This is a genomic window from Rhizobium sp. A37_96 (assembly GCF_053521765.1).
Genome location: NZ_JBNWDS010000027.1, coordinates 1 through 43,382, shown reverse-complemented (window position 1 = coordinate 43,382; position 43,382 = coordinate 1). Strand labels below are relative to the sequence as shown.

The window sequence follows — 43,382 nt, the reverse complement described above, 5'->3', positions numbered from 1 at the left end:
ACATCTTCACGTTCGAAAGCTCAACGCCCGATCCATCCGCCTTCACACGGATCTTCACGTTGTAGTCAACAACCCGCTTCACTGGCACGAGTATCTTCATGAGGTCCTTCCTTCAACACTGCGCTCTAGAACATGGCCTGTTCGGCGCCGCTCCGTTTGTCGAATGGCGACATGGATACGCGTTTTTCCCCCAATTACAACGCTTCCATGCCGCAGATAGGCAAATTGCTTCAGGACGATAAATAACGTTTACGTCAACGTCAATACGTACGTCTTCGGTGATTGGTTTGCGACGCTACCGATTCTTGCCGGGAACCCAGAGCACATCGGCGTGGCCACGGTCATTGGCGTGCCGTGCGGCGACGAAGAGAAAATCGGAAAGCCGGTTGATATATTTCAGCGCCGCATGGCCGACGCGCTCGCCGTCGCTGTGCGACAGCGCGACCATGAAGCGCTCTGCGCGCCGGGCAATGGTGCGGGCAAGGTGCAGATGGGCGGATGCCGGGCTGCCCGCCGGCAGAACAAAGGATCGCAAGGGCTCGAGATCGGCATTCAGCAGATCGATGTCGCGCTCAAGGCGCTCGACCTGATGGTCGATGATGCGCAGCGGCTCGTAGGACGGCGGTTCGTCCGTCTCCGGCGTCGAAAGATCGGCGCCGAGATCGAAGAGATCGTTCTGGATGCGCATCAGCATGGCGTCGAGACCGGCCATATCGGCCGTATGCAGTCTTGCGACGCCGATGGCGGAGTTCGTTTCGTCGACGGTGCCGTAGCTTTCGACCCGCAGATCGTGTTTCAGCCGCCGCGGACCGGTGGCGAGGCCCGTGGTGCCGTCATCGCCGGTCCTGGTATAGATCTTGTTGAGCTTGACCATCGTCTTCCCGTCGTCAGGCTCTAGGCCGGGCGGCCGCCGCCCGTCAGCCAGAGCGTTAGCATGATCAGAATGACTGCGACGGCCTGCAGCAGCACGCGCAGCTGCATCAGCCGGTTCGAAAGGTTGGGATTGTCGCCTTTCATCATGTTCAGCAGGCCGCGAACGAGAACGATCGCGACCAGGCCCATGACAATGATGGCGGCAACATAGGTAACGGTCGACATGGCTCCTCCATCCTTGTCTTCGGAGCGGTTCAGCCTTTCCCGGGCTCTCGGATCCGCTCCATCTCATCATTTTCCGCAATTCCGGACGGAAAGCTGCTGCGCGCTTTTCTCGGGATTGCTCTAGTCCAGCCGGCGCATCAGACGATAGAAAAAGTTAGCCGGCAATAACCTTTTCAAGAGAACACCCTGTTTGGCGGGCGTCGTTACCAGATAATGTGGACGCGGGTTCTTCGCATTCAAAGCCGATTTTAACACATCATAGACCGCTTCGGGGCCCAATTTATGTTTACTGATCGGGCCGGAACCGTCCAGCCTCCTGAGTTGCCTGCGGTATTCGACGGCATGCGCCGACCCTTCGAGGTCGATATGCTCGTTGATCTTGGCGAGCGCATTGGCGGTGAAGCGCGTCGCGATCGGGCCGGGCTCGATGAGGCTCACATGGATGCCGCTATCCTGCAGCTCCATCCTGAGCGTGATCGTCAGCCCCTCCAGCGCGAATTTCGAGGCGGTATAGGCGCCGCGGAAGCGATAGGGAACGAGGCCGAGAATGGACGAACAATTGACGATGCGGCCATGGCCCTGCTTGCGCATCAGTGGCAGGATCTGGCGCGTCAGCTCGTGCCAGCCGAAGAAATTCGTCTCGAACTGCTCGCGCAGCACATCGGTCGTCAGATCCTCGACCGCGCCCGGCTGCCCATAGGCGCCGTTGTTGAAGAGCGCGTCGATCCGGTCGCCCGTGCGCTCGCGCACGGTTGCGACGACGGCGGAAATCGTCTCGGGCCGGGTGTAGTCCAGAACAAGCGCTTCGATGCCGTCGGCTTCGAGTGAGGCGAGATCGGCTTCCTTCCGCACGGTTGCGAAAACCCGCCATCCGTCGTCCCGCAACGCCCGGGCGCAATAAGCGCCGATGCCGGAGGAGCAACCAGTCAGCAGGATAATGCGTTGTTCCGTCATGGGAAGATGATTCCTGTACAAACCGGAACTCGTTTCCCATATTCAGGGACCCGATACAATCGACAACCGGCGATATCAATCGGACGAAAATGCCGACGTCAGGCGGAGATGGAATGCCGACAGCCCTGCGGACGATTTACAAAGTGATCTACGACGCAGTGTTCCATTTCGTCGAGGATGACGGGTTCGCCATGGCGAGCCATGTGGCGCTGTCGACGCTGCTGGCGGTTTTCCCCTTCCTGATCTTCGGCACGGCGCTGGCAAGCTTTCTCGGCGCCAGCCAGTTTTCGTCGACGGCCGTGCATCTGATCTTCGACACCTGGCCGGAGGCGATCGCCAAGCCTTTGGCCGATCAGGTCGTGCAGGTGCTGACCATCCCGCGCGGCGGGCTTTTGACCATCTCCGTGCTTGCGGCCGCCTATTTCGCCTCGAACGGCGTCGAGGCGCTGCGCATATCGCTCAACCGCGCCTATCGCGTGCCTGAAACCCGGCCGTGGTATTTCAATCGCCTCGCCAGCCTCGGCTATGTGCTGATCGCGGTCCTGATCTTTGCGATCCTCAGCATCCTGCTGGTCGCGGTGCCGCTGGCGCTCAATTACACCCGGCAATGGCTGCCGAAGCTTGCCGATGTCCTCGACATCGTCTTCAGCTGGCGGATCTACGGTACGATCTTCCTGCTGTTGGCGGGTCTCATGATCCTGCATCTGTGGCTGGCCGCCGGTCGCAGGCGGCTGCTCGACGTCATTCCCGGCGTGTTTCTGACCTTGATCTTCTGGTCGGTCGGGGCGCTGCTCTTTGCCTATTATCTCTCGACCTTCGCCAATTATACCGCCACCTATGCCGGCCTCGCGTCTGTCATGATCGTGCTGATCTTTCTCTACATGCTGGCGGTGATTTTCATCATGGGGGCGGAGATCAACGCGGCGCTGATGAAGTTCCGCGTGCGCCGCCTGCTGTTCGGCAAGACGGCGAGCCGTGTGGCCGAGGCGCCATCGGAAAAGGCTCGGTCCGAATCAGAGGCCGATGCGGCGGCGAAGCTCCGCCGCTGAAAGGCCCTGCCGTCGCCATTCGGCAATGCCGGTGTCGCCCATGCTCTTGGAGAGCTTTTTGCCATCGCTGCCGAGGAGCAGGCGGTGATGGTGATAGAGCGGCTCCGGCAGGCCGAGCAGCGCCTGCAGCAGGCGGTGGATCGAGGTGGCGTGGAAGAGGTCGAGGCCGCGCACGACATGGGTGATGCCCTGCACGGCGTCGTCGACGACCACAGAAAGATGATAGCTTGAGGGCGCGTCGGAACGCGACAGCACGACATCGCCCCAGACCGATGGGTCGGCGGGGATACGGCCTGTCTCGCCGTCGCCGCTTTCCTGCCAGTGAAGCGGCCCACCGGTCGCCGCCATCGCCCTTTCCATGTCGAGACGCCAGGCGTGTTTCATGCCTGATGCCAGCAGCCGCTGCCGCTCGGCATCGCCGCGCCCGCGATCGTCGGGCGGATAGAGCGGCGTGCCGTCCGGGTCGCGCGGCCAAGGCTTGCCATCTGTCTCGAAGGCGGCGACGCGGGCCTTGACCTCGCCGCGCGTCAGGAAGGCGGGATAGACGAGGTCACGGGCGATAAGCGTCTGCAAGGCCTGCTGATAGGCCGGAAAATGTTCGGACTGCCGGCGCACCGGCTCCTGCCAGCGCAGGCCGAGCCACGAGAGATCGGCGTAGATGCCCGCTTCGAAATCGGGTGTGCAGCGCGTCTGATCTATGTCTTCGATGCGCAGCAGGAAATCGCCGTCCGCTTTTGCCGCCATATCGTGATTGAGGATGGCCGACAGCGCATGGCCGAGATGCAGCGGGCCGTTGGGGCTCGGGGCAAAACGGAATTTCGGCTTTTGACGGGGAATCTCGATCATGCTTTCTTCTGCCACGAAATCGAATGGGAGACTACGAGACGCCATGCAGATCATTCGCGACGAGCGTGACATCGAACGGGGGCTGGCGGCCCTGCTGGAGCTCGATCCGCGCCTGCGGCCCGTTGCCGCAGAGGCAGGCAGCTTGCCGCTGCGCCTGCGCGAGCCGGGCTTCGAGGGGCTTGCCCACATCATCGTTTCGCAGGTCGTCTCCCGCGCCAGCGCCGATGCGATCTGGGGAAAGATGATCGCCGGGATGGGGCAGGTGACCGCCGAGGGCTATGCGGGGCTGGCGCCGGAGGCGTGGCGAGGCTTCGGCCTTTCGCGAATCAAGCACGAGACGCTGGCGCGCGTGGCAGACGCCGTTGCCGGCGGCGGCCTCGATCTGCATGCGCTCAGCGCCGAATCACCGGAAAAGGCGCTTTCCGAGCTGACGGAGATCAAGGGAATCGGGCCCTGGACGGCCGAGGTCTATCTGATGTTCTGCGGCGGTCACGCAGATGTGTTTCCGGCCGGCGACGTAGCGCTGCAGGCGGCCGTCGGCATGGCTTTCGGCCACGACGTCAGGCCACTGGCCAAGGCTGTTGCCCGGGAAGCGGCGGTTTGGGCGCCCTGGCGCTCTATCGCGGCCCGACTTTTCTGGGCTTACTACGCCGTGAAAATGCGGCGGGACGCGTTGCCTGTCGTTTAGTCGACCGTCTTGCCGAATTCGCCTCGATGCACTGAATTTATTCGACTTCACAATCCTGTAACAACCGGCCTAATATACAGGTGCAGATGCCGAATCGATCAGGAGGGTTCCTTGACGATTGCAGTCTCCCCGCAGTCCTTGCCGGCGCTCGTCCTGAACGCTGACTATAGGCCGCTGAGTTACTATCCCTTGTCGCTCTGGTCCTGGCAGGACGCGATCAAGGCGGTTTTTCTTGACCGAGTGAACATCATCGCAGAATACGATCAATGCGTGTCGTCACCGAGCTTCTCGATGCGGCTGCCGAGCGTCGTGTGCCTGAAGACATATGTGCAGCCGTCCCGCAATCCCGCCTTCACCCGCTTCAACGTCTTCCTGCGCGACAGGTTCGAATGCCAATATTGCGGCTCCCATGACGACCTGACCTTCGACCACGTCATCCCGCGCGCCCATGGCGGCGAGACGACCTGGGAAAACGTGGTGGCCGCCTGTTCGCCGTGCAACCTGCGCAAGGGCAGCAAGCTGCCGAGGCAGGCGGGCATGTTCCCGGCGCAGAAGCCGTACCAGCCGACCGTGCAGGACCTGCACAACAACGGCCGCCTGTTCCCGCCGAACTATCTGCACGACAGCTGGCTCGACTATCTCTACTGGGATTCGGAGCTGCAGCCGTAAGGGCTTTTCTGTTGGTGCGAGTATCGCCTCGGCGGCTTTATGCGAGGAGAGTGTGGCACCCGCCTCTGTCGCTGCCGCGACATCTCCCCCACAAGGGGGGAGATCGGCAAGTCGTGGTACCTTCGCGACCTAAATCGACATCGTATCTGCTGTCGTTGAGCTTACTTTGCTTTGTAGCGAGGTGCTGCACCCTCCAACCAATCTCCCCCCTTGTGGGGGAGATGTCACGAAGTGACAGAGGGGGGTATCAGAGCTACCTCATGCGAGAGGGCCGTCGCTCGCCCAAAAATATCAAGCAGCCTTCTTCGCGCCCACAAAAGCAATTGCCGCCAGGATCACGCTGGCGATCACGTTCCAGCCGGCCATGGACAGGCCGAGGATGCGCAGGGCTGCTTCCGTGCAGGACGGGCCTTTGATGGTGTTGAGCTGGCCGAGCAGGTCGCCGGCGTTCTGCGTGACGCTGCTTGCCGTCGTCGAGCAGGTGGTCGGGCCTTCCCAGAAGTGCCACTCGACGCCGGCGTGGTAGACGCCGATGCCGCCGCCGACAACCATCATCAGGCCGGCGATGATGAGGAGACCGCGGGTGATCCAGGAGGGCAGGCCAGCGACCGCCGTCAGGACGGCGATGATGGCGACCGGAATGCCATAGTAGTAGGGCTGGCGCTGATCGAGGCAGAGGGCGCAGGGAATATAGCCGCCGATATACTGGAAGCCGAGCGCCGAGCCGATGACGACGATCATGCCGATCGTCAAAAGGGCGCCATAGCCGAGGCCGGCGCGGGAAGAGGGCGAAGTCATGGACATGCGTTGGGGGCTCCTTGGTCAGCTTGCCAGGGCAAAATGGAAGATGCCGTACAGGGCGATGAGAACGGCGGCGGCGGCCATGGTGATCTGGCCCAGGCGCCTTTCGATGAAGTGGCGGATGGATTCGCCATAGCGGCGCAGCAGGAAGGCCAGGAAGAAGAAGCGCGCGCCGCGGGCGACGATGGCCGAGACGATGAACAGGCCGAGGTCGATATGGGCGACGCCGGACAGGATCGTCACCACCTTGATCGGCGGCAGGTGCGCCAGGCCCGACGTCACCAGCAGCAGCAGGATCCACTCATAGGTGATGCCGGCGCTCATCTGGTTGAAGGCGTCGAGCTTGCCGTAGAATTCCAGGATCGGCTTGGCGATGGTCTCGAAGGCGTAATAGCCGAGCGCCCAGCCGGCAATGCCGCCGAGCACAGAAGCAACCGTCGCCGTCAGCGCGTAGCGCCAGGCGCGCTCCGGCTTGGCGAGAGACATCGGCAGGAACAGGACATCCGCCGGAACCAGGAAGATGGAGCTTTCGACGAAGGCGATCACGGCCAACCAGATTTCCGCCGATTTGCGGCCGGCAAGCGACATGGTCCAGTCGTACAGTCTACGAAGCATAAGGCCCCCTTCTTGCTGCGTCGCAAACCTTTAGGGGGCAGGATTATGGCTGTAAATGGTCGCCGGCTGACGGAAGCCGCACAAAATCAAAATTTTTCGTGATGGTGCGGGGATTTGGCGCAGTGCCGCCGCAACCGCCGTCGCGTCTTCTCAATAATATTCGACGCGCGTTTCGTTCAGAACGACACGGACGACGCGATAGACATAGAGGAAGCTGGCGAGGCCGAGGGTGACGAGGATCAGGATCGCCCAGACGATGACATGCCCTATCGAGTGACCGATATTGAACGTGCAGTTCAACCGCCCGATCACGCGGCCGGATCCGTGCAGAAGCTCGGTTTTGTTCAGGACTGCGCGGTTGAGGTAATAAGGGAAAACGATCAGGGCGAGACCCAGCGTGATGATCGTCAATATGATCCAGAGAACAACACTGCCGATGGCTTCGACGGTGCTGAACGAGCACCTGAGCCGGCCGATGCGAGTGGGTGCAGTCGTAATGTCAGACACTATATTTTACCTCTTCGGCAATGTGGTGATGAATCTATCTCTTGGTTTTTATAGGATATTTTAAGGTTTCTCGGCTGACGAACCGTTCGGTACAGTTCTTCTGACGATGAGATCCCAATCGTCCGGATTGTCTTCAGTCGATTTCATGCGTGCGACCCCAAACCTGCCCTTGGCCTTGCAGTCGATCGTCGCGACGCGGCCTTTTGCCGTTCTGGTCAACCTGCAGAAGCCAGACGCTTTTAACGGACCTTCAGCGTAAATGCCGGTGACTTTGAAGAGATTTCTATCAATGATCGAGCCCGCGAAGTTGAAGTCGCCATTTGCCGTCTTTGCACCGACCAACATTTGGCGAAGCTGGGGCACTTGCATGGAATAAACCTGCCGACAGGCTTGTCTTGGAGCATCGCCAAGTTTCACGAAGCATGTTCGAGCGACAGACACCTGATGTTGCGGCGCGGAAACGGCCTCGTCAAAGGCAAGGCAGGCAATCACGATAGTGAAGATGATATAGGCTACTTTCATAGCAGGCCCCGGTTTCGAGCACACTATGCCATCAATTGCGCCAAAATCAACTATTGCGTGACTTTATTGTTATATATTAGCGATATGGTTGCATTCGCCGATGCTTGGCGAAGCTGATGGACCACGCGAGAGCCGGCAACGCTTCAAGCCGATCAAGATATCGATGATAGGGTGAGATGGTGCCCCATGCCGGAGTCGAACCAGCACTTCTTTCGAAACTCGATTTTGAGTCGAGCGCGTCTACCAATTCCGCCAATGGGGCAACGGATCATGACGAGGCGGCTGTCTAGCATGTGATCGGCTTGGCGCGCAAGCCGGGGCTGGCAGATATTGCGAGTGTTTCCGCAGGGTTGTGGTTTGGCCCATGGCGTGGGGACGCCATGGGCTTTTTAACGCGTAAAGCTCAGTGCGCCATGGCCGGGCCCTTGGCTGCGGAGCCGGACTTTTGCAGCGTGATCGCCAGTATCGCAGCGAGCAGGCAGAAGGCGCCGGCGACGAAGAAGGCCGGCAGGTAGGTGTTGAGCTCCGTGCGGGTGAGGCCGGCGCCGTAAGCGGCGGTGGCGGCGCCCAGCTGATGGCCGGCAAAGACCCAGCCGAAGACGAGGCCGGCCTTTTCGCGGCCGAAGCGGTCGGCGGCGATCTTGACGGTCGGCGGCACGGTGGCGATCCAGTCCAGCCCGTAGAAGACGGCGAAGATCGACAGGCCGTAGAAGGTGAAGTTGCTGAAGGGCAGGTAGACGAGCGACAGGCCGCGCAGGCCGTAATACCAGAAGAGCAGCCAGCGATTGTCGAAGCGGTCCGAAAGCCAGCCGGAACCGATCGTGCCGAAGAAATCGAAGATGCCCATGACGGCGAGCACGCTGGCGGCCGCCACCGGCACGATGCCGAAATCGCCGCAGAGGGTGACGAAATGCGTCTGTATCAGGCCGTTGGTCGACAGGCCGCAGATGAAGAAGGTGGCGAACAGGATCCAGAAGGTGGAGGTCGTGGAGACTTCCCGCAGGATCGACAGCGGCGAGACGAGCGCGGCCTTGAGGTTCTTCGTGGCCGGCGGCGCAGGCGTGATGTGGATTTCGCCGACCAGCGGCAGATTGACGTCGGAGGGGCGGTCGCGCATCAGAAGCAGCACGATGAAAGCGGCGACGACGATCATGCCGCAAACGAAGAGGACCGTGGTGCGCCAGCCGTAGCGCGTGGTCAGTTCGGCCATCAGCGGCAGGAAGACGAGCTGTCCCGTGGCCGAGCTTGCCGACAACATGCCGACGACGAGGCCGCGATGCTTGGTGAACCAGCGGGTCGAAACCGTTGCCGCCAGCACCATGGCGGTGAGGCCGGTGCCGAAGCCGACGATGACGCCCCAGCAGAGCAGCAGCTGCCAGACCGCAGTCATGAACAGCGAGCCGATGAAGCCGATGCTGATGGTCGCCAGCGCAAAGACGATGACCTTGCGTACGCCGAAATAGTTCATGAAGGCGGCGGCGAAGGGGCCCATCAGGCCGAACAGCACGAGGCGGACGGCGAGCGCCGACGAAATGGAGGAGGTACTCCAGCCGAACTCATCCTCCAGCGGCTTGATGAGCACGCCGGGCGCGCCCATGGCGCCGGCCGTGACGAGCATGGTGAGGAAGGTGGCGCCGACGACGACCCATCCGTAGTGGATGTTGCGCCGGGCGAGCGTCGAAGCGAGGGCAGTGGAAACCATGAGCTGCGTTCCGATAGGGTTGCGTATATTGGCGTCAGGATCGGGAGAGCTGTCAACGTGCTCGATCGCGAACGGCCAGGGGGACCGTCTACGCTTCTAGCGCCATGCCGTTCTCCCGGCTTGAACGTTTGTGTAAAGGCATTTACATGATTGCTATCATATTTGTTGCGTATTGATGATGCTCATCATATAAATTGTCAATACAGATTTATTGAAGCTCTGATGGAGTTTTTGATGAGAGTGAGCCGGGAAAAATTCGCCGAAAACCGCGAGAAGATCCTTGCGGTGGCAGGAGAGCTGTTTCGCGAGAAGGGTTTCGACGGCATCGGCGTCGCCGAAATCATGAAGGCGGCTGGTCTGACGCATGGCGGTTTCTACGGCCATTTCGATTCGAAGGACGAACTCGCCTGCGAGGCGAGCAAGGCGCTGGTGGCGCGCTCGCTGGATCGCTGGAAGCATGTGGCGGCGAGCTCGCCGGATCAGCCGCTGGAAGCGCTGCTGGCCCACTATCTCTCGCACCGCAACGTGGTCGAGCATGCGACCGGCTGCGTCTTTGCGGCGCTGACGCAGGAGGTCAGCCGGCACGGGCCGGAGATGCAGTCCACTTTCACCGGCGGCCTGATGGGACTAGTCGGCGTGCTTGAGGAGATCGTTCCCGGCGAAACGCCGGAGGAGCGCCGGCGCAAGGCCTTTGCCAGCCTCTCGGCGATGGTCGGCGCCGTCATCCTGGCGCGGGCGATGGACAATTCCGAGCTGTCGCAGGAATTCCTGTCGGCCACCCGGCAGGAGCTGACGCCCCGGCCGGGTGAAGAAAAGAGCTGATCCAGATCCGGAAGGGTCTAGTCGCGGAAGGCGAGCAGTCCGCTCGCCTCGACGACCTCCTTGAACTTGCCGTCGGGCGCGGCCGCAAGCAGCTCGGCGCGAAGCGCGGCTTCGAACTCGGCGGCCTTGTCGCCGAGTGCCTGCGGCGACGTAGACGACATCGAGAAGACGCGGCCGACGATGTCCTCGATATCCCTAGTGTATTCGGAGACGATGCCGATGCGTTCCAGGTTGCGGAAGGGTGAGGCGAGCAGCATCGCCTCATGCGGCGCCCATGCCTTGCTCTTGCGCAGCAGCCGGTCCGCATTGCGTTCGGGCGAATAGGTTTGCCCCAGCGGCTCGAGGATGCCGCGCCAATCCGGCTCCGCCAGGATGCTTTTGTCATGAAAGAGGACGACGGCGCCGCCCGGTTCGATCAGCTTGTCCAGCGCTTCAAGCGTTGCCGGCCTGTCCATCCAGTGAAACGAACGCCCCATGACGCAGAGATGCAGACGGCCGATATCGGGCCCGAGATCGTAGGAGGATCCCTGCCGGACGGTGACGTCGACGCCGGCTTTCCCGGCGCCGGCCTCGACTTCGGCGAGCATTTCAGGTTCGGGGTCAATGGCGGTGACGGCCGCGCCCTGCAGCCGCGCGAAGGCAATGCCGAGCTGGCCGGGGCCGCAGCCGAGGTCGAGAACATGGTCGCCGCGCTTCAGGCCGCTGCGCTCGGCGACGCGATCGATCAGTCTGTCCGGATAGGGGATGCGGTAGCGCAGGTAATAGGCGGCGGTCGATTGAAAGCGCCGCGCTTCGAAGGGAACAGTGATCATGAATTATCATCCTCGGGGGCTAGGAACCTTGACCTGTTAAGCCTCAACTGTGACCGACCTGTGAAGTCACTTTTGCGCGAGTTGCCGCCAGCGTGACGGCAAGCCCTGTTGGGCTGTAGAGTGTGCGATTGCCCCTCACCCTAGCCCTCTCCCCGCTCGCGGGGAGAGGGGACGATAGAGCAAGATACTCGCAATCACCGTGTGGACAGGACGTGGATTTGGCGGAAAAAGCCCCCTCTCCCCGCATGGCGGGGAGAGGGTCGGGGTGAGGGGCCAAGCAGGTGGCTGCGGCGTTACCAGCCTTTCCTGACCAGCTCCAATATTCCCGATCACTTGAACCCGGCGACCCCGTGCGGGATGTACGGCGATTCCAGAGCCTCGATTTCTCCCGGCGTCAATTTCACCTCCAGGGAGGCGACGGCGTCCGTGATGTGGCCGGGCTTGGAGGCGCCGATGATCGGGGCGGTGACGGCGCTCTTCTGCAGGATCCACGCGGTCGCGACCTGCGCGCGCGGGACGCCGCGTGCCTTGGCCACGGTGCCGACGGCATCGACGATCCTGCGGTCGGCTTCGAGCGCCTGGGTATAGAGCGTCTTGCCGAATTCGTCGGATTGCGTGCGGGCCGTGGCTTCGTCCCAGTCGCGGGTCAGGCGGCCGCGGGCGAGCGGGCTCCAGGGGATAACGCCGATCTTCTGGTCTTCGCAGAAGGGCAGCATCTCGCGCTCTTCCTCGCGGTAGAGCAGGTTCAGGTGGTCCTGCATGCTGACGAATTCCGTCCAGCCGTTCAGGCGCGAGGTGTAGATCGCCTTGGCGAACTGCCAGGCATACATGGAGGAGGCGCCGATATAGCGGGCCTTGCCGGCCTTGACGATATCATGCAGCGCTTCCAGCGTTTCCTCGATCGGCGTCGTGTAGTCCCAGCGGTGGATCTGGTAGAGATCGACATAGTCGGTGCCGAGGCGGCGCAGGCTGTTGTCGATCTCGTCGAAGATCGCCTTGCGCGACAGGCCGCCGCCGTTCGGTCCTGGCCGCATGCGGTTGAAGACCTTGGTGGCGAGCACGATATCCTCGCGGCGGGCGAAATCCCTGATGGCGCGGCCGACGATCTCTTCCGAGGAACCGTTGGAGTAGGTGTTCGCCGTGTCGAGGAAACTGATGCCGGCCTCGATCGCCTGGCGCAGCAGCGGGCGGCTGTCCTCTTCCTTCAGCGACCAGGCATGCGTGCCCATGTTGGGGTCGCCATAGGTCATGCAACCCAGGCAGATTCGTGAGACTTCAAGGCCTGTTCTGCCAAGCTTTACGTATTCCATCGATATTCTCCGTCCGTTCAAGATATTTGGCGTAAAGAGCCGCCGCCGTCTGGGGGCGGCGGAGTGTGCGTCACCAAGGTCAACAGGCGGGCCAGGTGCGCCGCCGGTCGGTGCGTCGGTTCGTGAAGAGCTTCGAAGTATTCCTCAATAATAAGAGGATTTGCCCGCCGGGGAAGACGGCTGTCTCAAATGTTTCCTTGAACCCCAGGGGCGACAGGTGTTAGCTGCGCCGCACCATTTTCTGGAATTCTGCATGAAATTGCCTCCGCTTGATACTTATGAAGCCCTCTATCGCGACTTTCGTTGGGAGATTCCGGCGAAATTCAACATAGGACATGCTGTCTGCGATGCCTGGGCCGAGCAAGAGCCCGAGCGTGTCTGCCTCCAGCACTTCAATCCGGACGGCAATCACTTTTCCATGACCTATGGCGAGTTGCGCGATCGTTCCGCTTCCTTTGCCAATGCGCTCGTCGCGCTCGGAGTGCGTGCCGGAGATCGGGTGGCGTTGCTGCTGCCGCAGAGTTTCGAAACGGTCGTGGCGCATGTGGCGATCTACAAGATGGGGGCGATCGCGCTGCCGCTGGCATTGCTGTTCGGTGCCGAGGCGCTGGAGTACAGGCTGAAGGCGTCCGGAGCGTCGGCAATCGTCACCAACCGCTTCGGGCTCGAAAGGCTGCGCCCGATCCGGGACCAACTGCCTGAGTTGGCGCAGGTGATCAGCATCGACGGCGCTGACAAAGGCGTCGCCGGCTTTGCCGATCTGGTGGCGGCACATCCGCCTCTCTTCGAAGTCGCCGATACCGGCCCGGACGATCCTGCCTTGATGATCTTTACCTCGGGCACGACCGGACCGCCGAAGGGCGCGCTGCATGGCCATCGCGTCCTGCCGGGGCACATTCCGGGCATGCAGTTCGCCCATGAGGGCTTTCCGCAGACCGGCGACCGGCTGTGGACGCCATCGGACTGGGCCTGGGCCGGCGGCCTTCTGAATGCACTTCTGCCGAGCCTGATGCTCGGCGTCCCCGTCGTTTCCTCGCCAGCGCAGAAGTTCGATCCGCACATGGCCTTCCGTATCATGGCCGAGATGGAGGTGCGCAATGCCTTCATTCCGCCGACGGCGTTGCGGCTGCTCAAGGCCATCGACAATCCGCGGGAGCGTTACGACCTCAGGCTCCGCACCATAGGCTCGGCAGGCGAAGCGCTCGGCCGCGAAACCTTCGAGTGGGCGCGGTCCGCGCTCGGTGTCAGCGTCAACGAATTCTTCGGCCAGACGGAGTGCAACTTCGTCATTTCTTCCAGCGAGGCCTTCGGCGTCAGCCGAGGGGGAGCGACCGGCAAGCCCGCGCCCGGCCACCGCGTCGCCATCGTCGATGCCGATGGTGTCGAAGTTCCGGTCGGGGAGAGCGGGCAGATCGCCATCAAGCGGCCCGATCCGGTGATGTTTCTCGGCTACTGGCAGAACGAGACGGCGACGGAGGCGAAGTTCGCCAATGACTGGCTGCTGACCGGCGATATCGGCCGGCAGGATGCGGATGGCTATATTTCCTTCGTCGGCCGCGACGACGACGTCATCACCTCGTCGGGCTATCGCATCGGGCCGAGCGAGATCGAGGATTGCCTCGGCGGTCATCCCGCCGTGCAGCTTGCAGCCGCGGTGGGCAAGCCGGATGCTGTGCGGACGGAAATCGTCAAGGCCTATGTCGTGCTCGTGCCCGGCCGCGAGCCGAGCGAGGCATTGGCGGAGGAAATCCGCGAATGGGTGAAGACCCGGCTTTCCATGCATGAATATCCGCGCGAGATCGAATTCCTCGATGCTTTGCCGCTGACGACATCGGGCAAGGTGATCCGTCGTCTGCTGCGCGAACGGGCGATCGCCGAGAGCGTTGATTCAAAAGGCTAAAGCATGTCGCGCAGGAGCGCGCGGCGGTTTTGCGTCCGGAACCGCTTTAGCGCTTCGTCAGCGAAAGGATCTTTTCGCGCAGCAGCTTCGCCATGTTGCGGGTGCTGCGATACATGTGCAGCTGGGTGGTTACCTGGCGGACATCGCGGTCGCCGTTCGGCGTCAGGCCGATGATGAGCGTGCCCATGTCCTCGCGCTCATGCCAGAAACGGCTCATGATCGGATGATCCGGCACCGCGCAGGAATCCGTGCGCACGACGTTGGCATCGTCGAGATGCCATTCCGTCAGTTCGCCCATCAGCAGCTTGCCCGGCGAAAAGCGGGCATAGGCTTCGTCATAGGCCGTCTTCCACGTATAGGCCTCGCCGCCCATGATCAGCACGATCATCGAGGCGATGGCCTTGCCGTCGAGATCGATGGAATGGATGCGGACGGCATCGATGGCTGCAAGGTTGGAAATCGCTTCGCGGGCGAAGGCGGCATGGTGGCGATCGGTGACGAGCGCCGAGCGCTTCTTGCCCTTCCAGCCGCTTGCCTCGAGCGCCAGGAATTCCTCCATGCGCGTGTGCACGTCGCGAGGCTGGCGGGCGACGCTGTAGCTGACCTCGCCCTGGTTTTCCAACAGGCGCCACTGCCGGCGCATCTCGCGCAGATGCGCGTTGGAGATCGTGCGCTTGAGATAGGCCAGCGCGTCGTCGCTGCTCTGCAGCATCGGGCGCCGGAAGGGGTTGGCGACGGCGATCGGCAGGTTTCGGCCGATGGCGATGACCTTGGCCATCTGGACGAAGCGGCCGTCGAGGCGCACATCCGGCAGAACGAGCGTGGTCGGCAGGTGCAATTCCTGCCGGGCGAGCGCCTCGAAGAGGTTGTCGAGCGTCTCGCCGGCATCCTCTGCGTCGAGCAGCGGCGTGCCGAGCGGGCCGAAGGAGTTCGACCAGACACGGATGATCGATGGGCCGATCGCAAAGCCGGGCTTGTCGACGGTGAAGGGCATCAGCAGCCGTATGCGGCTGCGCGTGCTGCTGTTGTCGCGCATCAGCGCCAGGCGTACCTGCCGGTCCTCGAGGCGCGGCATGGCGGGCGCCAGGAAGCGGCCGGAGAAGAAGACGTTCGGCTCCATGGCGCGATTGGACAGGAAGTCCAGCTCCTCCTGTAGCTCGTAGCCGAGCTTGCCGGGATAGAGACAGAATTCGCGGCCTTCGCGGCCGACCTCGACCCGGGCTTCGGCTTTCGGCGTTTCGAAGTGCAGCGCTGCGAGCGTGTGCGTCAGGGCGTTCACTTGGCTGTCTGTGCTTTCGGTGTAAGGAGGGCGGGCCATGTTCAGAGTGCCCCCGTTGCCGATGGCGCCGCGGGGCGCCGCATGAGGGCGAAAAGGGTGATGCCGAGCGCTCGGCGGACGGCGATGTGCAGGAGCAAAGCTTCGATCGCCATGGCGGCAGCGCCGGCGATGGCAGCTCCCTCGATGCCGAGATGAGGGATGAGGGCGACGTTCAGGCCGATATTGACGACGAGCGCGGTGGTATAGAGATAGACGCAAAGTATCTGCTTGTCGGCCATGGTCAGCAGGATTTCAGCGGGGCCGACCAGCGCTCTCGCCAAAATACCGGTGAGCAGGATCGCCATCACGATCTGGCCTTCGATGAAGGCGGCGCCGAAGAGCGAGAGCAGGAATTGACCGGCCGCGAGAACCAGAAGCCCGACGGCGAGCGCGGGGAAGAAGGCCCAGCGGGTCGCTTCCGTCGCGAAGGCTGCGAGCTTGCTTCGATCGCCTTCGGCGATGATCGCGGCAAAGCGTGGCCCTATCGCCGCCCTGACGGCAAAAGAGACGAAGAGCACCAGCGCCATCGTCTTGGCTGCGGCGAAATAGATGGCGACCTCATCCGGATCGAGGAAGATACCGACGACGATGACGTCCGAATTGGTGAGAAGATAGCCCACGCCCTCGGCGAGGAAAATCGGAAAGGCGACGGCAAGCCAGGCGCTGAACTCGATGGCCTTCGGCCCGCTCGGATAATGGCGGCGCAAACGGAAGGTCACGGCGAGATATTGCAGCAGGACGCTGGTAAAGGCACCGGCCAGGGCTGCCATCATGGCGGTGACGGCATCACGCGGCGCGCCGGCAAGGACTGCGGCCACCATGAAGAGCAATATCAGCGTCGGGCGGATCAGGAAGGTCGGGCTGAGGGCCATGATCGGCCAGTGCTTGGCGCGGGCCGTGCCGTCCAGAACATCGCCCAGCGCGATCATCGGCACGGCAATCAGGCCGAGAAAGATCGGCATGACGTAATAGTGCTCGACCATTCCTCGGAAAACGTAGAGCAGCAGCGCGCCGATCAGCGCCAGCATGCCGGAGGCTGCGACCACGAAAAGGCGTGCCGTGGCGTTCAGGCCACGAAGGGCGGCATGGTTGCCGCCGGCATCATATTGCGGCAGGAAGCGGATGATGGCGCTCGGGAAGCCAAAACAGGCGAGATTGCCGAAGAGGATCATCAGCACCCAGACGAACACGAAGATGCCGTATTCGAACCTGCCCATCAGGCGGGCAAGGATGATCTGCGACAGAAAGGCGAGGGCAGCGCCCGCGACGCGGATGGTGAAGGCTATCAGCGCCATGCGCTGTGAAACGGCCTTCTCGTCCTGGCCGGTGAGGAGGGCGCCGATCTTGCGCAGATATGGCGATAGCGCTGTCCGCAATGCGGACGGCAACATTCTCTCCGCTGTTTGAAAGACCGCCATGATCGATACGCAATACTTTAAGTATGATCCAAACCTCATGACAGTCTTGGCAGAGGAGAGTTAAGAATCGGTTCTTGCAACACGTAAAAGTGGCTTTGCCGATGGCGGCAGGTTGTCTTTTGTTGTTTCGAAAGCAACCGTGAGGCGCCGTGCGTTTCGGGCGGCACGGGCGCGGGAGCAGGCAGGAAACGGGTGGCGGGCAGGCCGCGGCCATGCACAATCGACCGGCTGTCAGAGGAGGATCCCATGCTCACGCTTTACGACTATTTGCCCTCGCAGAACGGCTGGAAGGCCAGGGTGCTGTTCGGTCTGCTCGATATTCCCTATCAAACTCGCCTGGTGTCGATTTTCGAAGGCGAGGGGCGCACGGAGGCCTTTCTCGACCTCAATCCGGCAGGCGGTATCCCCGTTGTCGAGCTGGAGGACGGCCGCACCATCGCGGAATCGAACGCAATCCTCTGCTATGCCGCCGAGGGCACCCGATTTCTTCCGGCCGACCGCTATCGGCACGCCAAGGTCATGCAATGGCTGTTCTTCGAGCAGTATCACGTCGAACCGGTGATCGGCACGTTGCGATACTGGACGCTGACGGGACGGCTCGAGCTGCAGAAAGCCATGGTGGAGGCGAAACGGGCGGCTGCGCTCCGCGCGCTTGCGGCGCTGGAGCGTGGCCTGAGGAATACGCCGTTTCTGGCAGGGGACGACCTCACGATCGCTGACATCGCCGTCTATGCCTATGGCCATCGAGCGGCGGATTGTGGCTTCGATCTCACCGACTATCCTGCGATGACGGCCTGGTTCGATCGCGTGCGGGAGGCGATCGGGCCTGGCTATCCGATCTATCTTTATAGCGACGATCCGCATTCCGCCGTTTGAGCTCGATGGATTTGCGCGCAACGCTTCTCGGTCGTCACACATAAAAATGCCGCCAGGAGGCGGCATTTTTATTTGCTGTCAGCGGATGACGCTCAGACGACTTCGCTGCTTTCGAAGGCGCCATGGCAGTGCTTGTACTTCTTGCCGGAGCCGCAGGGGCATGCCTCGTTGCGGCCGACGCGGCCCCAGGTTGCCGGGTTCTGCGGGTCGCGGTTTTCCGGCGGTACGAAGTTTTCGCTTACAAGCGAGAGCGGAGCGAATTCGTCCTCGCCGGTCGTCGCGTCGATATGGCGGCCCTGCATCGGCGGCGTTTCCGGCTCGGCAGGCTGCTGCACGAGTTCAACGCGCGAAAGCTGGGCGGTGACGGCCTGGCGCAGGTTGTTCAACAGCGCCTGGAACAGCTCGAAAGCTTCAGCCTTGTATTCCTGCAGCGGGTCGCGCTGGGCGTAGCCGCGGAAGCCGATGACCGAGCGCAGGTGGTCGAGGTTGACGATGTGTTCGCGCCAGAGGTTGTCCAGGGTCTGCAGCACGATGGAGCGCTCGACATAGGTCATGATCTCGGGGCCGAAGCGCTCCGCCTTCTCGCTCGCCGCTTTCTCCGCGGCCTCCGTCAGGCGGGTGCGGATATCGTCTTCCGCGATGCCCTCTTCCTTGACCCAGTCGTGGATCGGCAGGTCGAGGTCGAAGAAGTTGGCGACGGCCGCCTTCAGGCCATCGGCATCCCACTGTTCGGCATAGGCGCGCTCGGGAATATGCTTGGAAACCAGATCCTCGATGACGTCGTGGCGCATGTCGCCGACAGTTTCGGTGAGGTCGGTTGCGTCCATCAGCTCGACGCGTTGTTCGAAGATGACCTTGCGCTGGTCGTTCAGCACGTCGTCGTACTTCAGAACGTTCTTGCGGATATCGAAGTTGCGGGCTTCAACCTTCTTCTGGGCGCGTTCCAGTGCCTTGTTGATCCAGGGATGGACGATGGCTTCGCCTTCCTTGAGACCGAGCTTCTGCAGCATGCCGTCCATGCGGTCGGAGCCGAAGATGCGCATCAGGTCGTCCTGCAGCGACAGGTAGAATTTCGAGCGGCCGGGGTCGCCCTGACGGCCGGAACGGCCGCGCAGCTGGTTGTCGATGCGGCGGCTTTCATGGCGTTCGCTGGCGATGACGTAGAGACCGCCGGCGGCGATCGACCGCTGCTTGAGCTGCTGGATCTCCTCGGCGATCCTGGCGATCGCGGCGTCGCGCTCCGGACCGGGCTCGACATCGTGCAGATCGCGTTCGACGCGCATTTCGAGGTTGCCGCCGAGCTGGATGTCGGTGCCGCGACCGGCCATGTTGGTGGCGATCGTCACGGCGCCGGGAACGCCGGCCTGGGCGACGATATAGGCTTCCTGCTCATGGTAGCGGGCGTTCAGAACCTGGAAGTTGTTGAAGCCCTGCTTGCGCATGAGATCGGCAAGAAGTTCCGACTTTTCGATCGAGGTCGTGCCGACGAGCACGGGCTGATCGCGCTTGTGAGCATCCAGGATCTCGGCGATGATCGCCTTGAACTTCTCTTCATGCGTACGATAGACCTCGTCGTCTTCGTCGATACGCTTGATCGGCAGGTTGGTCGGCACCTCGATCACGTCGAGGCCGTAGATGTTGCCGAATTCTTCGGCTTCCGTCGCCGCCGTGCCGGTCATGCCGGCGAGCTTGTCGTACATGCGGAAATAGTTCTGGAAGGTGATCTGCGCCAGCGTCTGGTTTTCCGGCTGGATCTGCACCCGTTCCTTGGCTTCCAGCGCCTGGTGCTGGCCGTCGGAATAGCGGCGGCCCGGCATCATGCGGCCGGTGAATTCGTCGATGATGACGACTTCGTCGTTGCGGACGATATAGTCCTTGTCGCGCTGGAAGAGCTTGTGGGCCTTGAGCGCGTTGTTGATGTGGTGGACGATCGCGACGTTCTCTACGTCGTAGAGCGATTCACCCTTCAGCAGGCCGGCCTCGGCCAGCATGTTTTCGAGCTTCTCGGTGCCCTCTTCGGAGAAATTGGCCGAGCGCTGCTTTTCGTCGATTTCGTAATCGTCTTTCGTCAGGCCGGGAATGAAGGCATCGATCGTGATGTAGAGATCGGAGCGGTCGTCGAGCGGGCCGGAAATGATCAGCGGCGTGCGCGCTTCGTCGATGAGGATCGAGTCCACTTCGTCGACGATGGCGAAGCTGTGGCCGCGCTGAACCATCTGGGCGCGGTCGTACTTCATGTTGTCGCGCAGATAGTCGAAGCCGAGCTCGTTGTTGGTGCCGTAGGTGATGTCGCAGGCATAGGCGGCGCGTCGCTCGTCGTCGGACAAGCCATGGATGATGACACCCGTGGTCAGGCCGAGGAAGCTGTAGAGGCGGCCCATGGTGCCGCTGTCGCGCTGTGCCAGATAGTCGTTGACCGTAACGACATGGACGCCCTTGCCGGCAAGGGCGTTCAGGTAGACCGGCAGCGTCCCGACCAGTGTCTTGCCTTCGCCCGTTTTCATTTCGGCGATGGCATTGGAATGCAGGATCATGCCGCCGACGAGCTGCACGTCAAAAGGTCGCATGCCGAGGACGCGGCGCGACGCTTCGCGGGCGACCGCGAAGGCGGGCACGAGAAGATCGTCGAGGGTCTTGCCTTCCGCGAGCTGCTGGCGGAACTCCACCGTCTTGGCGGCCAGAGCTTCGTCGGACAGAGCGCGCATCTGCTGCTCGAGCGCATTGATTGCGGCGACTTGCGGCTGGAACGACTTGACCCTGCGGTCGTTGGACGAGCCGAACAACTTGCGGGCAATTCCACCTAGGCTGACCATGTGACTGGTCCTTTCTGAGATTTCATCCGGCCGCTTCCTGCTTAATCCATTCCCGAAAAAAACGGGCGTTTAGCATAAAACGGCCGGAAACTGTTCTGGACGCGAGGTTGCGTGACAGATAAGAGGGGGGTCGATTGATGTCAACGGGATTTGGCCGATACAGAAAGGCCACATTCTCCTGCTGAAGGCTTTTTCATGCCGGATTCACGTCTGTCGAGCCGGTCGAGACCACCGAAGGGTTATTTTATGTTGAAGTACAACAAACTTGCTGCTGCGGTTGCTTTCGCAGCAATCGTTACCTTCCAGGCTCCGGTCTTCGCGGCCGACGCCAAGGACCCCGTTGTCGCCAAGGTCGGCGATGTCGAAATCCATCAGTCCGAGCTCGATCTGGCAATCGCCAATCTCGATCCTCAGCTCGGCCAGCTTCCGGACGACCAGAAGAAGGTTGCCGCGCTTTCTGCTTCGATCGACGTGAAGCTGCTGTCGCAGCAGGCCGCCGCCGAGAAGCTCGACCAGACCCCGGATTTCCAGGCTCACATGGCCTATCTGCGTGATCGCGAGCTGCACAACGCCTTCTTCAAGGCCCATGTCGCCGACAAGATCACGGATGACGAGGTCAAGGCCCGCTACGACAAGGAAGTCGCAGCGCTGCCGAAGCAGGAAGAAGTCCACGCCCGTCACATTCTGGTGAAGACCGAGGACGAAGCCAAGGCGATCATCAAGGAACTCGACGGCGGCAAGGATTTTGCCGAACTGGCCAAGGAAAAGTCGACCGACCCGAACAAGGCCGATGGCGGCGATCTCGGCTATTTCGGCCATGGCCGCATGGTCAAGGAATTCGAAGACGCGGCTTTCGCTCTTCCGGTCGGCACCTACACGAAGACGCCGGTCAAGACCGATTTCGGCTGGCACGTCATCAAGGTCGAAGACAAGCGCAACGCTCCTCCTCCGCCGTTCGACCAGGTCAAGGACCAGGTTCGTCAGCTCGTCATGCGCGACAAGTATCTTGAGCTTCTGAACAAGGCCAAGACGGACACCAAGGTCGTCATCAACGACCCGGCGCTCAGCAAGGCCTATGACGATGCGCAGAAGCAGCAGGATGCGGCTCCGGCCGACGACGCCGTTGCTCCTGCGGATGGTGCGGCAGCGCCCGACGCTCAGCCGCAGCAGTAAGTAGTTGTAAGCAGAATCATCGAGGCCCGGTTTTTCCGGGCCTTTCACTGGAGCCGGATGATTTCAGGTCGATGCGACCTGAAATCATCCGGCTCCGGAATCAAAGAAGCAGAGCATGATGGCATCCGAAAACCGCCTACACTTTTCGGCATCATGCTCGTTGAGGTGGCTCTCATGTCCGGTTCCGTTTCTCCGCTCGCTCCCAAATCCTTCGCGTCCATGCCCGCTCTTCGCGGCGTGCGCATGACCACGGCGTCTGCCGGCATCAAGTACAAGAACCGCACCGACGTCCTGCTGATGGTCTTCGACAAGCCGGCGGCCGTCGCGGGTGTTTTCACCCGCTCGAAGTGCCCTTCGGCTCCTGTCGATTTCTGCCGCGCCAACCTGGCCCATGGCAGCGCGCGCGCCGTCGTCGTCAATTCCGGCAATGCCAATGCCTTCACCGGATTGAAGGGCCGACAGGCGACCGAACTGACTGCAAAATCGGCGGCCGCCGCCGTCGGCTGTGGTGAAAACGAAGTCTATCTTGCCTCGACAGGCGTCATCGGCGAGCCTCTGGACGCCACCAAGTTTGCCGGCGTGCTCGACACGATGGCGAAGGACGCGACAAGCGATTTCTGGTTCGAAGCGGCCAAGGCGATCATGACCACGGATACCTATCCGAAGGTCGCGACCCGCACCGCCGAGATCGGCGGCGTCACGGTGACCATCAACGGCATCGCCAAGGGCGCAGGCATGATCGCGCCCGACATGGCGACGATGCTCTCCTTCGTCGTCACGGATGCCGATATTTCTTCCGCCGCGCTGCAGACGCTGCTTTCCGATGGCGTCGGCCCGAGCTTCAATTCCATGACGGTCGACAGCGATACGTCGACCTCGGACACGCTGATGCTGTTTGCAACCGGCGCTGCCGCGGCTGACGGGCAGGCGCATATCGACCGCGCCGACGATCCGAAGCTTGCCGGCTTCCGTGCAGCCCTCAACGAACTGCTGAAGGATCTCGCCATCCAGGTCGTTCGCGACGGCGAAGGCGCGACGAAGATGCTCGAAATCACCGTGACCGGCGCCGAGAACGATGCCGCCGCCAAGCGGATCGCTCTTTCGATTGCCAATTCGCCGCTGGTCAAGACTGCAGCCGCCGGCGAGGACGCCAATTGGGGCCGTGTCGTCATGGCCGTCGGCAAGGCCGGCGAGATGGCGGATCGCGACAAGCTTGCCATCTGGTTCGGCGATGTCCGCGTCGCCGTCAATGGCGAGCGGGATGGCTCCTATTCCGAGGACGCGGCCTCGAACGTGATGAAACAGCAGGATATTCCGGTGAAGGTCGATCTCGGCCTCGGCAATGGTCGCGCAACGGTATGGACCTGCGACCTGACGAAGGAATATGTTGCCATCAATGGCGACTACCGGAGCTGATATTCTGCTGATGCATGCGCATTCCACGATGAACAAGCTGCCTTTGGTGCGCAGGCTCGAAGCCGTCGGCTTCCGGGCATGGCCTGCTTCGTCCGTGCAGTACGACGGCAGCTGGCAGGTGCGGCTGACGGCCGGGCATCCCTCGAAGCGCCTGAACTCGGTCGTGCCGCTCGACCCCTCGGATCATCGCGATCTCGAAATCCGGCTGGCGAAGGCGCAGCGCAAGTTCGAGGCCTATGGCAGGCCGATGGTGGTGCGCGAGACGCCGCTCGCCTCGTCGCAGCTGATCGACCTCCTGCAGAAGCGTGGCTGGACGCGGTTTGACGAGACGCTCGTCATGATCGCCGATCTGGTCGATCTGGAATTGCCGGATATGCTGGATCACCTGCCGAGCCACGATGTGGGACGGTTCGTCGATGCCAGCCTCGTGGTCGATGAGGCGGACCCCGCTTTAAAGCCGGCGCTGGCGGAGGTGGTGAGCAGCATCAAGCCCCCCTCGGGGCTTTTCGTCATCGAGAACGACGACGCCGGACCCGTGGCGACGACCCTTTGCGTGCAGGACAATGATCTTGCCGGCATTCTGTCGGTTGCGGTTTCGCCGCAGCACAGGCGCAAGGGTCTTGGCGCCGAGATCCTGACATCGGCACTGCGTTGGGCGCGGATGCGCAGCGCCAAGGCTGCGTGGCTTCAGGTCGGCGCCGACAATGTGCCGGCTCTGGCACTTTATGCCAGCTTCGGCTTCCGCGAGGCCTATCGCTATTGCTATTGGCAACCTCCGGGGGACGCATGAGCGAAGCAGGCCGCAAGATCCTTCTCGTCGCCGCCTGCGCGCTTATCGATGCCGATGGCCGCATCCTGCTGGCGCAGCGTCCGGAAGGCAAATCACTCGCCGGCCTCTGGGAATTTCCGGGCGGCAAGGTCGAGGCCGGCGAAACGCCCGAGGAAACGCTTGTGCGCGAGCTTCAGGAAGAACTCGGCATCCAGACCAAGATCGCCTGCCTGGCGCCGCTGACCTTTGCCAGCCACACCTATGAAACCTTTCATCTGCTGATGCCGCTCTATATCTGCCGGCGCTTCGAGGGCATCCCGCGCGGCCAGGAAGGGCAGGCGCTCAAATGGGTTCGGCCGCAGGCCCTGCGCGACTATCCGATGCCACCAGCCGACGAGCCGTTGATCCCGTTCCTGCAGGATCTGCTTTAAGAGTCAGGCCCGGTGCTTCCGCTGCTATTTGCCTTGGTGGAATTGCGCTGGAATAGATTTCCTTGAAGCGGAAGTTCGACTTGGCGAGCTGATCGAGATTGTTCTCCATAGCCTCTCGATGGGAAGGTCCTGTCTTCGGTGTTCTCCGGAGCAACTCCGTCAGCATTTCCGACTGTCTGGTTGAATTCCGTCGGATTGCCTCCAGATGTTCCAACATCAATCCGAAGGTGAAAATCACGGCGCCGCAAAATGCATAGGCAAGCGCGGCGATCAACCCCGCGACAAAGCCGCCAATGCCTCCGATGAAAAGCATCGAGACGGCCAGCACGATCGCGAGGGCGACAACGATGCCGCCGACGGCTTTGAACAATCCTACCATGCATTAGTTCCACTACAACCTATGAGGATATCATGCTTCATAGGTTGCATCGGAAAGATTGAATGTCAATCTCAACTTATTAGTGCATTTACTTGAAGCTATTCTTTTGCGTGTTGTCCTGAGGGGAATTTGTCGCCTGATGATGCGTTGGCTCTCTTTTGAGTTCGCGGCGCACATATTCGGCGCATCCGGAAACGACTCGCAGCAAGTATGGTTAACGAAAATTAGCCATTTCAAATCAGGCTCATAACCCAAATCGGACACTGTCCCGGAATTTTACGTCTCATTAATTTGCATGTGGATATTAAGGGATCGTTTATGACCTTCTGGCATTCAATGCTCTCAATCAAGCAGTTGTTGGGTGCGTTAAAGAAGGCTTGACACAATGGACGACGATTTCTGGAAAGCTGTTCGCGAAAAGGAGCAGTCCTATTCCACGTCGCGCAAGACGGGCGCGTTGAATATCGCTCTGCTGTTCGGTACGGCGGCGGTCGCGCTTTCGCTTATCCTGACGCCAATGCTCTCCGACAAATCGAAGTCGCGCGTGCTTGCGAGTGCACCGGATCTCGACAATATTACAACCGGTTCTATTCCTCAGACCGAGAACGGCAAGCGTTACACGATCCGCCGCAGCGTGCTGCAGCATGAGCCGGGTTCGGTCTGTGTCGTTCAGGGTTACGGCGCCGACAGCGGCTGCTGACAATTGCATGAGCATAGCTTGCCGGATGCCATGACGAGCATCGGATTCACTTGATGTTGATGTCCAATGCTGGGGCTGGGAGCTTTGAGCGCATGCGTTCCGTACGGCGTATTTTCACTGACAAGACCGGCGCGACGGTCATCGAATATGGTCTGATCGCCGCCTTGATGTCGGCAGCGATCATCAGTGGCGTCGGCGCCTTCGGCGGCAGCCTTTCGGAGGTGTTCAACACACTCTCCAACACGGTTCAGAATTCGACAGCTTCCAGTAATTGATTTGCCGCGGGGCCGGCCGCTATTGCTTGAGCTTGTGCTCCTCGACCTTGAGCGCATCGGCGAGCCGCGTCTTGGCGGAGCCCGGTCGCAGCGGCTTCTGCTGGCTTTCGTGCGGCGTCCAGCCTGACAGGTAGATGATCGAGAATGTCGCCCTGATCCGGCCGTCCGGATCGGAATAGCGTTCGGCGTAGAGTTCCGCCGCACGCAGGAAGAAGGCGCGCGTCAATGGCTTGCGGCTGCGGTCGACGAGCGGGTTGGTCATGCCCATGGCGCGCAGGTCGCGCATCAGGGCGAACAGATTATCGTAGCGAACCGTATAGGTCTCGGCGTCGATGACGGGCAGGGTGAAGCCTGCGCGCTGCAAGAGACCGCCGACATCGCGGACGTCGGCAAAGGGGATGACGCGCGGGCTGGCGCCCCCGGTCAGCTCGACCTCGGCCGCGAGCAGCACGTCGCGCAGCTCCTGCAGGGTTCCCGAGCCCGGGATCGCCGCCAGGAAAAGACCATCCGCCTTCAGCGCCCGGCGGATTTGAATGAAGACGCCGGGCGTGTCGTTGGTGACGTGCAGGCTCAGCGGCGAGAGCACGAGATTGACCGCTTCAGCCTCCAGCGGCAATTCTTCCGGCGGCGCCTCGATGACGGTCTCATCGGGGGCAGCAAAGCCCAGCTCGCTTTCGATTCGTCTCAGATGTCCGATCTTGCCGGTCGCCAGAGCCAGGCGAGCAGCAATGCCGGTCGCGCCATGCAGCTCGACCGCCTCGTCGAAATGGCGCTCGGTAACAGCCAGCCGTTCCGCTAGTTCGCCGGCTGCAATGTCAAGCAGGAAAGCAGCCTTCTGGTCGCCTTGTCTCAATGCCCGGCGTTTGCGGGCCGCAAGCAGCGATTGGTCGAACACGATTTCCATGGCGATTTCCTGCGATATCATCAATTGGGCGAGATGGTGGGCATGTGTGTTTTCCCTTCGCAAAGCCTGCGGGAAAAAGCTAGTCTCCATCATATGGGAATGATGGGGCACGAAATCACCTTATCCATGCTGGGTGCCGGGCTGAAGAAGCCCTGGCTGGCGCTCGCCGATCTCGTCTATCCGCCCGCCTGTCCGGGTTGCGGGGTTTCGGTCGGCGCGCATCGCGGTCTCTGCCCGGCTTGCTGGTCCGGTATTCGCTTCATCGAGCGGCCCTATTGCGAGGTTCTGGGCAGCCCCTTTTCACACGATCTCGGCGCAGGCATTCTCAGCGCCGAAGCGATCGCCGATCCGCCCGTCTTCGATCGCCTGCGCTCCGCCGCCGTTCATGACGGTATCGTGCGGGATCTCGTTCTCAGCCTGAAATACCGCGATCGCACCGATCTGGCGCCGATGATGGCCGGATGGATGCTGCGCGCCAGCGATGGCACGGTCGCCGGCTGCGATGCGATCATTCCCGTGCCGCTGCACCGGGCGCGGCTGTTTGCGCGCAAGTATAATCAGGCGGCCGAACTTGCCCGCCATGTCGCCCGCCTGTCGGGCAAGCCTTTGCTGGCTACGGCGCTCCTGCGCGTCAAGCGCACGAGCCGGCAGGTCGGCCTTGGGGCGAAGGCGCGGCAGGACAATGTACGCGGCGCTTTCACCGTCTCCGAGCACCGGGCGGCCGATATATTCGGGCGGCGTATCGTTCTGGTCGATGACGTCTATACCACCGGAGCCACGGTGGCGGCGGCCACGCGTGCCTTGAAGAAGGCAGGTGCGGCCGATGTCTCGGTTTTGACCTTTGCAAGGGTCGTCGGCCATCTTATATGAAATTCAGTATGAGCTTTTCCGGAGTGGATCATGGCATCCGTCGTTATCTATACGCGTGAATTCTGCGGCTATTGCGCCCGCGCGAAATCGCTGCTCGAATCCAAGGGCGTCGACTATGTCGAGCACAACGCAACCTATTCGCCCGAGCTGCGGCAGGAGATGATCGCCAAGGCGAAGGGGGCTTCCACCTTCCCGCAGATCTTCATCAACGGCGAGCATGTCGGCGGCTGCGACGATATCCATGCGCTCGACCGGGCCGGCAAGCTCGATCCGATGCTGGCAGCCTGACCTGTCTTGACGAAGGAGAAACCGATGAGCTTCAAGGCTGCCGCCATCCAGATGTGTTCCGGTGTCGATCCGGTGAAGAACGCGGCTGACATGGCGCGTCTGGTGCGCGATGCCGCGTCGCAGGGCGCCATCTATGTGCAGACGCCGGAAATGACGGGTGCGGTGCAGAAGGATCGCCCGGGCCTGCGTGCCGTCCTGCGCGACGAACCGAACGATATCATCGTCAAGATGGCGTCCGAGCTGGCGAAGGAGCTCGGCATTCATCTTCATATCGGTTCGACCGCCATTGCGCTCGATGACGGCAAGATCGCCAATCGCGGCTTCCTTTTCGGTCCCGACGGCAAGCTCATCAATCGTTACGACAAGATCCACATGTTCGATGTCGATCTCGACAATGGCGAAAGCTGGCGCGAAAGCGCCGTCTATCGGCCGGGATCGGAAGCGCGCATCGCGTCGCTTCCTTTTGCCGAGCTCGGCTTTTCCATCTGCTACGACGTGCGCTTCCCGCAGCTCTTCCGCGCCCAGGCCGTTGCCGGCGCCGAGGTGATGACGGTGCCTGCCGCCTTCACCAGGCAGACGGGCGAGGCGCATTGGGAAATCCTGCTGCGCGCCCGCGCCATCGAAAACGGCATGTTCGTCATTGCCGCCGCGCAGGCCGGCAAGCATGAGGACGGCCGTGAAACCTTCGGTCATTCGATGATTATCGATCCCTGGGGCAAGGTGCTGGCATCGGCCGGCGGCACCGGCGAGGCTGTCGTCATCGCCGAGATCGATGTCGCGGCGGTAAAGTCGGCCCATGACAAAATTCCTAATCTGAAGAATGCGCGCGAATTCTCGCTGGAGAAGATTGCGATGCCGGCGGCTGGAGGCGTCGCTGCTTGATCCGTTACTCCCTCAGCTGCGACAATGCCCACGAGTTCGAGGGCTGGTTTTCCGAAAGTGCCGATTTCGACCGTCAGGTTGAAAGCGGCTTCCTGACGTGCCCGGTCTGCAATTCGGCTGCGATTTCCAAGCTCCTGATGGCGCCTTCGGTTTCGACCGCGCGTAAAAAGGACGAGATGCAGACGCTGGCCATGGATGCCGCCCGCAAGGAAGCGTTGGTCAAGCTCAAGGAGGCGGTCGAGGCCATCAAGTCCAATGCCGAGGATGTCGGCACGAAGTTTCCGGAAGAGGCTCGCAAGATCCACTATGGCGAGGCGGATGCGCGCGGAATCATCGGCAAGGCGACGCCGGACGAGGCGCAAGCGCTTGTCGAGGAAGGCATCGAGATCGCCGCCATCCCCGTGCTGCCCGACGATATCAATTGATGCCGGCTGAGGTGGGGAGCCTGCACCCCCCTCTGTCCCTATCGGGACATCTCCCCCACAAGGGGGGAGATTGTTGGGAGTTTGCCGCTCGTCTCTCAAAAACAATAAGCTATGATTTCTGCAGGCTCGATGTTTGTTTGTTGTGAAGAGGGTGCTCCAGGTCGCCGATCTCCCCCCTTGTGGGGGAGATGTCACGAAGTGACAGAGGGGGGTATCAGAGCTTCAGTAGCCGCAGTGTTGCTGGCATGGCGATATCACGCGGCCCGCTTGGCCACCAACATGTAGTTGACGTCCATATCCTTCGAGAGGTTCCACCGATCCTGCAGCGGCGAATAGAAGACGCCGGTGCGGGTTGCGATGTCGAGGCCGTTTGCGGCAAGCGGCTTTTCGATTTCTTCGGGGCGCACGAGCTTTTCATACTGGTGGGTGCCGCGCGGCAGCCAGCGCAGCACGTTTTCCGCCGCGAAAATGGCAAGGGCTGCCGCCTTCATGGTGCGGTTGATGGTCGCAACGAACATCAGGCCGCCGGGCCGCACCATTTTCGCGCAGGTGGACAGGAAGAACTCGACGTCGGCAACGTGCTCGACCACTTCCATGTTCAGCACGATATCGAAGGTCTCGCCGGCCTCGGCCAGCTGCTCGGCGGTGACGGCGCGATAGTCGACGGAAACGCCGGACGCCTTCGCGTGCGTCGAGGCAATGCCTATGTTCTTCTCGGAGGGGTCGGCGCCGACGACCGAGGCGCCCATGCGCGCCATCGGCTCGGACAGCAGGCCGCCGCCGCAGCCGATATCGAGCACGCGCAGGCCTTCCAGCGGCCTGCTGCTCTTCGGATCCCGCTCGAAATTCTCGCAGGCGCGGTCACGAATATAGGCCAGGCGCACGGGGTTGAACTTGTGCAAGGGCTTGAACTTGCCGGTCGGGCTCCACCACTCGGCCGCCATGGCGGAAAAACGGTCCACTTCGCTCTGGTCGATCGTGCTCTTTGCCGTTTCGCTCATGGCTTACTCCGTGATTGGCATCGTTCCGCGGCTCGGACGACCGCAGGCAATAATTCTGATCCGAGATGTGAAGTCGGACGATCGACACGCGATGTCAAGGGCTGCGACTTTCGATCACCTGTGGGGTATCCCGCTCGGGAGGCGCGAATTGCGATACCGAGGTTGACATGGAGGTATCGTATGGCCGATCAATCGCCCGGGCTGTCAAACGGACTTTCAGAACCGGGATCGATTCCGATCAACCGGCGTGCAGAGGAGTTCCTCATGAGACCATTCCGTCTCGCGACTGCTGTCGCCATCGGCTGCCTCGCGGCTGGCCATGCACATGCCGGAGACGGCAAAGGGTTTCGCCTGGCGATCGATGGCGTGGAGGTGGGCATCAATCCCGGCGATGCGCTTGACGTCACCCTGAAGGATGGCCGCAAGGTTTCGGTGGAGCTGCAGCGCAGCGAATCCGTGACGTTCACCGGTGGCAAATTTTCCTTCGATCATGACGGCAAGTTTACCGTCGCAAAGACCGATCTTGGCGGTGGCGTGCAGCAATATGCGCTGATGACGCCGATCGGCACCGGCATCATCGTGCAGGAATACAAGGGCCTCAATCCGACCGGAATTACGGATTTCGTGCTGCAGCAGATGGTGCAGGAAAGCATCAGCGGCGGTGCCAAGATGACCAAGGAGACGACGCAGCGCACGCTTCCGGGCGGCAGTGTGCTCAAGGGCGTGAAGGCCGAGACGACCACGGACAACGACGTCATGGATTACGAGATCGTCGCGACCGGCCGGCCGGAGGGCGGCGTGCTCGTTGCGACCTTCCTCAACAAGGAAAACATCCCGAAGGAAGGCGCCATCCTGAGCAAGCTTTGGTCGAGCCTAAAAGTGGAGTATTAAAGAATAGTTTTAGGCGTATCGGGCGGTTGATGCTATTGCGCCCGCCTGACAAACTCGCTAAGAGACGGCCCCATTGAGATCCCGCTTTTCCGGCTACCGAACTGGAAGGGCGATTTTGCATGTCGGGCTTTCTGCATTCAGCCGCCCGGCGCAGGGTACTGGTAGAGGCACATGGCACGCATCGTGATGAAATTCGGCGGAACCTCCGTCGCGGATCTGGACCGTATCAGGAATGTGGCACGCCATGTGAAACGCGAGGTCGATGCCGGCCATGAGGTGGCAGTCGTCGTTTCCGCGATGTCCGGCAAGACCAACGAGCTGGTCGGCTGGGTCCAGAACATGCCGAAAGTCGCGGGTGCAAATCATTCGATCTACGACGCGCGCGAGTATGACGCGATCGTCGCCTCGGGCGAGCAGGTGACTTCAGGCCTGCTGGCGATCGCGCTGCAGGCCATGGGCATCAATGCCCGCTCCTGGCAGGGTTGGCAGATCCCGATCCGGACCGACAACGCACACGGCGCGGCGCGCATTCTCGAAATCGACGGCGGCGAGATGATCCGCCGCATGGGAGAGGGCCAGGTGGCCGTCGTCGCCGGCTTCCAGGGGCTCGGTCCCGACAATCGCATCTCGACGCTCGGACGCGGCGGTTCCGATACCTCGGCGGTGGCGATCGCAGCCGCCGTGAAGGCCGATCGCTGCGATATCTATACCGATGTCGACGGCGTCTACACCACCGATCCGCGCATCGAGCCGAAGGCACGCCGCCTGAAGAAGATCGCCTTCGAGGAAATGCTCGAAATGGCGTCTCTTGGCGCCAAGGTATTGCAGGTGCGCTCGGTCGAGCTGGCCATGGTGTTCAAGGTTCGCACCTTCGTGCGCTCTTCTTTCGAGGATCCCGATGCTCCGGGCATGGGCGATCTGCTCAACCCGCCCGGAACGCTGATTTGTGACGAGGATGAAATCGTGGAACAGGAAGTAGTCACCGGCATTGCCTATGCCAAGGATGAGGCCCAGATCTCGCTGCGCCGTCTTGCCGACCGGCCGGGTGTTTCCGCCGCGATCTTCGGGCCGCTGGCCGAAAGCCACATCAATGTAGACATGATCGTCCAGAACATCTCCGAGGACGGTTCCAAGACCGACATGACCTTCACGGTTCCTTCCGGCGATGCGGAGAAGGCGCTGCGCGTTCTCGGCGAGAACAAGGAAAAGATCGGCTACGATGTCGTCCAGAGCGAATCAGGCCTGGTCAAGGTGTCGGTCATCGGCGTCGGCATGCGTTCGCATGCGGGCGTGGCCGCGACCGCTTTCCGGGCACTTGCCGAAAAAGGCATCAACATCAAGGCTATTACGACGTCAGAAATCAAGATTTCCATCCTGATTGACGGTCCTTATGCAGAACTCGCAGTCAGGACTTTGCATTCCTGCTACGGTCTGGATAAGAGTTGATTCAGGACTGCTGACGACGGACCGTTACGGAGGCGAGTTTCGGCCGGCCCTGACGTGGGCAAGACAGGCATGACATCTTGATTCGGGAGCTAGTGGCGCAATGAGAGACCTATCCGGCGGTCCACGCGTTCTGCTCAAGCGGCTACGCGAGTTGATGGCGGAGCCGCTGGAGCCGCAGGAGCGTCTTGACCGGATCGTCCGCCAGATTGCCAGCAACATGGTTGCCGAGGTATGCTCGGTCTATGTGCTGCGTGCGGACGGCGTTCTCGAACTTTACGCCACCGAAGGCCTCAACAAGGAAGCCGTCCACCTTTCGCAATTGAAGATGGGGCAGGGCCTCGTCGGCACGATTGCCGCCTCCGCCCAGCCGCTCAACCTTTCGGACGCGCAATCGCATCCCGCCTTCCGCTACCTGCCGGAAACCGGCGAAGAGATTTACCACTCCTTCCTCGGCGTGCCGATCCTGCGCACGGGCCGGTCGCTCGGCGTCCTCGTCGTTCAGAACAAGGCGAGCCGCACCTACCGCGAGGAAGAGCTGGAAGCGCTCGAAACGACGGCCATGGTGCTGGCCGAGATGATCGCCACCGGCGAGCTGAAGAAGATCACCAAGCCCGGCCTGGAGCTCGATCTCACCCGCTCGGTCACCATCGACGGCGATACCTATAACGAAGGCATCGGCCTCGGCTATGTCGTGCTGCACGAGCCGCGCATCGTCGTCACCAACCTGCTGAACGAAGATGCCGACAAGGAAATCGGCCGCCTGGCCGAGGCGCTCGGCTCGCTGCGCATCTCGATCGACGACATGCTGTCGCGCCGCGACGTCTCCATGGAAGGCGAGCATCGCGAGGTGCTTGAAACCTACCGCATGTTCGCGCACGATCAGGGCTGGGTGCGCAAGCTCGAGGAAGCCGTCCGCAACGGTCTGACCGCGGAAGCGGCGGTCGAAAAGGTGCAGAGCGATACGAAGGCGCGCATGATGCGCCTGACCGATCCGTATCTTCGCGAGCGCATGCACGATTTCGAGGATCTGGCGAACCGGCTGCTTCGGCAGCTCATCGGACATTCGGGCCGCACCAGTGCCGAAGGGTTCCCGAACGACGCGATCATCTTCGCGCGCGCCATGGGCGCGGCGGAGCTGCTCGATTATCCGCGCGCCAACATTCGCGGCCTGGTGCTGGAAGAAGGCGCGGTTACCAGCCACGTCGTCATCGTCGCCCGTGCCATGGGCATTCCCGTCGTCGGGCAGGCGACAGGCATCGTCGCGCTCGCGGAAAACGGCGATCCGGTCATCATCGATGGCGATGGCGGCCATGTGCATCTGCGGCCGATGGCCGATCATCAGCGCTCCTATGAAGAAAAGGTGCGGTTCCGCGCCCGCCGGCAGGAACAGTTCCGCGCCTTGCGTTCGGTCGAGCCGGTCACCAAGGACGGGCAGCGCATTTCGCTCCTGATGAATGCCGGCCTGCTGGTCGATCTGCCGCAGCTTGCCGAATCCGGCGCCGAGGGCATCGGCCTGTTCCGGACCGAGCTGCAGTTCATGATTGCCTCGACCATGCCGAAGGCGGAAGAGCAGGAAGTATTCTATCGCAATGTCCTGAAGCAGGCAGGCGGGCGCGTCGTCACCTTCCGGACGCTCGACATCGGCGGCGACAAAGTCGTTCCCTATTTCCGCGCGCATGAGGAAGAAAACCCGGCGCTCGGCTGGCGGGCTATCCGTCTCTCGCTCGATCGTCCGGGACTGTTGCGCACGCAGCTCAGGGCCATGCTGAAGGCGGCGGCCGACAGCGAATTGAAGATGATGGTGCCGATGGTCACGGAGGTCTCCGAGATCAAGGCGGTGCGCGAACTCGTGCAGAAGGAAGTGCAGCACCTCTCGCGCTTCGGGCATGGCCTGCCGCGCAAGCTGCAGTTCGGCGCCATGCTGGAGGTGCCGGCGCTGCTGTGGCAGCTGGACGAGCTGATGGCGGAAGTCGATTTCGTCTCGGTCGGCTCCAACGACCTGTTCCAGTTCTCGATGGCGGTGGATCGCGGCAATGCCCGCGTGTCGGATCGGTTCGATCCGCTCGAACGGCCGTTCCTGCGCATCCTGCGCGATATCGTGCGCGCCGGCGAGCGCAACAAGACGCCGGTGACGCTGTGCGGCGAGCTGGCCGGCAAGACGATTTCGGCGATGGCCTTGTTGGGTATCGGCTTCCGTTCGGTCTCGATGTCGCCGGCGTCGATCGGCCCGGTCAAGGCCATGCTGCTCGGGCTTGACCTCAAGGCCCTGTCGGATGTCATGGAGACCGCGCTGGATGACAAGCAGCCGACGACTTCCATGCGGGAGATCCTTGTGCGCTTCGCCGAGAGCCACAATATTCCGCTTTAGCGCGTGATCCTGAAAAACACGAAGCGGTTTCGGGCAAGATCATGCGCATCACATCAAAGCTGACATAATAAGAAGAATTGGAGTCCAGGGTGGCGAAGCTCCCCGTTGAAAAAATGCGCGAGTTGGAACGCCGTTTCGGCGAGATCGAGGCGCGCATGTCCGCCGGCCCTGCCGCCGATGTCTATGTGAAGCTTGCTTCCGAATATTCCGAACTGCAGCCGGTCGTCACCAAGATCCGCGACTATGAGCGCGCTATCGCCGAAGCTGCCGATCTTGAAACCATGCTCTCCGACAAGTCCGTCGACCGCGAAATGCGCGATCTCGCCGAAATGGAGCTGCCCGAGGTCAAGGAGCGCATCGAAACGCTGGAAAAGGATATCCAGATCGAGTTGCTGCCGAAGGACGCAGCCGACGAGAAGAGCGCCATCCTCGAAATCCGCGCCGGCACGGGCGGCTCGGAAGCCGCGCTGTTCGCTGGCGATCTTTTCCGCATGTACGAGCGGTTCGCGGCCAGCAACGGCTGGAAGGTGGAAGTGCTTTCCTCCAGCGACGGCGAAGCGGGCGGCTTCAAGGAAATCATCGCCACGATCAGCGGCAAGGGGGTATTCTCCCGGCTGAAGTTCGAATCCGGTGTCCATCGCGTGCAGCGCGTGCCGGAAACCGAAGCCGGCGGGCGCATCCATACCTCGGCGGCAACCGTTGCCGTGCTGCCGGAAGCCGAGGAAATCGATATCGAGATCCGGCCCGAGGATATCCGCATCGATACCATGCGTTCATCGGGCGCCGGCGGCCAGCACGTCAACACCACGGACTCGGCCGTGCGCATCACGCATCTTCCCTCCGGCATCGTCGTCACGAGCTCGGAAAAGTCGCAGCATCAGAACCGCGCCAAGGCCATGCAGGTGCTGCGTTCGCGCCTGTTCGACATGGAGCGCCAGCGCGCCGACAGCGCGCGTTCCGCCGACCGCAAGAGCCAGGTCGGCTCAGGCGACCGGTCCGAGCGCATCCGCACCTACAATTTCCCGCAGGGGCGCGTCACCGACCATCGCATCAACCTGACGCTCTACAAGCTCGACCGGATGATGATCGGCGAGATCGACGAGGTGGTCGATGCGTTGCTGGCGGACTATCAGGCAAGCCAGCTCGCCCAGCTCGGCGAACAGGCATGAGCGGCGGGCAGGGGCCGACCGTATCCGGGCTCCTGCAGGAGGTGCGCGCCCGCTTTGCCGAGGCCGATCTCGACGATCCCGCCACGGAGGCGCGCATTCTTGTCGGCGGGCTTCTCCGCCTGCCCGCCACCGGGCTCGTGACGCGAGGCTCCGAGGCCGTGTCAGCGGAAGATGCGGCGAGGGTGCTGACCGCTATTGCCCGCAGGCTCAACCATGAGCCGGTTCATCGAATTCTTGGGGAGCGGGAATTCTACGGCCTCTCCCTGCGGCTCTCGGCGGCAACGCTCGAACCGCGGCCTGATACCGAAATTCTCGTCGATACGATGCTGCCGCATATGCGGCGCCTTGAATCCAGGCTCGGCAATCTCCATATCCTGGATCTGGGAACGGGAACCGGGGCCATTTGTCTGGCCCTGCTCCATGAGAGTGCGAAAGCAACGGGCGTGGGTTCCGATGTATCCAGCGAAGCGCTGGAAACCGCTCGCGGGAACGCTGAGCGAAATGGCCTGGCGGCGCGGTTTCGTACCGCGCATGGAAGCTGGTTTGACGCCATCCACGAACGTTTTCATGTGATTGTCTCAAATCCGCCCTATATTGCGTCTAGTGTCATTTCCACTCTCGCTCCAGAAGTAAAGGATTTCGATCCTCCCGCGGCCCTTGACGGGGGCCTTGATGGGCTGGATGCATATAGAGCGATCGCAAAGGATGCGGCGCGGTTTCTGCACCCGGATGGAATGATAGGGGTGGAGATCGGTTACGATCAGCGTGAAACGGTGACTTCGGTTTTTGAAGGAGCAGGGTTCTCCCTCGTCGAGGCGGTTCGTGACTACGGCCAGAACGACAGGGTGCTTGTGTTTGAATTTCAACATTAGCGAGACATTCTGCGGCAGATCTGTGGAACCGCTGTTGTTATCGCAAAGAAAAAGCTTGGATTTCCTGAGGAAGCAATATAGGTTGCGCTCACGCGTTGGGCGGCTGGGAATGAACGAGACGATTCGTTTATCTTGGACAGCCTCGGGGATCTGCTCTTTGGTAAGAGTGTCAAAGGTTGAAGATAACCCAATGCGTGATCAGTTTAATCTGACGTAGTCGAGCGGCAGACCGGCGCTAAAGCGCAGTTTGCTTGCGGCACGCAGGCCCTGGTTCGGGAGTGTCCGGACCACGGCGGCAGGTGTCGTGTATGATTTTATCCCAACGAAGAGAATTCAGGTGAAGGATCTATGAGGCCAGGACAGCAGAACAAGCGCGGTCGGGGGCGTGGTAACAACAACGGCGGCGGCGGCGGAAATAACAACAACAACAACAATTTCAACCGCAAGGGCTCGAACCCGCTGACCAGGACTTACGACAGCTCCGGTCCCGATGTGAAGATCCGCGGAACCGCACAGCATATCGCCGAGAAATACGCGGCTTTGGCGCGCGATGCTCAAAGCTCCGGCGACCGCGTTATGGCTGAAAACTACCTGCAGCATGCCGAACACTACAATCGGATCATTGCCAGCGCCCAGGCGCAGATGCAGGAGCGCTACCAGCGCGAAGATCAACACAATTACAACGACCGCGATGCTGCAGACCGCGATATCGACGATATCGATGCACACGAGATCGACGATCAGCCGCAGATGGCTCAGCCCGTGGCTCGTCCGCAGCCTGCGCCTGCTGCCGCCGCTCCGGCTCCCGAGCCCGAAGTCATCAACGGCACCGGCCCCCAGCCGGTAATCGAAGGCATTCCGGCTGAAGTCGCGATCGAGGAGGAAACTCCGGCGGTCGCCGCTACCGAGCGTCAGCCACGTCGTCGCAGCACCGGCAGCCGTCCGCGCCGTCAGCCGCGCCGCGGCGCTGCGGCAGGCGATGGAGAAGGCCAGGGCGAAGAAGCTTCGGGTGAAGCCCCTGCTCTGGTGGAAGCTACCTCCGAATAAATTGCTCGCTTCCGTCGAGGCGATCTGGACTATCGAAGCGAAGAAATCGGGAATGGCGGCAAAAGGCCGCCATTCCTTTTTTTATGCGAGCCAACGGCTTTTCGGGCCATTCCGGGTGGCTTTAATCGAGGATGCTCGTGGAACGGCACGCATCGGTTTTTCCACTCGGCTGCCCTTTAAACTCTTCAAATACCCTCCCATATTCTCCTCAGTTGCTCTGCCGCAAATCTCAATGGCGGAAGAGCGGGGCCTGCCTCTTGAGGGGGCTCAATCTCAATCATCGGTCTGCGCCGGTCAGGGCAGGACGATCCATGGAGGTCTAGATATGAATATTGAAAAATACTCCGAGCGGGTGCGTGGTTTTCTGCAATCCGCCCAGACGAATGCGCTTGCGCAGGGCAATCAGCAATTTGCTCCCGAGCATGTGTTGAAGGTGCTGCTTGACGACGATCAGGGCATGGCGTCCTCGTTGATCGAGCGCGCCGGAGGCGATGCAAAGGCCGCCCGCCTTGCCAATGACGCAGCGCTTGCCAAGCTGCCGAAGGTTTCCGGCGGTGATGGCCAGATCTACCTTTCTCAGCCGCTCGCCAAGGTTTTTGCCGCCGCCGAGGAAGCCTCGAAGAAAGCCGGTGACAGCTTCGTCACCGTCGAACGTCTCCTGCAGGCGCTAGCGATCGAGCCGACGGCTTCGACGTCCGCGACGCTGAAGAAGGCCGGCATCACGCCCGTTGCCCTCAATCAGGTCATCAACGATATCCGCAAGGGCCGCACGGCCGACTCCGCCAACGCGGAGCAGGGTTTCGATTCCTTGAAGAAATATGCCCGCGACCTCACCGCCGAGGCCCGCGAAGGCAAGCTCGACCCGGTGATCGGCCGCGACGACGAAATCCGCCGCACGATCCAGGTTCTATCGCGCCGTACCAAGAACAACCCCGTGCTCATCGGCGAGCCCGGCGTCGGCAAGACGGCAATCGTCGAAGGCCTGGCGCTGCGCATCGTCAATGGCGATGTGCCGGAATCGCTGAAGGACAAGAAGCTGATGGCGCTCGACATGGGCGCCCTGATTGCCGGCGCGAAGTTCCGTGGCGAGTTCGAGGAGCGGCTGAAGGCCGTGCTCAACGAAGTGCAGGCGGAAAACGGCGAGATCATCCTGTTCATCGACGAAATGCACACGCTGGTCGGTGCCGGCAAGGCCGATGGCGCCATGGATGCGTCCAACCTGCTGAAGCCCGCTCTTGCCCGTGGCGAACTTCATTGCGTCGGTGCGACCACGCTTGACGAATACCGCAAGCATGTCGAGAAGGATCCGGCGCTTGCCCGCCGCTTCCAGCCCGTCATGGTCGAAGAGCCGACCGTCGAGGATACGATTTCGATCCTGCGCGGCCTGAAGGAAAAATACGAGCAGCACCACAAGGTCCGCATCGCCGATGCCGCCCTGGTGGCCGCGGCGACCTTGTCGAACCGCTACATCACCGACCGCTTCCTGCCAGACAAGGCCATCGACCTGATGGACGAAGCGGCGGCGCGTCTGCGCATGCAGGTGGATTCGAAGCCGGAAGAGCTCGACGAACTCGATCGTCGCATCATCCAGCTGAAGATCGAGCGCGAAGCATTGAAGAAGGAAACCGACCAGGCCTCGGCCGATCGGCTGAAGCGGCTGGAGACCGAGCTCACCTCGCTGGAAGAGGAAGCCGATGCGCTGACCGCGCGCTGGCAGGCCGAAAAGCAGAAGCTGGGCCTTGCCGCCGATCTGAAGAAGCAGCTCGACGACGCCCGCAACGAGCTGGCGACGGCCCAGCGCAAGGGTGAATTCCAGCGGGCGGGCGAGCTTGCCTATGGGGTGATCCCCAATCTGGAGAAAGAGCTCCACGCCGCGGAAGAGCAGGATAGTGCCCGCGATTCCATGGTGCAGGAAGTGGTGACCGCCGACAACATCGCCCAGGTCGTGTCCCGCTGGACCGGGATTCCCGTGGACAAGATGCTGGAAGGCGAGCGCGACAAGCTGCTCCGGATGGAAGACGAGCTGGCAAAGTGGGTGGTCGGCCAGGGCGACGCCGTTCAGGCGGTCTCGCGCGCCGTTCGCCGTTCGCGCGCCGGCCTGCAGGATCCGAACCGGCCGATCGGCTCGTTCATCTTCCTCGGCCCGACCGGTGTCGGCAAGACGGAGCTGACCAAGGCGCTTGCCCGCTTCCTCTTCGACGACGATACGGCAATGGTGCGTATCGACATGTCGGAATACATGGAGAAGCACTCCGTGGCCCGGCTGATCGGCGCTCCTCCCGGCTATGTCGGCTATGAGGAAGGCGGCGCGCTGACCGAAGCCGTCCGCCGCCGGCCCTACCAGGTCGTGCTGTTCGACGAGATCGAGAAGGCGCATCCCGATGTCTTCAACATCCTGCTCCAGGTTCTGGACGACGGACGCTTGACGGACGGGCAGGGCCGCACGGTCGACTTCCGCAACACGATGATCATCATGACCTCCAACCTGGGCGCCGAATATCTGACCCAGTTGAAGGACGGCGATGACAGCGATCAGGTGCGTGAGCAGGTGATGGAAGTGGTCCGGTCGCATTTCCGGCCGGAATTCCTCAACCGTGTCGATGAGATCATTCTGTTCCATCGCCTGAAGCGCGATGAGATGGGCGCGATCGTCGATATCCAGCTGGAGCGGCTGTTGAAGCTGCTGTCGGAACGCAAGATCACGCTCGAGCTCGACGAGGATGCCCGCAACTGGCTGGCCAACAAGGGCTATGATCCGGTCTATGGTGCAAGGCCTCTGAAGCGGGTGATCCAGAAGTATGTCCAAGACCCGCTCGCCGAGCAGATCCTTTCCGGGCAGATTCCGGATGGCTCCGTCGTCAAGGTCACCAGCGGATCGGACCGGTTGTTGTTCCGCTCGCGCCAGGCCGTGAACGAAGCGGCCTAAGTGGCAATGAACGAATAGCTAGGGATGGCGGCCTTCGGGCCGCCATTTTGCTGTCGGCTGCGGAGGCTACTTGCTGGCGATCTGCTTCGTCTTGTCGTCGCTGAGCAGCGTATCGATACGCTTGCGCTCCTCCTGGAACTTGGCGAGCGCGTCGCCGTCGAGCGACTTGCCGCCGGGGAGGCGAATCCGCAGCGGATCGACCTTCGTGCCGTTGACGATGAGCTCGTAGTGCAGGTGGGGGCCGGTTGCGAGGCCGGTCGAGCCGATAAAGCCGATCACCTGCCCCTGCACTACTTTCGCGCCAGGAACGATGCCCTTGGCGATGGCGCTCTGGTGGTTGTAGGAGGAGACGTAGCCATTGGCATGGCGGATGAGCGTCTGGTTGCCAAAGCCGCCCGAATCCCAGCCCGCCTTCTCGACGATGCCGCTGCCGGCCGCGATGATCGGGGTGCCGCGTGGCGCTGCCCAGTCGACGCCGGTATGCATGCGCGCGAAGCCGAGGATCGGGTGGCGGCGCATGCCGAAGCCGGATTTGAAGATGCCTGTGGGAACGGGATTGCGCAGCAGGAATTGCCGGATGCTCTTGCCGTTTTCGTCGAAATAATCGATCGAGTGGTCGGCTGGATCCTCGAAGCGGTAGAAGCGCGTCACGTTATCGCCGAATCTGGCATTGACGTAGAGCAGCTCGGAATCGGCCGTCGCCTGTCCCTTGTCGTCGGCGACCGAGAAGAAGGCTTCCAGAGAATCCGTGGGTTTCAGCTGTGCCTGGAAATCGACGTTGCTTGCGAGCAGCTTGACGACCTGCGCCACCATCTCCTTGCTCATGCCGTAGGAAAGGGCGGCGCGATAGATGCCGTCGTAGACGCTCGGCAGATCGCGGCCGGCGGCAGAGGCGGGCGCGTCGTTGTCGAATGCCGTGGCGATGGCGTCGAGCATCGGCGGCGCGCTGCCGGCGACGAAGTCGCCATGGTCGTTCTGGGCGATGGTGAGCAGATGGTTCGTGCCGCGATAGATGCTGGCGCGAATGATCTTGGCCTGCTCGCCCTTCTGGAGGATGCCGATGCGCAGCACATCGCCGGTGGAAACATTGGCCGAGCCGAAGAGCGGCTGTATTTTCGCGGCGACGTCATCCGCGTCCGCCTTCAGGTAGCCGGCCCCCGTCAGCGCCGTGGCGATCGGCATGCTTTCGCGAACCGGTATGATGTCGTCGGCGAATTCCTCCGTCTGCGCGGTCACGGCTTCCGGAGCGGCGACCGACATGTTCTCCTCGACGATGCGGGCGGCAAGGCCGGCGGTCAGGTCGACATCGGAATCGTCGTTGGCGAACCGGCGTGGATCGACATAGTAGAGCGCCGAAAGCTGCGTATTGCCGTCGGCGAGCACCGAGCCGTTGGAGCGGACGTTCTCCTCGACTTCCTCAAGCGACATCGAGCCGGCGAGCTGGAAAGGAATATCCTTGGCGGGGAAGGGCACCGTCTTCAGGCTGACTTCGGATTCCACGTCCGATCCGTAGATCGCCCCGGTCTTGTTGGCTGGCGGCGGGATGTTTTCGTCGGCGGAAAAGATCGCCAGCGGATCGAAGGGCGGATAGCTCTCGTTGGCGATGCGGTTGGTGGCGAGCGCGATCTTCACATGAGCGAAGGGCTGGCGCCGCACCACTTCCTTGTCCCCGTCGCGCACGACCGTCGAAACCTCGAGGATATTGCGATCGGAGGGTTTCGAGGCGATTGCGGTGGAAATCAGCCGACCGCCGCGGGTGACCTGATCGTCCGAGGCGTCGTGGCTGTCGGCTGTCGCATATGCCTCGGCCGGGATGGCCAATTGCTGGCGTCCGTCGAGTGCGGCAAACAGGGCGACGCCCATGAGGATGCTGGACGTGACGCCCGTCAGGAAGGTGCCGGAAAGCCACCGGAGCGAAACCTCGCGCCGATCCGGCGCCCGCCTGCCATCGGCCAGGATTGGCGGCTCGTTGCCGAGCGATCGGAGCATCATCTTGTCCGTCATCATGCCGATCGTGATCCGCTTCCTTTCCGCGAGCCCCAGGCTGGGGGCGAAGATGTGCATATTTATGACAGGGGTGTCAAATCAGACGCCCGTTTTTCACGTCGAGCGACGTTCTATTTCCCGTAAAATGCTAGGGGTACCTGAGCAGGCAAGGCGAGCAAAGGCGCCGGTTCGCGGCATGGTTCGCTATTACACCACTGTATGGGGCGCTTTCCGGCGGGATATCTGTGGGTATTTTGCCGTCCGTTTTTGATGATGACGGGGTGTTCATAAAACTCTCATAAGAATCAATCAGTTATTTGTTTTTTGATTTTTTCCAAAAACGGCTGTTGACTATATCGGGTTGGGGGGTCTATAAGCCCGATCACTGACGAGGGCGGCGGCGCTGCTGGCGACGAAGTCCTTCGCTCTGGTGTTTCCTGGATT

41 protein-coding genes, 1 tRNA gene and 1 pseudogene are annotated in these 43,382 nt (G+C 61.7%); 24 read left to right on the top strand and 19 right to left on the bottom strand.

The window, feature by feature from the left end; all coding sequences use genetic code 11:
* The 4 genes and pseudogenes from ACQZ6J_RS32325 to ACQZ6J_RS32310 form a co-directional block, all read right to left on the bottom strand.
* A pseudogene (locus tag ACQZ6J_RS32325) lies at window positions 1-100 on the bottom strand (electron transfer flavoprotein subunit beta/FixA family protein); the annotation flags it as partial.
* A gap of 195 nt (window positions 101-295) precedes the next feature.
* Complete coding sequence (locus ACQZ6J_RS32320; protein WP_449087025.1) at window positions 296-874, bottom strand: cob(I)yrinic acid a,c-diamide adenosyltransferase; 579 nt, start codon at window positions 872-874, stop codon at window positions 296-298.
* Between the two features lie 20 nt (window positions 875-894).
* Window positions 895-1,098, bottom strand: a complete 204-nt coding sequence (locus ACQZ6J_RS32315; RefSeq protein ID WP_047630776.1) for a twin transmembrane helix small protein — start codon at window positions 1,096-1,098, stop codon at window positions 895-897.
* A 120-nt stretch (window positions 1,099-1,218) separates the two neighbouring features.
* Window positions 1,219-2,052: an SDR family oxidoreductase gene (locus ACQZ6J_RS32310; RefSeq protein WP_449087024.1), complete on the bottom strand. Its 834-nt coding sequence runs from the start codon at window positions 2,050-2,052 to the stop codon at window positions 1,219-1,221.
* 113 nt (window positions 2,053-2,165) lie between these two features.
* Between ACQZ6J_RS32310 and ACQZ6J_RS32305 the strand changes: the two genes are divergently transcribed.
* The gene (locus tag ACQZ6J_RS32305) at window positions 2,166-3,101 is read left to right on the top strand and encodes a YihY/virulence factor BrkB family protein (RefSeq protein ID WP_449087023.1); all 936 of its coding nucleotides are present in this window, start codon (window positions 2,166-2,168) and stop codon (window positions 3,099-3,101) included.
* On the opposite strand, the gene gluQRS is transcribed toward ACQZ6J_RS32305, so the two are convergent.
* Window positions 3,066-3,947: a tRNA glutamyl-Q(34) synthetase GluQRS gene (gene gluQRS / locus ACQZ6J_RS32300; RefSeq protein ID WP_449087022.1), complete on the bottom strand. Its 882-nt coding sequence runs from the start codon at window positions 3,945-3,947 to the stop codon at window positions 3,066-3,068. The genes ACQZ6J_RS32305 and gluQRS overlap by 36 nt on opposite strands.
* A 43-nt stretch (window positions 3,948-3,990) precedes the next feature.
* Here gluQRS and ACQZ6J_RS32295 point away from each other — a divergent pair, with 43 nt between their 5' ends.
* Together ACQZ6J_RS32295 and ACQZ6J_RS32290 are read left to right on the top strand one after the other, a co-directional pair.
* The gene (locus ACQZ6J_RS32295; RefSeq protein ID WP_449087021.1) at window positions 3,991-4,635 is read left to right on the top strand and encodes a DNA-3-methyladenine glycosylase family protein; all 645 of its coding nucleotides are present in this window, start codon (window positions 3,991-3,993) and stop codon (window positions 4,633-4,635) included.
* Window positions 4,636-4,746: 111 nt separating this feature from the next.
* A complete protein-coding gene (locus ACQZ6J_RS32290) occupies window positions 4,747-5,304 on the top strand; it encodes an HNH endonuclease (protein WP_112504300.1) in 558 nt (185 codons plus the stop codon).
* Between the two features lie 291 nt (window positions 5,305-5,595).
* On the opposite strand, the gene ACQZ6J_RS32285 is transcribed toward ACQZ6J_RS32290, so the two are convergent.
* From ACQZ6J_RS32285 to ACQZ6J_RS32260, 6 genes are all read right to left on the bottom strand, one after another.
* Window positions 5,596-6,108, bottom strand: a complete 513-nt coding sequence (locus ACQZ6J_RS32285; RefSeq protein WP_163994315.1) for a disulfide bond formation protein B — start codon at window positions 6,106-6,108, stop codon at window positions 5,596-5,598.
* A gap of 18 nt (window positions 6,109-6,126) precedes the next feature.
* Entirely contained in the window at window positions 6,127-6,720 is a 594-nt protein-coding gene (locus ACQZ6J_RS32280; RefSeq protein WP_449087020.1) for a YqaA family protein, read from the bottom strand.
* A gap of 150 nt (window positions 6,721-6,870) precedes the next feature.
* A complete protein-coding gene (locus ACQZ6J_RS32275; protein WP_449087019.1) occupies window positions 6,871-7,227 on the bottom strand; it encodes a DUF6693 family protein in 357 nt (118 codons plus the stop codon).
* Between the two features lie 60 nt (window positions 7,228-7,287).
* On the bottom strand, window positions 7,288-7,749 hold the full coding sequence (locus ACQZ6J_RS32270) for a hypothetical protein (RefSeq protein ID WP_449087018.1): 462 nt from the start codon (window positions 7,747-7,749) through the stop codon (window positions 7,288-7,290).
* A 177-nt stretch (window positions 7,750-7,926) separates the two neighbouring features.
* Window positions 7,927-8,011: transfer RNA gene (locus tag ACQZ6J_RS32265), tRNA-Leu, on the bottom strand.
* Between the two features lie 141 nt (window positions 8,012-8,152).
* Window positions 8,153-9,451, bottom strand: a complete 1,299-nt coding sequence (locus ACQZ6J_RS32260; RefSeq protein ID WP_449087017.1) for an MFS transporter — start codon at window positions 9,449-9,451, stop codon at window positions 8,153-8,155.
* Between the two features lie 234 nt (window positions 9,452-9,685).
* On the opposite strand from ACQZ6J_RS32260, the gene ACQZ6J_RS32255 reads away from it, so the two are divergent.
* Complete coding sequence (locus ACQZ6J_RS32255; RefSeq protein ID WP_449087016.1) at window positions 9,686-10,273, top strand: TetR/AcrR family transcriptional regulator; 588 nt, start codon at window positions 9,686-9,688, stop codon at window positions 10,271-10,273.
* 17 nt (window positions 10,274-10,290) lie between these two features.
* On the opposite strand, the gene ACQZ6J_RS32250 is transcribed toward ACQZ6J_RS32255, so the two are convergent.
* Together ACQZ6J_RS32250 and ACQZ6J_RS32245 are read right to left on the bottom strand one after the other, a co-directional pair.
* Window positions 10,291-11,085: a class I SAM-dependent methyltransferase gene (locus ACQZ6J_RS32250; RefSeq protein WP_449087015.1), complete on the bottom strand. Its 795-nt coding sequence runs from the start codon at window positions 11,083-11,085 to the stop codon at window positions 10,291-10,293.
* A gap of 329 nt (window positions 11,086-11,414) precedes the next feature.
* The gene (locus ACQZ6J_RS32245; RefSeq protein ID WP_449087014.1) at window positions 11,415-12,395 is read right to left on the bottom strand and encodes an aldo/keto reductase; all 981 of its coding nucleotides are present in this window, start codon (window positions 12,393-12,395) and stop codon (window positions 11,415-11,417) included.
* A gap of 253 nt (window positions 12,396-12,648) precedes the next feature.
* Between ACQZ6J_RS32245 and ACQZ6J_RS32240 the strand changes: the two genes are divergently transcribed.
* A complete protein-coding gene (locus ACQZ6J_RS32240) occupies window positions 12,649-14,295 on the top strand; it encodes an AMP-binding protein (protein WP_449087013.1) in 1,647 nt (548 codons plus the stop codon).
* A gap of 46 nt (window positions 14,296-14,341) precedes the next feature.
* Here the strand turns inward: ACQZ6J_RS32240 and ACQZ6J_RS32235 are convergent, their stop codons facing one another.
* Window positions 14,342-15,613: a GNAT family N-acetyltransferase gene (locus tag ACQZ6J_RS32235; protein ID WP_449087012.1), complete on the bottom strand. Its 1,272-nt coding sequence runs from the start codon at window positions 15,611-15,613 to the stop codon at window positions 14,342-14,344.
* A gap of 2 nt (window positions 15,614-15,615) precedes the next feature.
* Window positions 15,616-17,031, bottom strand: coding sequence for an oligosaccharide flippase family protein (locus ACQZ6J_RS32230; protein WP_449087011.1), 1,416 nt, complete (start codon window positions 17,029-17,031; stop codon window positions 15,616-15,618).
* A gap of 246 nt (window positions 17,032-17,277) precedes the next feature.
* Here ACQZ6J_RS32230 and ACQZ6J_RS32225 point away from each other — a divergent pair, with 246 nt between their 5' ends.
* Entirely contained in the window at window positions 17,278-17,907 is a 630-nt protein-coding gene (locus tag ACQZ6J_RS32225; RefSeq protein WP_449087010.1) for a glutathione S-transferase family protein, read from the top strand.
* A 92-nt stretch (window positions 17,908-17,999) separates the two neighbouring features.
* On the opposite strand, the gene secA is transcribed toward ACQZ6J_RS32225, so the two are convergent.
* A complete protein-coding gene (secA, locus tag ACQZ6J_RS32220; RefSeq protein WP_449087009.1) occupies window positions 18,000-20,720 on the bottom strand; it encodes a preprotein translocase subunit SecA in 2,721 nt (906 codons plus the stop codon).
* Window positions 20,721-20,966: 246 nt separating this feature from the next.
* Between secA and ACQZ6J_RS32215 the strand changes: the two genes are divergently transcribed.
* The 7 genes from ACQZ6J_RS32215 to ACQZ6J_RS32185 all read left to right on the top strand — a co-directional run bounded on the left by ACQZ6J_RS32215 (window position 20,967) and on the right by ACQZ6J_RS32185 (window position 25,863).
* On the top strand, window positions 20,967-21,893 hold the full coding sequence (locus ACQZ6J_RS32215; RefSeq protein ID WP_163994284.1) for a peptidylprolyl isomerase: 927 nt from the start codon (window positions 20,967-20,969) through the stop codon (window positions 21,891-21,893).
* Window positions 21,894-22,067: 174 nt separating this feature from the next.
* The gene (gene argJ, locus ACQZ6J_RS32210; RefSeq protein WP_449087008.1) at window positions 22,068-23,309 is read left to right on the top strand and encodes a bifunctional glutamate N-acetyltransferase/amino-acid acetyltransferase ArgJ; all 1,242 of its coding nucleotides are present in this window, start codon (window positions 22,068-22,070) and stop codon (window positions 23,307-23,309) included.
* Window positions 23,290-24,099 (top strand): GNAT family N-acetyltransferase, encoded by an 810-nt coding sequence (locus ACQZ6J_RS32205; RefSeq protein WP_449087007.1) that lies wholly within the window; start codon window positions 23,290-23,292, stop codon window positions 24,097-24,099. Before argJ ends, ACQZ6J_RS32205 begins: the two co-directional genes overlap by 20 nt.
* Complete coding sequence (gene mutT / locus ACQZ6J_RS32200; RefSeq protein ID WP_163994278.1) at window positions 24,096-24,509, top strand: 8-oxo-dGTP diphosphatase MutT; 414 nt, start codon at window positions 24,096-24,098, stop codon at window positions 24,507-24,509. The genes ACQZ6J_RS32205 and mutT overlap by 4 nt, the downstream gene beginning before the upstream one ends.
* A gap of 205 nt (window positions 24,510-24,714) precedes the next feature.
* Complete coding sequence (locus tag ACQZ6J_RS32195; protein ID WP_449087006.1) at window positions 24,715-24,984, top strand: hypothetical protein; 270 nt, start codon at window positions 24,715-24,717, stop codon at window positions 24,982-24,984.
* Between the two features lie 289 nt (window positions 24,985-25,273).
* Complete coding sequence (locus tag ACQZ6J_RS32190; RefSeq protein ID WP_163994272.1) at window positions 25,274-25,588, top strand: hypothetical protein; 315 nt, start codon at window positions 25,274-25,276, stop codon at window positions 25,586-25,588.
* 53 nt (window positions 25,589-25,641) lie between these two features.
* Window positions 25,642-25,863: a Flp family type IVb pilin gene (locus tag ACQZ6J_RS32185; protein WP_449087005.1), complete on the top strand. Its 222-nt coding sequence runs from the start codon at window positions 25,642-25,644 to the stop codon at window positions 25,861-25,863.
* 19 nt (window positions 25,864-25,882) lie between these two features.
* Here ACQZ6J_RS32185 and ACQZ6J_RS32180 read toward each other — a convergent pair whose 3' ends face one another.
* The gene (locus ACQZ6J_RS32180; RefSeq protein ID WP_449087004.1) at window positions 25,883-26,767 is read right to left on the bottom strand and encodes a class I SAM-dependent methyltransferase; all 885 of its coding nucleotides are present in this window, start codon (window positions 26,765-26,767) and stop codon (window positions 25,883-25,885) included.
* Window positions 26,768-26,860: 93 nt separating this feature from the next.
* Between ACQZ6J_RS32180 and ACQZ6J_RS32175 the strand changes: the two genes are divergently transcribed.
* Genes ACQZ6J_RS32175 through ACQZ6J_RS32160 form a run of 4 tightly spaced genes read left to right on the top strand, consistent with a single transcriptional unit; the run spans window position 26,861 to window position 29,232 of the window.
* Window positions 26,861-27,637: a ComF family protein gene (locus ACQZ6J_RS32175; RefSeq protein ID WP_449087026.1), complete on the top strand. Its 777-nt coding sequence runs from the start codon at window positions 26,861-26,863 to the stop codon at window positions 27,635-27,637.
* A gap of 30 nt (window positions 27,638-27,667) precedes the next feature.
* Entirely contained in the window at window positions 27,668-27,925 is a 258-nt protein-coding gene (grxC, locus tag ACQZ6J_RS32170; RefSeq protein ID WP_163994262.1) for a glutaredoxin 3, read from the top strand.
* Between the two features lie 24 nt (window positions 27,926-27,949).
* Window positions 27,950-28,807 carry a carbon-nitrogen hydrolase family protein gene (locus ACQZ6J_RS32165; RefSeq protein WP_449087003.1) on the top strand — a complete coding sequence of 286 codons (858 nt, stop codon included), beginning with the start codon at window positions 27,950-27,952 and terminating at the stop codon, window positions 28,805-28,807.
* Window positions 28,804-29,232 (top strand): DUF1178 family protein, encoded by a 429-nt coding sequence (locus tag ACQZ6J_RS32160; protein WP_163994256.1) that lies wholly within the window; start codon window positions 28,804-28,806, stop codon window positions 29,230-29,232. Before ACQZ6J_RS32165 ends, ACQZ6J_RS32160 begins: the two co-directional genes overlap by 4 nt.
* Before the next feature lie 254 nt (window positions 29,233-29,486).
* On the opposite strand, the gene ubiG is transcribed toward ACQZ6J_RS32160, so the two are convergent.
* Window positions 29,487-30,233 (bottom strand): bifunctional 2-polyprenyl-6-hydroxyphenol methylase/3-demethylubiquinol 3-O-methyltransferase UbiG, encoded by a 747-nt coding sequence (gene ubiG, locus ACQZ6J_RS32155; RefSeq protein ID WP_449087002.1) that lies wholly within the window; start codon window positions 30,231-30,233, stop codon window positions 29,487-29,489.
* Window positions 30,234-30,497: 264 nt separating this feature from the next.
* Between ubiG and ACQZ6J_RS32150 the strand changes: the two genes are divergently transcribed.
* The 7 genes from ACQZ6J_RS32150 (at window position 30,498) to clpB (ending at window position 40,952) form a co-directional block, all read left to right on the top strand.
* Window positions 30,498-31,124: a hypothetical protein gene (locus tag ACQZ6J_RS32150; protein WP_449087001.1), complete on the top strand. Its 627-nt coding sequence runs from the start codon at window positions 30,498-30,500 to the stop codon at window positions 31,122-31,124.
* Between the two features lie 171 nt (window positions 31,125-31,295).
* A complete protein-coding gene (locus ACQZ6J_RS32145) occupies window positions 31,296-32,570 on the top strand; it encodes an aspartate kinase (RefSeq protein ID WP_163994249.1) in 1,275 nt (424 codons plus the stop codon).
* A gap of 100 nt (window positions 32,571-32,670) precedes the next feature.
* A complete protein-coding gene (ptsP, locus tag ACQZ6J_RS32140) occupies window positions 32,671-34,938 on the top strand; it encodes a phosphoenolpyruvate--protein phosphotransferase (protein WP_449087000.1) in 2,268 nt (755 codons plus the stop codon).
* Between the two features lie 89 nt (window positions 34,939-35,027).
* Window positions 35,028-36,107: a peptide chain release factor 1 gene (prfA, locus tag ACQZ6J_RS32135; RefSeq protein WP_449086999.1), complete on the top strand. Its 1,080-nt coding sequence runs from the start codon at window positions 35,028-35,030 to the stop codon at window positions 36,105-36,107.
* Window positions 36,104-36,979, top strand: coding sequence for a peptide chain release factor N(5)-glutamine methyltransferase (prmC, locus tag ACQZ6J_RS32130; protein ID WP_449086998.1), 876 nt, complete (start codon window positions 36,104-36,106; stop codon window positions 36,977-36,979). The genes prfA and prmC overlap by 4 nt, the downstream gene beginning before the upstream one ends.
* Window positions 36,980-37,327: 348 nt before the next feature.
* Window positions 37,328-38,026, top strand: a complete 699-nt coding sequence (locus ACQZ6J_RS32125) for a DUF4167 domain-containing protein (protein ID WP_449086997.1) — start codon at window positions 37,328-37,330, stop codon at window positions 38,024-38,026.
* A 325-nt stretch (window positions 38,027-38,351) separates the two neighbouring features.
* Complete coding sequence (clpB, locus tag ACQZ6J_RS32120) at window positions 38,352-40,952, top strand: ATP-dependent chaperone ClpB (RefSeq protein ID WP_163994239.1); 2,601 nt, start codon at window positions 38,352-38,354, stop codon at window positions 40,950-40,952.
* A 66-nt stretch (window positions 40,953-41,018) separates the two neighbouring features.
* Here clpB and ACQZ6J_RS32115 read toward each other — a convergent pair whose 3' ends face one another.
* A complete protein-coding gene (locus ACQZ6J_RS32115; RefSeq protein WP_449086996.1) occupies window positions 41,019-42,959 on the bottom strand; it encodes a M23 family metallopeptidase in 1,941 nt (646 codons plus the stop codon).
* Window positions 42,960-43,382: the final 423 nt, after the last annotated feature.

Coding starts and splice junctions, on each gene's coding strand:
- ACQZ6J_RS32320 (WP_449087025.1), bottom strand. CDS start 874: ATGGTCAAGCTCAACAAGATCTATACCAGGACCGGCGATGACGGCACC.
- ACQZ6J_RS32315 (WP_047630776.1), bottom strand. CDS start 1,098: ATGTCGACCGTTACCTATGTTGCCGCCATCATTGTCATGGGCCTGGTC.
- ACQZ6J_RS32310 (WP_449087024.1), bottom strand. CDS start 2,052: ATGACGGAACAACGCATTATCCTGCTGACTGGTTGCTCCTCCGGCATC.
- ACQZ6J_RS32305 (WP_449087023.1), top strand. CDS start 2,166: ATGCCGACAGCCCTGCGGACGATTTACAAAGTGATCTACGACGCAGTG.
- gluQRS (WP_449087022.1), bottom strand. CDS start 3,947: ATGATCGAGATTCCCCGTCAAAAGCCGAAATTCCGTTTTGCCCCGAGC.
- ACQZ6J_RS32295 (WP_449087021.1), top strand. CDS start 3,991: ATGCAGATCATTCGCGACGAGCGTGACATCGAACGGGGGCTGGCGGCC.
- ACQZ6J_RS32285 (WP_163994315.1), bottom strand. CDS start 6,108: ATGTCCATGACTTCGCCCTCTTCCCGCGCCGGCCTCGGCTATGGCGCC.
- ACQZ6J_RS32280 (WP_449087020.1), bottom strand. CDS start 6,720: ATGCTTCGTAGACTGTACGACTGGACCATGTCGCTTGCCGGCCGCAAA.
- ACQZ6J_RS32270 (WP_449087018.1), bottom strand. CDS start 7,749: ATGAAAGTAGCCTATATCATCTTCACTATCGTGATTGCCTGCCTTGCC.
- ACQZ6J_RS32260 (WP_449087017.1), bottom strand. CDS start 9,451: ATGGTTTCCACTGCCCTCGCTTCGACGCTCGCCCGGCGCAACATCCAC.
- ACQZ6J_RS32255 (WP_449087016.1), top strand. CDS start 9,686: ATGAGAGTGAGCCGGGAAAAATTCGCCGAAAACCGCGAGAAGATCCTT.
- ACQZ6J_RS32250 (WP_449087015.1), bottom strand. CDS start 11,085: ATGATCACTGTTCCCTTCGAAGCGCGGCGCTTTCAATCGACCGCCGCC.
- ACQZ6J_RS32245 (WP_449087014.1), bottom strand. CDS start 12,395: ATGGAATACGTAAAGCTTGGCAGAACAGGCCTTGAAGTCTCACGAATC.
- ACQZ6J_RS32240 (WP_449087013.1), top strand. CDS start 12,649: ATGAAATTGCCTCCGCTTGATACTTATGAAGCCCTCTATCGCGACTTT.
- ACQZ6J_RS32235 (WP_449087012.1), bottom strand. CDS start 15,613: ATGGCCCGCCCTCCTTACACCGAAAGCACAGACAGCCAAGTGAACGCC.
- ACQZ6J_RS32230 (WP_449087011.1), bottom strand. CDS start 17,031: ATGGCGGTCTTTCAAACAGCGGAGAGAATGTTGCCGTCCGCATTGCGG.
- ACQZ6J_RS32225 (WP_449087010.1), top strand. CDS start 17,278: ATGCTCACGCTTTACGACTATTTGCCCTCGCAGAACGGCTGGAAGGCC.
- secA (WP_449087009.1), bottom strand. CDS start 20,720: ATGGTCAGCCTAGGTGGAATTGCCCGCAAGTTGTTCGGCTCGTCCAAC.
- ACQZ6J_RS32215 (WP_163994284.1), top strand. CDS start 20,967: ATGTTGAAGTACAACAAACTTGCTGCTGCGGTTGCTTTCGCAGCAATC.
- argJ (WP_449087008.1), top strand. CDS start 22,068: ATGTCCGGTTCCGTTTCTCCGCTCGCTCCCAAATCCTTCGCGTCCATG.
- ACQZ6J_RS32205 (WP_449087007.1), top strand. CDS start 23,290: ATGGCGACTACCGGAGCTGATATTCTGCTGATGCATGCGCATTCCACG.
- mutT (WP_163994278.1), top strand. CDS start 24,096: ATGAGCGAAGCAGGCCGCAAGATCCTTCTCGTCGCCGCCTGCGCGCTT.
- ACQZ6J_RS32195 (WP_449087006.1), top strand. CDS start 24,715: ATGTTCCAACATCAATCCGAAGGTGAAAATCACGGCGCCGCAAAATGC.
- ACQZ6J_RS32190 (WP_163994272.1), top strand. CDS start 25,274: ATGGACGACGATTTCTGGAAAGCTGTTCGCGAAAAGGAGCAGTCCTAT.
- ACQZ6J_RS32185 (WP_449087005.1), top strand. CDS start 25,642: ATGTTGATGTCCAATGCTGGGGCTGGGAGCTTTGAGCGCATGCGTTCC.
- ACQZ6J_RS32180 (WP_449087004.1), bottom strand. CDS start 26,767: ATGGAAATCGTGTTCGACCAATCGCTGCTTGCGGCCCGCAAACGCCGG.
- ACQZ6J_RS32175 (WP_449087026.1), top strand. CDS start 26,861: ATGGGAATGATGGGGCACGAAATCACCTTATCCATGCTGGGTGCCGGG.
- grxC (WP_163994262.1), top strand. CDS start 27,668: ATGGCATCCGTCGTTATCTATACGCGTGAATTCTGCGGCTATTGCGCC.
- ACQZ6J_RS32165 (WP_449087003.1), top strand. CDS start 27,950: ATGAGCTTCAAGGCTGCCGCCATCCAGATGTGTTCCGGTGTCGATCCG.
- ubiG (WP_449087002.1), bottom strand. CDS start 30,233: ATGAGCGAAACGGCAAAGAGCACGATCGACCAGAGCGAAGTGGACCGT.
- ACQZ6J_RS32150 (WP_449087001.1), top strand. CDS start 30,498: ATGAGACCATTCCGTCTCGCGACTGCTGTCGCCATCGGCTGCCTCGCG.
- ACQZ6J_RS32145 (WP_163994249.1), top strand. CDS start 31,296: ATGGCACGCATCGTGATGAAATTCGGCGGAACCTCCGTCGCGGATCTG.
- ptsP (WP_449087000.1), top strand. CDS start 32,671: ATGAGAGACCTATCCGGCGGTCCACGCGTTCTGCTCAAGCGGCTACGC.
- prmC (WP_449086998.1), top strand. CDS start 36,104: ATGAGCGGCGGGCAGGGGCCGACCGTATCCGGGCTCCTGCAGGAGGTG.
- ACQZ6J_RS32125 (WP_449086997.1), top strand. CDS start 37,328: ATGAGGCCAGGACAGCAGAACAAGCGCGGTCGGGGGCGTGGTAACAAC.
- clpB (WP_163994239.1), top strand. CDS start 38,352: ATGAATATTGAAAAATACTCCGAGCGGGTGCGTGGTTTTCTGCAATCC.
- ACQZ6J_RS32115 (WP_449086996.1), bottom strand. CDS start 42,959: ATGATGACGGACAAGATGATGCTCCGATCGCTCGGCAACGAGCCGCCA.